The organism is Enterobacter sp. MEB024 (assembly GCF_030209635.1).
Classification (GTDB): Bacteria; Pseudomonadota; Gammaproteobacteria; order Enterobacterales; family Enterobacteriaceae; genus Enterobacter; species Enterobacter ludwigii.
Window position 1 is genome coordinate 1 of record NZ_JARVRQ010000003.1, and the last position, 57,323, is coordinate 57,323.

Sequence of the window (57,323 nt, forward strand, 5' to 3'; positions counted from 1 at the left end):
CTCGAACCGCCGACCCCCTCCGTGTAAAGGAGATGCTCTACCAACTGAGCTAATCACCCCCGCTGTGTGGAGTCGCATTATAGGGAGAGTTGAAAATGAGTCAACGCATTTTCTAAAGTTTTTATTCGTTCGTCGTAAAATTAAACAAAACGATCGCGAAACGGGCGATGACGCATGATTTCTAAACAAAAATCGCAAACTCCCTCACGATAAAGGGATCAACATTGAGGAATCCCCCCACAGTGATAGAATATTGCCCATTGTTTTTTTCCCAGGATTTGCCGATTGCCGGCATCTTTATAACGTAAGGCCATTTCATGAAAATCAAAACTCGCTTCGCGCCGAGCCCGACAGGCTATCTGCACGTCGGTGGTGCACGTACCGCTCTCTATTCCTGGCTTTTTGCACGCCACAACAAAGGTGAGTTCGTACTGCGTATTGAAGACACCGATCTCGAGCGCTCCACGCCGGAAGCAATTGAAGCCATTATGGATGGTATGAACTGGCTCAATCTGGAGTGGGACGAAGGCCCGTATTTCCAGACCAAACGTTTTGACCGCTACAACGCCGTGATTGATGAGATGCTGGTCGCGGGTACGGCGTATAAATGCTATTGCTCCAAAGAACGCCTTGATGCGCTGCGTGAAGATCAGATGGCGAAGGGTGAAAAACCGCGTTATGACGGCCGCTGCCGCCATGACCATAGCGAGCATGCTGCTGATGAACCGTGCGTGGTGCGTTTTGCTAACCCGCAGGACGGCTCGGTAATTTTTGACGACCAGATCCGTGGCCCGATCGAATTCAGCAACCAGGAGCTGGACGATCTGATCATCCGCCGCACCGACGGTTCCCCAACCTATAACTTCTGCGTTGTGGTTGACGACTGGGATATGGAAATCACGCATGTTATCCGTGGCGAAGACCATATCAACAACACCCCACGTCAAATCAACATCCTGAAAGCGCTGAACGCCCCTGTTCCGGTCTATGCGCACGTGTCCATGATCAATGGCGACGACGGCAAAAAACTGTCTAAACGCCACGGTGCAGTCAGCGTCATGCAGTATCGCGACGACGGCTATCTGCCGGAAGCGCTTCTGAACTATCTGGTGCGTCTGGGCTGGTCGAGCGGCGATCAGGAGATCTTTAGCCGTGAAGAGATGATCAATCTGTTCTCTCTGGGCGCGGTGAGCAAATCTGCGAGCGCGTTTAACACTGATAAACTGCTCTGGCTGAACCACCACTACATCAATACCATGCAGCCGGAATATGTGGCGACATACCTGCAGTGGCACATCGAGCAGGCAAATATTGATACTCGTACTGGCCCTGAACTGGCGGAACTGGTGAAACTGCTCGGCGAGCGTTGCAAAACGCTGAAAGAGATCGCTGAAAGCTGCCGCTACTTCTATGAAGAGTTTGACGAGTTCGACGCGGACGCGGCGAAGAAGCACCTGCGTCCGGTTGCGCGTCAGCCACTCGAAGTGGTGCGTGACAAACTGGCGGCGATGACTGACTGGACTGCCGAGAATGTGCATCATGCCATTCAGGCGACGGCAGATGAGCTGGAAGTTGGTATGGGCAAAGTGGGTATGCCACTGCGTGTGGCAGTCACCGGTGCGGGTCAGTCTCCGGCACTTGATGTTACCGTTCATGCCATTGGTAAATCACGCAGCGTAGCGCGCATTAACAAGGCGCTGGATTTTATTACTGAGCGCGAAAACCAGCAGTAATAACGCCTGAACCATGAAAAACGGCAGGGAGACCTGCCGTTTTTTTATGCATTAAATTCAGCAATGCCGAGACGTGCAAGAAAGCCGCGTATCCCTTCACGCTTTAGTAAGGCATCCAGACGCTCCTGCTCAAGGTGCGTCATATTCTCCAGCGTCTCGATGATCCCAGGACGCAGAGTCGAGGAGGGGTCACTGTACAACGATGTCACCTCCGCCAGATGGTACACCGCCTGACGGTTACGGACAGCCGGGAGGCTCATGATGTGCTCCTTCACGCGGGCATCAATGTGAATCAGCCGTGCACGTCCGCCTTTCACCCCATTGACGCCCTCGGTTTTCCATCCCTGCTGGCGTATCCAGCGGTTCACCGTTTGCCGTGCAACACCCAAATTTTCTGCCAGCTCTTCGGTGGTCATTTTGCTACGGAATCTTTTCATATCAGTTCTGGTCGCGTATCCCTAAACGTTGCAACAATCCGGTAATCCCTTCCCGCAGTAACAGTGATGTCATCTGCCTTTGCTCTTCCGGCGTCATTTCATTTGCCAGCGTCAGGAGCAGGGAGTGAAGCGAGCCATCATGGCTGGCACTTTCTGGTATCTCAGCCGTTTCACTTGCCCGGCGTGCGCTGCGGATAAACTCACGCACTTTTTCATTAACGTGCACCAGACGCGCTTTGCCGCCCTGGACTCCTGGTTTTGGCGATGTAATCCAACCCTCTTTGCGTACCCATTTATTGATGGTCTGGCGGCTATAGCCAGTGAGCAGGGCTAACTCTTCTGGCGTCATTCGTTCCTTGATCATGCAATTTCCTGAATATTCGTGGGGTTAATTAACGGCTCATTTTATAGCACCGTTTTAGAGGAAAATGTGACAGGCTTAACTCATGACTGCGAGCAGACTCGCAAAGTGATTCATTTGCATGATTTTTCGGCGATTGAACCGCCGTCATTGATTTTGCCGTTGACACTCCGCAGCGGAATTCATATTATGCCGCCCGTCAACATGACAGCTTTACGATGGGGCTATAGCTCAGCTGGGAGAGCGCTTGCATGGCATGCAAGAGGTCAGCGGTTCGATCCCGCTTAGCTCCACCACACTCTGAACCCAACAGAGTGCGGTCAGTAAAGTCAACATGTGGGGCTATAGCTCAGCTGGGAGAGCGCTTGCATGGCATGCAAGAGGTCAGCGGTTCGATCCCGCTTAGCTCCACCAAAATTTGAACCCTCGTCGAAAGACGGGGGTTTTTTTTATGCTTTTGTAAAACTCTTCACCCTAATTTGTTGCTGAAATAGAGGTATTTTTGTACCTCACCTCAATCAAAATCAATAAAGCGGTCTATAAATAGACTTCAACTTGATTCGCGCAATTAATAAACCTATTATCCATCCGGTCAATGATACGAATGGAAAATAGATTATCTAACTTAATGAATAGAAAAACTTACAATAATGTAAAGATATTTATAACTGCCCTGGCACTTTGCCTGGTTGCGGTGCCATTCTCCCGTTATATCTCTCCGCGCGCTGTTGTTAATGGTCATGACGTATATTTAGCATGGCTGCCTTTAAGCGTAATGCTGGCGGTTATTCTAGTATTTGGGCGTCGGGCGGTTATTCCTGTTCTGTTAAGTTTTACTATCACTAATATATTCAGCATTGATTTAGCACCGCTACAATATTCAGTTTTATTGTTCTGTCAGACGTTCTCGGTGTTTGCGGGGTGCGGCATCCTCAGGATCATACTGGGCAAGCGCTGGCGCTACTGCGTGCCGAACAAGCATATTGGGTTACGGATATTTTGGCTCGGCTTTATGGTACCGATAGGCATAAAAGTGTCGATGTACCTGGCAGGCTATTTGTTCCATTTCCCGGTTACTATCTCAACCTTCTTCGGTGAAGGTACCGCAATTTATAACGTAGTCGATATACAAAGTCTGATCTGCGCGGCGTTGATATTTACCATGATGTTCTATTACCCGTTAAGAATGATAATTAATCCACGTTATGCCATCACCTTCTGGCGACGCAGTGTGAAGCCCGTGTTTTTTCAAAAGAAATCGCTATATATATTAGTCTGGCTGATGCTTTTAATCGTCATCCTCGCAATTTTATGTGCTCCTTTTGAGTCACCTATTATTGCGGGCTATTTAATGCCAGTGATTTTTATTCTCTTTACGTTAGGGATCAGTCGCCTGAGCTACGCGCTCATTTCTCTTTTCTGGGCGGCATCCGCACTTCTGCTGTTGACCTATAACTATAATTTCCTCAATGGCGTGGAGTCAGGCCATTCGCTCTCCTTTATTTTGTCTGTCCTTATCTCTTTCGCCATCTGCTTGCTCTACATGTCGCGGATTTATCAGCGCAGCGAGTGGCTGAAGCAGGACTGGCAGGACAGGGCGCTAACCGATCCGCTGACCGGTTTACCGAACATTCGTGCACTGGAAGATTTTCTGCAGGACCACCCTGATGCCAAAGTGTGCTGTCTGCGAATGGACAACCTCGAGTTCTTGAGTCGTCACTACGGCATTCTTATGCGGGTGCATTGCAAACGGATGGTGACCACCTCGCTGCAGCCATTTTTGCAAAAAGATGAGCGGCTTTTCCAGCTCCCGGGCAGCGAACTGGTGCTGGTATTGCTGGGGCCGGGAACCGCTGAGCGCCTGCAGCATATGGTCGATCAGCTGAACAGCCGTAAGATTGTCTGGAACAACACCGGGCTGGATATTGAATTTGGCGCTTCCTGGGGAATGGTTGAAAACGGTGAGAAGTTACACCATTCGCTGGGGCAGCTCAGCTGGCTGGCTGAGCAATCTTGCGGAGCACATAATGTACTGGCGCTCACCAATAGCCTCGAGGTGGCATCAGGACAAACAACCGAGCGGGTTTTGATGTTAGCGCGCATTAAATATGCTCTGGATGCCGGACAATTTCATTTATACGCCCAGCCAATCCAGAAGGCAGATGGTAGCGGGTATTACGAAATACTGACGCGCATGGAAAGCGAGGGCGAGATCATCACCCCAGACCGCTTTATACCCCTGATAGCCCAGTTTAACCTGAGCCACCGCTTCGACATGTGCGTGATGGAAAAATTACTGGTGTGGCTGCGCGATCATCCAGCGACGCATGCCGGAGTGCGTTTTTCTGTCAATCTGATGCCCCTGACGTTGATGCAAAAAGAGGTGGCCATCAAGATTTGCTCGCTCTTTGAACGCTATGGGGTTGCACCACAGGCGGTGGTGATTGAGATCACCGAAGAGCAGGCTTTCTCTAATTCGGGCAGCAGTATCAAAAACATTCAGCAGTTGCGGGACTGCGGTTTCCGGATCGCGATTGATGATTTCGGCACCGGATATGCCAACTACGAACGTCTCAGACGTCTGCAGGCGGACATCATCAAAATTGACGGGTGCTTTGTAAAAGATATCTGTACCGATGATATGGATGCGATGATCGTGCAGTCGATTTGCAACCTGGCGAAGACGAAATCACTGAGTGTGGTGGCCGAGTATGTTGAAACGCCGGAACAGCGGGAGAAGCTGCTTCACTTCGGGGTCGACTATCTGCAGGGTTACCTGATTGGCAAACCCAAACCGCTTAATGAATTACGGACATAAAAAAACCGGGAGCTGAGCTCCCGGTTTTTATTTCGCTGCAGGTGTTACAGTACCAGTGCCGCAATAGAGGCAGACAGTACGCTCACCAGCGTAGAACCGTAAACCAGCTTCAGACCGAAGCGAGAAACCACGTTACCCTGTTCTTCATTCAGACCTTTAATCGCACCGGCGATAATACCGATGGAAGAGAAGTTAGCGAAGGAGACCAGGAACACGGACAGGATGCCTTCCGCGCGTGGAGAGAGCGTGCTGGCAATTTTCTGCAGATCCATCATCGCAACGAATTCGTTAGAGACCAGTTTGGTCGCCATGATACTGCCTACCTGCAGCGCTTCATGTGCAGGAACACCCATCACCCAGGCAACCGGGTAGAAAATGTAGCCCAGAATGCCCTGGAAGGAGATACCCAGAACCGCTGCGAACAGGGCGTTCAGAGCAGAAATCAGGGCAATAAAGCCGATCAGCATCGCCGCAACGATAATCGCCACTTTGAAACCAGCCAGAATGTACTCACCCAGCATTTCGAAGAAGCTCTGACCTTCATGCAGATTTGCCATCTGCAGGTTCTCTTCGCCTTCGTCAACACGGTACGGGTTGATCAGAGAGAGAACGATAAAGGTACTGAACATGTTCAAGACCAGCGCGGCAACCACGTATTTAGGTTCCAGCATCGTCATATACGCACCCACGATAGACATGGAGACGGTAGACATTGCGGTGGCTGCCATGGTGTACATGCGGTTGCGGGACATCTTACCGAGGATGTCTTTATAGGCGATGAAGTTCTCAGACTGACCCAGGATCAGGGAGCTGACGGCGTTGAACGATTCCAGTTTACCCATGCCGTTAACTTTGGAGAGTACGGTACCAATGGCGCGGATGACGACAGGCAGCACACGAATGTGTTGCAGAATACCGATCAGCGCAGAGATGAAGACGATAGGGCACAGTACCTTCAGGAAGAAGAACGCCAGACCTTCGTCGTTCATTTTACCGAAGACAAAGTTCGTCCCTTCGTTGGCGAATCCGAGCAGTTTTTCGAACATTTCGGAGAAGCCTTTTACGAAGCCAAGCCCCACGTTGGAGTTCAGGAAGAACCACGCGAGCAAAACTTCAATAACGAGAAGCTGAACAACAAAGCGGATGCGGATTTTTTTACGGTCATGGCTGACCAGTAACGCAAGCGCAGTAACGACAACGAGTGCCAGGACAAAATGAAGGACGCGGTCCATATTTGCTCCAAATATGAGGCAGGTTTAATTTTCGTGCACATTCTATGTAACAAGCGAAAAGAAAACGAGATCAAGGACACACTATAGTTACATCCTGTGACGAGTCTCAAAATTAGTGATCCACAATACATTTTTGTTATGTTAGGTAAATGAGTGAAAAGTTAAGTTTGTGTGCTAGTCTTCACAAAAGCGTGCGCGATTGCAGGTTTTGTTAGATCGCCCCACCTTACCCGCCCGTCTATTGTTCAAAGCTATCAGAGAAATCACTATAAACTCACTAAATGATCTTGATAATCATTCTCATTTTGATAGCATTAAACATAGCAAAGGCTATATTTCCAGAGGCAGAAATGACAAACAGTCGCGTAGAGGGTAGCAGTGGCAGAGCAGCGCGCAAGTTGCGGTTCGCGTTAATGGGACCTGCGTTCATTGCTGCCATCGGCTATATCGATCCAGGTAACTTTGCGACCAATATTCAGGCCGGGGCCAGCTTCGGCTATAAGCTGCTCTGGGTGGTCGTGTGGGCTAACCTGATGGCCATGTTGATTCAGATGCTGTCCGCGAAGCTGGGGATTGCCACGGGCAAAAACCTGGCTGAACAAATTCGCGATCACTATCCGCGTCCGGCGGTATGGCTTTACTGGGTTCAGGCGGAAATTATCGCCATGGCAACCGACCTCGCCGAATTCATCGGGGCCGCGATTGGTTTTAAATTGATCCTCGGCGTCTCGCTGCTTCAGGGCGCGGTGCTCACCGGGATTGCCACTTTCCTGATCCTGATGCTGCAGCGTCGCGGTCAAAAACCGCTGGAAAAAGTTATCGGTGGGCTGCTGCTGTTTGTGGCGGCGGCCTATATCGTCGAGCTGATTTTCTCTCAGCCGAATCTGGCACAGCTCAGCAAAGGGATGATTATCCCGAGCCTGCCAACCTCTGAAGCGGTATTCCTGGCCGCCGGTGTGCTGGGCGCAACCATCATGCCGCATGTCATTTACCTGCATTCCTCGCTGACTCAGCACCTGCACGGCGGGACGCGCAAAGAGCGTTACTCTGCGACGAAATGGGATGTGGCGATCGCCATGACCATTGCCGGTTTTGTGAACCTGGCGATGATGGCGACCGCTGCCGCCGCTTTCCATTTTAACGGTCACACCGGTATTGCCGATCTCGACCAGGCATACCTTACGCTGGAGCCGTTACTGAGCCACGCTGCTGCCACGATATTCGGGCTGAGCCTGGTGGCGGCCGGTCTCTCGTCAACGGTTGTGGGGACGCTGGCAGGGCAGGTGGTGATGCAGGGCTTTGTCCGTTTCCACATTCCGCTTTGGGTTCGTCGCTCCGTGACTATGCTGCCCTCCTTTGTTGTGATTCTGATGGGGCTGGATCCCACGAGAATTCTGGTCATGAGCCAGGTACTGCTGAGTTTTGGTATCGCGCTTGCACTGGTGCCGCTGCTGATCTTTACCAGTGACAAAAGCCTGATGGGCGAACTGGTGAACAGCGCGCTGGTGAAACGAACCGGTTGGGTCATTGTGGCGGTAGTGGTGTCGTTGAACCTGTGGCTCCTGGTCGGCACTGCTCTGGGGTTATAGCATCGCGTTGAACCAAAGAAAAAGGAGCCGGGAGGCTCCTTTTTGCATTACTGATGACGCATTAGTGATGATGGCCGTGACCACCGTGTCCTCTGCCACCGTGACCCCAGCCACCGCGGCGGTCGTCACGATCGTTCCAGCCTTCACGGTAACCACGCTCATAGGCGTTGTTTTTGTACCAGCCGCGATGCAGGCCATTATCATGTCTGCGCCAGCGGTCGCCACGCCACTCATAGTGACGGTTCCAGTAATCACGGTCGCGCCAGTAGCCACCGTCCCAGTATCTGCCGTAGTCGTCACGATCGCCAATTTGTAATTTAACTGATGGCAACAGGGTGATTTCGCCCGCAGTGGCGATCAGCGGGGCCGAAGCCAGTAATACCGCTGCAAGAATCAGTGACCTGAACATACTCTTTCTCCTTCACGATCGGGGCCTTTGTGGGGCCTGTTAACGCAATATTACGAGTTGGTAAAGGCTCGTTTCATCGCCTCAACTCCTAATTCATGAATGAGAGCACTTTTTGCTAAAAGTGATTTTATTTTGAGCTGTTCAGGATCCCATCAATGATTGCCAGTTCTTCCGCCGAGAAATGGCGGTTTTCCAGCATTGCCACGGCATCGTCAATCTGGGCAGTTTTACTGGCCCCAATCAGCACTGACGTTACCGACTCGTGGCGTAAAATCCACGCCAGCGCCATCTGTGACAGTTTCTGGCCGCGGTTTTCCGCCAGCGCGTTCAGTTGACGAACCTTCTCCAGCTTCTCTTCGGTGATCTGATCGGGGTTAAGGAACTTACTGCCGCTTGCCGCACGCGAGTCTGCAGGAATACCGTTCAGGTAGCGGTTAGTCAGCTGTCCCCCTGCCAGCGGCGAGAAGGGAATGCAGCCGACGCCTTTTTCCTGCAGCACGTCCAGCAGGCCTTCCTCTGGCGCACGTTCAAACATCGAATATTTCGGCTGGTGGATCAGACACGGCGTCCCAAGGTCGTTCAGGATATCGATAGCCTTACGGGCCTGTTCTGCAGGGTAATTTGATAACCCGACGTAAAGGGCTTTTCCCTGGCGCACCACATGGTCAAGCGCTTTCATGGTTTCCAGCAGTGGCGTTTGTGGGTCAGGACGGTGATGATAAAAGATATCCACATATTCCAGCCCCATACGCTTCAGGCTTTGATCCAGGCTGGCAACCAGATATTTGCGTGACCCCCAGTCGCCGTAGGGGCCATCCCACATGGTATAACCCGCTTTGGTCGAGATGATCAGCTCGTCGCGCCATGGCAGGAAATCTTCCTGCAAAATGCGACCGAAGTTACGTTCGGCTGAGCCGGGAGGAGGACCGTAATTATTGGCAAGGTCGAAATGCGTAATACCCAGATCGAACGCGCGTTGTAAAAGTTGACGGCTGTTTTCGACAAGCGTGGCGTCGCCAAAATTGTGCCACAACCCGAGTGAGATGGCGGGCAACCTGAGTCCGCTTTGCCCGCAGCGGCGATACTGCATTGTCTGATAACGATTTTTGTCCGGCTGGTAACTCATTCTGATGCCCTCTGGTGCTGAAAGGAAAAATCAGTGTATACGTTTACATTAACGTGAAAAAAAAAGAGCATAGCGCAGCCTTTTTTGTAAAGCATTCTTTCCATGCCCTTCTTACGACCAATTCTGGACAGCCATCACGCTTCTTTAATACTCAAAGTGAGGTCAACGTCAGAAGGACACCTGTTATGCGAACCCCATACTGCGTCGCCGATTACCTGCTGGACCGTCTTACAGATTGTGGTGCCGATCATCTGTTTGGCGTGCCGGGCGACTATAACCTGCAGTTTCTCGACCACGTAATAGACAGCCCGGATATTTGTTGGGTGGGCTGTGCCAATGAGCTGAACGCATCCTATGCCGCTGACGGATACGCCCGATGTAAGGGCTTTGCCGCGCTGCTGACCACATTCGGCGTTGGGGAGTTAAGTGCCATGAACGGCATTGCCGGCAGCTATGCCGAGCATGTCCCGGTTTTACATATTGTGGGGGCGCCGGGTACGGCGGCACAGCAAAGGGGAGAGTTGCTGCATCATACGTTGGGGGATGGGGAGTTCCGTCACTTTTATCATATGAGCGAGCCGATCACCGTCGCACAGGCGGTCCTTACCGAACAAAATGCCTGTTATGAAATCGACCGTGTGCTGACAACCATGCTTCGGGAACGTCGCCCCGGTTATCTGATGTTACCCGCCGATGTGGCAAAAAAAGCCGCCACGCCGCCTGTAAACGCTCTCACTCATAAGCAGGCTCATGCCGATAGCGCCTGCCTGAAAGCGTTCCGGGATGCTGCTGAGAACAAACTGGCGATGAGCAAACGTACCGCGCTGCTGGCTGACTTCCTTGTTCTGCGCCATGGCCTGAAGCATGCGCTACAGAAGTGGGTGAAAGAGGTACCGATGGCGCATGCCACCATGCTGATGGGGAAAGGGATATTCGACGAGCGTCAGGCGGGTTTTTACGGTACATACAGTGGTTCAGCCAGCACCGGTGCGGTAAAAGAGGCGATTGAAGGGGCTGACACGGTATTGTGTGTTGGCACGCGTTTTACCGATACCCTGACGGCCGGGTTCACGCACCAGCTTACCCCGGCGCAAACCATTGAAGTCCAGCCGCATGCCGCACGCGTCGGGGATGTCTGGTTTACCGGCATCCCAATGAACCAGGCGATTGAGACGCTGGTCGAACTCTGCAAACAGCACGTGCATGCTGGCCTTATGTCGTCATCATCCGGCGCAATACCGTTCCCGCAGCCGGACGGTTCGCTTACCCAGGAGAATTTCTGGAGAACGTTGCAAACCTTTATTCGCCCGGGGGACATTATCCTTGCCGACCAGGGAACATCGGCCTTCGGCGCGATTGATCTGCGTTTACCGGCTGATGTTAACTTTATCGTCCAGCCGCTGTGGGGCTCGATTGGTTACACGCTGGCGGCGGCGTTTGGTGCACAAACCGCATGCCCGAACCGGCGCGTGATTGTGCTGACGGGGGATGGCGCGGCCCAGCTCACCATTCAGGAACTAGGCTCGATGCTGCGTGATAAACAGCACCCCATTATTCTGGTGCTCAACAACGAAGGTTACACGGTTGAGAGGGCTATCCACGGGGCGGAGCAGCGGTATAACGACATTGCTTTGTGGAACTGGACGCACATTCCGCAGGCGTTGAGCCTCGATCCTCAGTCTGAGTGCTGGCGGGTCAGTGAAGCGGAACAGCTGGCGGACGTACTTGAAAAAGTGGCGCACCACGAGCGGCTCTCGTTGATTGAGGTGATGCTCCCGAAAGCGGATATCCCGCCGCTGCTCGGGGCGCTTACCAAGGCTCTGGAAGCGCGTAATAACGCCTGATTACTTGTCGTTTCGCCAGGCCATCATCATCGGTTTGCCCGCCAGCAGGAGCCAGGCGGGCAACATCACGATACAGAGCAGGGGGAAGAGCGTTGAATCCGGCACCACTACCGCCGCCATAAACAGGCTCAGCCACGCATCGCGCGTCACCACCAGCACCAGCCCCAGAATTGAGCAAGAGACCGTTATCGCTGCCGGCACCGCATCCACATGTTCATGCAGCATCAGCCCCAACGCCACGCCGATAAACACCGCCGGGAAGATACGCCCACCGCGGAACCCACATGCTGCAGCTACCACCAGCGCCGCCAGTTTAACCAGCGCAAACAGCAGGTAATCAGACACGCTGAACACCTGGCTGAAAGCCAACTGCTGCATTTCATCAAGGCCTTTAAACAGCGTTACCGTTCCGCCGATAGCCCCTAATACGCCCAGCATCAGACCACCCGCCCCCAGAATCAGCACCGGGTGCTTCAGCCGGTGCATCAGACGGTGCAGGCGCGGAAGGCACCATACCGCAATCATCCCGAGTGCAATGGCGATCGCGACGACGATGGCACCGCTGAAAATATCGGCAATATGCATCTGGCCGTAGTGGGGCAGAGAGAGTGAGAAATGAGGATGGAAAAACAGACTGGTCGTGAGCGCACCAGCCGCAGCGGCCATCAGCGGCGCAAAGAGTTTATCCCAGAGCGGGACGTCGTTATTGCTGGTAAGCGTCTGAGAAAAAATAAGGGCGGCGGCAACGGGCGTGCCGAAAAGCGCCCCGATGGTGCCTGCAGAGGCGAGGATGGTCCAGTCCAGCGCACCGACACGGGGTAAAATGCGCGAACCGAGAAAGACCGCCATACCAATGTTTACCGCCATGATGGGGTGTTCAGGACCCAGGCTGACACCGCCCGCCAGACCCAGGATCAACGCGATAATCAGCCCCGGCAGCGCCGAGGGGGGAACGGGCGCACCGATCAGTGGTTCAAGCGCCGGATCCGGCCCGGCGTGCCCGGGGCTAAAGCGGATCACCAGACCCACCGCAACGCCGGTGAGCGTCAGCATCAACATGATCCATCCCGGCGAATCCACGCTGACGCCCAGTTGTGCAGGAAGCGCCGTCCATAACATCGCCTGCAACACCGACGCGACTTTCATCACGACAATGAGCACCAGACTTGAGGCAACGCCAATGATCAGCGCCGGTATTGCCAGTAAGAGCATGGTTCTGGCTCGCGGATGGAGCATGATGATTTCCTTGTACAAAACGCTATTACGTTACTTTGCACAATCAGCTTTATGGCAATAGTGCAAAAGGTGCTGAAACGGTAAAGTTATTCTGTGACGAAGATCGATAATCCACGGGCATTCACCTTCCGGTCGTTGTTGTTATCACGCCTTGAACTTACAGTGTCCCAAAGATTTATTCTGACTTTAGCGGAGCAGTAGAAGAATGACAAAGTATGCTTTGGTAGGCGATGTGGGCGGCACGAATGCTCGCCTTGCCCTATGCGATGTAAATAGCGGTGAAATTTCCCGGGCGAAAACCTATTCAGGGCTGGATTATCCAAGTCTTGAGGCCGTTGTTCGGGTCTATCTTGAAGAGCAACAGGTGAGCATCGAAGACGGATGTATCGCCATTGCCTGCCCGATTACCGGTGACTGGGTGGCGATGACCAACCATGTCTGGGCATTTTCCATCGCTGAGATGAAAAAAAACCTTGGTTTTGCGCATCTTGAAATCATCAATGACTTTACTGCCGTGTCCATGGCGATCCCGATGCTGAAGCCAGAGCATCTGATTCAATTTGGCGGTACAGCGCCAGTAGAAGGTAAGCCGATTGCGGTCTACGGTGCCGGTACCGGTCTTGGCGTTTCACATCTGGTCCACGTCGACCAGCGCTGGGTAAGCCTGCCGGGTGAGGGCGGTCACGTGGACTTTGCGCCCAACAGCGAAGAAGAGGGCATTATCCTCGAAGAGCTGCGCGCTGAAATCGGCCATGTCTCCGCCGAGCGCGTGCTTTCCGGTCCGGGTCTGGTGAATCTGTACCGGGCGATTGTAAAATCAGACGGCCGTCTGCCGGAGAATCTGCAGCCAAAAGATGTGACCGAGCGCGCGCTGGCGGACAGCTGCATCGACTGTCGCCGTGCGCTGTCGCTGTTCTGTGTGATCATGGGACGGTTTGGCGGCAACCTGGCGCTGACGCTGGGCACCTTCGGGGGAGTCTATATCGCGGGCGGGATCGTACCGCGTTTCCTCGACTTCTTTACAGCCTCAGGCTTCCGCGGTGCGTTTGAAGACAAAGGTCGCTTCAGAAGCTATGTGCAGGACATCCCTGTGTACCTGATTGTGCACGATAATCCAGGCCTGCTTGGCTCGGGCGCGCACCTGCGTCAGGTACTGGGTCAAATCCTCTGACGACTATCCCTCTCCTGCGGGAGAGGGGATTTTTACAGATGCATCAGCTGGCGGAACTCTTTCACCTTGCTGCGACTCACCGGGACCTGAAAATCAAGATCCTTCAGACGCAAAATATAGGTGTTGTTAAACCACGGTTCGATCTCGCGGATCTTGTTTAGATTGACGCAAAACGAACGGTGACAGCGGAAAAAGTGCGCCGCCGGCAGTTTGTTGCAAAACTCGGTGATGTTCATTGCCATCACGTACGATTCACGCCGTGTATAGACAAACGTCATCTTCTCGTGCGCTTCGGCATAGTAGATATCGTCGATAGGCGTCACGATGATGCGTTCATCCTTGACCAGGTTTATGGTGTCGTTTTCACGTATCGCCGGGCTTGCGTTAGCAGGCGTGGTCTGTTGTTGCCATGCGGCTTCCAGCTTTCGCAGCATGCTGACAATACGCGATTCCTGGTAAGGCTTCAGAATATAGTCAAACGCTTCCAGTTCGAAGGCTTCTACAGCGTGCTCTTTCCAGGCGGTGACGAAAACAATAAACGGCTTATGAGCAAACTGATTAATATTTTGCGCCAGTAATACACCGTCCAGTGATGGAATGTTGATATCCAGAAAAATGGCGTCGACCCGGTTATGCTGCAAGAACTTGAGCACGTCCAGACCATCCTCAAAGGTACCCACAATCTCCATCTGGCTGTGCGTTTTGATAAGCCAGCTCAGCTCCTGTTGAGCCAGAATTTCATCTTCCACGATGATGACTTTCATTGATTACTCCGGCCTATGGCAACAGTGATGTCGCCGCATGAACGGGGGAGCGTTCATTCGGGACGTAAAAAGCAATTTCGGTGCCGGGTTCGAGACGGTGAATGTGCAGTCCGTCGCCGAACAACAGCTTGACCCGATGGTGCACGTTCAGCAGTCCAATTTTATTGCCCGGCATTTCGTTAGACTCCACGCGCTCAATGACTTTTGGATCAATACCGTGGCCGGTATCGCGCACGGCAATGCGCACGCGGTTACCGCTTTCGGTTACGCTGATGGTGACCACGCCTTTACCTTTACACGGCTGAATGCCGTGAACAATCGCGTTTTCCACCAGCGGCTGGATCAGCAGGCTTGGGATCACACAGTTGACCTCTTCATCGATATCGTAAATCACCGTGAGCTTGTCACCAAAACGGGCCTGCTCAATCGCGATATAGTCCTTGATCTGATACAGCTCTTTTTTGATGTCGATCTGCTCGTCATCGTTCAGTTCAATGTTGTAGCGCAGGTAGCGCGACAGATTGAATATAAGCTGACGCGCGGTGTCCGGATTCATCCGGATGGAGGACGAGATGGCGTTCAGCGCGTTAAACAGAAAATGAGGATTGATTTTGCTCTGAAGCGCGCGCAGTTCTGCCTTATTTGCCATCTCGCGCAGCTGTTCTGCACGGGAAACTTCCAGCTGGGTAGAGATAATTTGCGACAGGCCGATGGCCATCTCCTGAAGCGTGGAGGTGATCTGGTGCGCGTGGCAGTAGTAGATTTTTAGCGTGCCCGTTACCACTCCTTTTTCCCACAGCGGAATCACCAGCATGGAGTGGATTTCCGGCGTTCGGTGAGCTTCATCATTGTTCTTAATGATGATTTTACCGTAGTGGATCGCCTGTCGGGTGGTGGGGCTAATGGTATCGTCATTATCGCGGTAATTGTGTTCCCCGACGCCGACATAAGCCAGTACGTGGTCGTTATTGGTAATGGCGACCGCATCGGCATGAATATCGCGGCGGATAATATCGCAGACCTGACGTAATGACTCCGCGTTCACATGGCGGAAGAGTGGCAGCGTTTTGTTGGCGATATCCAGCGCAAGCTTGGCCTGACGCGCGGCACTGGCCTCTTTTTCTCCCTCAACGCTTTGTACCAGCAGCACGATAAAACCGATGCAGACGCTGCCGAGGATCATGGGAATACCGATTTTCGAAACGATATCCAGCCCCAGTGCGATAGTGGGGGCCCACACCACCACCAGGATCATGGTCAGCGTTTCGCACACCATGCCGGCGATGATCCCGGCGCGCCAGCGCTGCTTTTTCGGGATCTTGCGGTTAATCCATCCTGACAGTATCCCGGCAATAATACTGGTAATAAAACAGGGAATTGCCGTCACGCCACCGATATCAATCAGGTAACGGTGCGTACCGGCAATCAGTCCGGTGATGACGCCGACCCACGGGCCAAACAAAATCCCGCCGGACATGACGGCAATGATACGCACGTTAACCAGCGATCCCTCGACCGGCACGCCGGACCAGGTGCTGAACAACGCGAACAGCGAGAAGATCGCGGTGACGGCCAGCAGCTCTTTTGGCGAGTGCGCAGACTTGTGCAAAAGCTCGCGGAACAGGCGAATGCGGATGAGGAAAAACAGGCAAATCAGCATTAATGCCGCACGGTCAAAAACTGCCAGCAGCATATTGAATATTTCGTGCACGAGTAGACCAGGGAAAACGGGAAAGAACCATGATAAAAAACCTGGCGCGTATTGACCAGCTATCCGTCAGGTTTATCAAATGGGGAAAACCCCTGTTTTGCAAAGGGGATTGTCAGGAGAGGGCTGAAGTCTCCCGATTTTTTTGTGATAACGCCTGAGCAGGTAACGGTTTTGATATCATCGTGTTACACAACAGATATCAGAAAGAGGCTGTCACTTCGGACGCTTCCGCTTTTCAATGCAGCAGGGTTCCGATTTTAGCGCGCACTCTTTTTTTTCATTTCCCTCTCGACAGCATGATTTTTTTCAGGTTATTTTCTAAACATGCCACATCGGTGGCAGCGTCGCTCGGACGGTCCGGGCGCTAACGTTAATCTGAGGAATCTATGGCTGAATTCAGTCCTGAACGCCGTTTTACGCGTATCGATCGTCTCCCCCCTTATGTATTCAACATCACTGCTGAACTGAAAATGGCTGCGCGTCGGCGCGGCGAAGACATTATTGATTTCAGCATGGGTAACCCTGACGGCCCAACACCGCCGCATATTGTTGAGAAGTTATGTACGGTTGCTCAGCGTCCGGATACGCACGGCTACTCCACCTCTCGCGGTATTCCTCGATTACGTCGTGCAATTTCTCGCTGGTATCAGGATCGCTACCAGGTCGATATCGACCCTGAAAGCGAGGCGATTGTCACCATCGGCTCAAAAGAGGGTCTGGCGCACCTGATGCTGGCGACTCTGGATCATGGTGATACCGTACTGGTGCCCAATCCGAGCTACCCGATTCACATCTATGGCGCAGTGATTGCCGGAGCGCAGGTTCGCTCCGTACCACTTGTGGAAGGGGTCGATTTCTTTAACGAACTGGAACGTGCGATTCGCGAAAGCTATCCGAAACCTAAGATGATGATCCTCGGTTTTCCGTCGAACCCGACGGCGCAGTGCGTAGAGCTCGATTTCTTTGAAAAAGTGGTCGCTCTGGCTAAACGTTACGACGTGCTGGTGGTGCATGATTTAGCCTATGCCGATATTGTCTATGACGGCTGGAAAGCCCCTTCGATTATGCAGGTTCCTGGCGCACGCGATGTGGCGGTTGAGTTCTTTACGCTGTCGAAAAGCTACAACATGGCTGGCTGGCGCATCGGCTTTATGGTGGGCAACAAGACGCTGGTGAATGCCCTGGCGCGCATCAAGAGTTATCACGACTACGGTACCTTTACCCCGCTTCAGGTCGCGGCTATTGCAGCACTTGAAGGCGATCAGCAGTGTGTGCATGAGATTGCTGCGCAGTATAAGCGTCGCCGTGATGTGCTGGTCAAAGGGTTGCATGAAGCGGGCTGGATGGTGGACATGCCGAAAGCGTCCATGTACGTCTGGGCTAAAATTCCGGAGCCGTATGCGGCAATGGGATCGCTGGAGTTTGCCAAAAAGCTGCTGCAGGACGCGAAGGTATGTGTCTCGCCGGGCATTGGCTTTGGTGATTATGGCGACACCCATGTGCGATTCGCTCTGATTGAAAACAGTGACCGCATCCGCCAGGCGGTGAGGGGCATCAAGAGTATGTTCCGCGCCGACGGACTTCTCTCATCGAAAAGCGTCACCGAACCTCACGCGTCATCATGACATAAAAAAACAGGAGCCATCGGCTCCTGTTTTTTTGACTGCATGTTCTTCACTAGATCATCAGGGCAAACGTTCCGGCCCAGACTAAAACAATCACCGAAATGCCCATAAAGAAATATTTCACGTTTCATCGCTCCGCGTATCTTGTGGTACGCATTTAAAAACAGAGTCCACCTGATTATAGAGAGCTGAAGTTGGCTTATAGCGGAAATAAGATTTTTCCCGTAATACCGCCGACTCCCGCTCAGAATTCTGTGCTTTCCTGTTGCCAGACGGCGCTAATGTACGCCTAAAAATGGGGGGTGACAAGAGGGATTTTTTTAAATAATTTCCGTTACTTACGGGTGTCGTGGAACGGCGACAGTTTGATTTCAGAACGCAATAAATTCACTTTGAGCGACGCAAAGAAAGACAGTACACAGCGTGATTACAGGTCATTGAAAAGGTTAGTTTCTTAACGAAACTAACCTTCTGGAATTTAGATATACAGCGAGGCTTCGCCAAGAGGGCGTGTTTTGAATCGGCGATGCATCCAGAGATATTGCTCGGGCGCACGCATGATTTCCATTTCGATAACTTTATTGATGAACGTAGCGGCTTCGCCTTCGTTTTCCGGATAGTTAGCCATCTCAGGGGAGATATGCAGGCGATAGCCTGATTTATCCGCTTTTCTGACCATCGTGACGGTCAACATGGATGCACCGGAAAGACGTGAAATCACAAAGGTACCATTGGTCGTGGCGACATCTTTCACCGCAAAGAACGGAGCGAAGCTACTGCCTTTACGCCCATAATCCTGGTCCGGTGCGAACCAGACGGCCTCACCTTTTTTCAGTGCGCCAACCATGCCGCGCAGGTTGTTACGGCTGATCATCGCCTTATTCGAGCGCATACGACCACGTGTCTGCACCCATTCCATCACGGCGCTGTTGTGCGGACGGTAGGTTGCCATCATCGGCTGGCAAAGCCCCATGACGCGCCCCCCCAGTTCCAGAGACATAAAGTGAACGCCGACCACCATCACGCCGCGGTTTTGCAACTGGGCACGTTTCAGGTTATCCAGGCCTTCCACATCAAACCATTTACGAACACGTTCATCAGACCAGAACCATGCCATACCGGTTTCAAGCAGAGCCATGCCGATAGATTTAAAGTTTTCAGCAATCAGTTTTTCGCGCTGTTCCGCATTGTACTGTGGAAAGCAAAGTTCGAGATTTTTACGCGCAATAGACTCACGACGTTTAAGGAAGTGGCGCGATGCGCTGCCAAGCCTGGAGCCCAGAATGCGGATTACGGGATAAGGAAGCTGAACCAGTAACCAGAGCACGCCAAGACCAAACCATGTGAACCAGTAACGCGGGTGCAGAAATGCGCGTTTGAATTTGGATTGTGACAAAATAATGGGAACCTATATAAAGTCGGTGAAAGTCACGCATTGCGTAACCACGTACCTGTTAGACCGTAGTACAAGGTCATGGTTGCAGGCTTTACCGATCTTTACGGCGTTGCCTGGCCATTGCTGACGTTGGGTGGGCGGTATAATGTAGCACCCTTTATACGGTATGTGCTATTACTCGTTCTTGATTAAAAAAGCGGCAATTCGAAAGGTCTTTGATTTTTCTGTTTTTATAAACCAGAACAGATGCGCGACGGCATCTGTTTGGATATTTTGAAAGCAGTCGTTATGCTTTCCAGGCCGCATCGCCAGGCTGTACCTGTTTATACCATGCCATCAGCGCGGCTGTACCGGGCTCTCCCTCGGCGGGGGCCCAGGTAACGAAATCCTCATCAGCCACCGGTTGATAGCCACCGTGTTTAACTTCAAAAATAACGCCGCCGTGATCCAGTGACAGCACGGCATGCCAGGTTCCTGCCTCCATCTCCAGCGCTATACACGCTTCACCTAATACGACGCGACGGGTGACGACGCCCTGGTCGTCAAAATTCAGCACGACAAAACGCCCGCGAAGGGGAAGTAACAGCTCAAAGGTATGCGGATGACGATGAGGGCGAACATAGGTGCCAGGTTCCATCGCGATGGCCAGCCGCTGAACCGGGTCGCTCAGTTCAGGATGAAAGTTACGATGTGCGCGTAAACGCGGGGCGTTAGCCGCCGCTTCACTTTGTTGCTTCAAATCGGAGAGCGTGATTTGTTTCATGGTGGTTGCCTAAAGAGAAGAGGGCCTGTGGAGTAAAGCAGTGGAATTGTAATACGGAATACCATAACCCGTATAAATGAGGGTTCAATCACTGCACATCACCTCTGGAGCATAATAACCTGTGCTGCTAAATTCTCTTGAGCGGCTAAAACGTGACTGACAGGGAAAAGCGGGTGACAGAGCAAATCGATTATCAGATTGAAAAATACAGATTTACCGAGGCGAATGAACCTCCGCGTCTTACCCGTCAGTGGGCCGACGTTTTAAACGAGTGCAAGGCGATCCAGGCCGGGGCCGAGGCGCGTCTGCGTATTGCCCTGACCAATGTCGATTACGTTACCAGCTTTGAGCTGCCTTTCCGCCTGCTGCTCGTGCGGACACCTCAGTTAATTGCCGGGTTGCGTGATGAACTGCAGCTCAGCCAGAAGAATGCCATTTTTAACGGGAAACGGTTTGGCTGTGTCTGGAGCGTGAAGTCCGATTTGAGCGATGTACCTGACGTTTTTCAATATCATCTGTCCACACGTATACGGCGAACGGAAGCGACACAATTGACCGCGGAACCTTTTTTGCAGATAGCCAAAGAAATTAAGCCCCCCACGGAACGTCTGAAGCGTGCTCTGTTAAGTGGTCTGGAGGTAACCGCACTCGATGCGCTGTTCTGGTTTGGGATCCAGCGGATTGCTGCTGAGGTGTCGCGTCTGAGAAAGGCCGGAATGAGAATTACCACAGCGGAAAAACAGGTATTTGATAATCTTACCGGAACGACTCGCCTTGTGCCGGTGTATCGGCGCGCCGATGAGAGCATGGTGTCCCCTGCAGGAATCGAACCTGCAACTAGCCCTTAGGAGGGGCTCGTTATATCCATTTAACTAAGGGGACAAGGCGGCACGAGTATAGCCTCATTTACACTTTGCGTTAAGCTCATCGCCGCCTGACTGCTCAAAGAGTCACCATTCAGGTCGATTTTTTTGCAGATTTATCATCGTTTTCCCGCGCTTTCTGTTCGGCCTTGCGCTTATTAGACATGTCGTTACGGATTTGCGCATGGCTTAACAGTGCGAAGATAAACGTTCCGCCGCAGATATTGCCTGCCAGCGTCGGCAGGGCGAACGGCCAGAAAAAATCGCTCCAGTGAAGCGTACCATTAAAGACCAGATAGAGGATTTCAACGGTTCCGACCACGATGTGCGTGGTGTCAGCCAGCGCTATCAGCCAGGTCATTAATATGATCACGACAATTTTGGCGCTGCCCGCGGAAGGAAACATCCACACCATGGTCGCGATTATCCAGCCGGAGATAATGGCATTCGAGAACATTTCGAACGGCGTGTTTTTCATTACGTCCATACCGATTTTCACGAAGGCATCCCGGGTGGGCTCATCGAATATCGGCATATATTCAAATGCCCATGCCGCCACGCCTGTACCGATGATATTCCCCAGCAGCACCACGCTCCATAAACGCATCAGTAAACCGAAATTACCGAGGGTAGGGTTTTGCATCACCGGGAGAACGGCAGTAACGGTGTTTTCAGTAAACAGCTGCTGGCGCGCCATAATGACAATCACAAAGCCAAAGGTGTAGCCGAGATTTTCAAGTAAAAATCCACCGGGTACCCCTTCCAGTTGCACATGAAATATGCCCTTGGCGAGGAGTGAGGCGCCCATCGACAAGCCTGCCGCGATGGCCGACCAAAACAGAGCCATGGCATCACGCTCCATCTCTTTTTCGCCATCCTGTCGGATATGTTCATGGATCGCCATCGCACGGGAAGGAAGGCGATCTTCATTGATTTCTATCTCCTCACCGCGCTCTTTTTCCTCGCTTTCAATTTCAATTTCCTCATTACTCTCGCCAATTTTTTCTTCGCCCACTTCTTTCATAGCCACTCCAACACGATGATCTTTCTATAAAGCGTAGCGGCTTTTAATGAAATGCCCGTGGGGATGCTCTTAAATTGGCGGCAATGGCAACAAAGGCGATACATCTCATTAAAAGACATTATAAAATTGCCAGCGAAACGAATTCCAAAAGCCAGGCTATGCTGAGATCAGAGTGACGGTGGTTACTGCCCGTAATTGTGCTCGTAGACATTGGTAAACGTGCTGTTACAATCACTTGCACGTTTACAGGCGGAGCAACCCATGCTCCGTTACGGATGGCAATCAACGATAGCCATACTGAACAGGGAGATATTTATGAAACTTCGGCTGTCGGCGCTTGCGCTGGGCGCGACGATGCTTGTGGGCTGCGCCAGCTCTGGAGAGCAAACGGGACGCTCCGATCCTCTCGAAGGATTTAACCGCTCAATGTACAGCTTCAACTACAACGTGCTGGACCCGTATGTGGTTCGCCCGGTGGCAGTTGCATGGCGTGATTATGTTCCACAACCTGCGCGTAACGGGTTGAGTAACTTCACCAGTAACCTGGAAGAACCTGCGGTGATGGTGAACTACTTCCTGCAGGGCGATCCGTATCAGGGTATGGTGCACTTTACCCGCTTCTTCCTGAACTCATTGCTGGGGATGGGGGGCTTCATCGATGTTGCCGGTATGGCGAACCCGAAACTTCAGCGTGAGCAGCCGCACCGTTTCGGCAGTACGATGGGGCATTATGGCGTGGGTTATGGTCCGTATGTTCATCTGCCATTCTACGGCAGTTTCACCGTACGTGATGACGGCGGCGACATGGTGGATACGCTGTATCCGGTTCTGTCGTGGCTGACCTGGCCGCTGTCGGTAGGGAAATGGACGGTGGAAGGGATCGAGACGCGTGCGCAACTGCTTGATTCGGACGGTCTGCTGCGTCAGTCTTCTGACCCGTATATTATGGTCCGCGAAGCTTACTTTCAGAATCACGACTTTATTGCCAATGGCGGCAAGCTGAAGCCGGAAGAGAATCCGAACGCGAAAGCAATCGAGAACGAATTAAAAGATATCGACTCGGAATAAAGATATCGACCCGGAATAAAGAAAAAAGGTGAGCCATGCTCACCTTTTTTAATCCCTGCGCGATTAGAACGCGTAGTTGAAGTTCATGCCATACAGCCAGGCTTTACCTTCAGAAGAGAACTCATACGGCCCCTCCTTAAAGTTAACTTTTTGACCGTGCATGTAAGAGATGCCCGCATCGATAGAAGCATCTTTATTGAAGGCATAGGTTGCACCTGCGCTCAGCCAGAAGCGGTCCTGGTCCGGAATGGAGATGGAACGCTTGTCAGCCGGTACAGGACTATCATCGAAGGCAATACCGGTACGGAATGTCCAGTTGTCATCCATATAATAGGTGGTACCCAGCGCGATACGGTAGGCATCACGGAAGCTTTCATCTTTATAGAAGAGCGTGTCACCATTGCTGTTGGTCGCTTTCAGCTCCTGGAACTGACTCCAGCTGGTGTAGGTCAGGCTATAGTGAACCGCCCACTGCGGCGCCACTTTGTTATAACCCGACAGTTCCCACATTTCTGGCAAGTGCAGGCTCAGAGAACCGCCAGTGGTACGGCCGTCGGTGCCCATTGGCAGGCCGAAGCTACCCAGAATCTGATTGTAGGCTGAAGGCAGGCTGCTCTTATAATCGCCATCGAAGTCAATTTTCACTTCGGAACGGTAGGTTAAACCGTAGCGGTTATTTTTATCGATTTCATAAAGGATACCGGCGTTCCAGCCGAAGCCCCATTCGTCACCCTTAAGGTAAGCAATCTGGGTATCTGCCGGAATACCTGCAACCTGCTGTGCCAGACCCGGAATCGGCGGCAGAGCGCCTGAGCCAGCAACGACTTTACCCAGGTCACCCGCGTAGCGCTCGATCTTCGCTTTAGCATAAACCGCATCAAAGCCGACGCCGAAGCTCCAGTGGTTGTCCAGACGGTAAGCACCGCTCAGGTTCAGGTTCAGGGTTTCAAGGTCGGTTTTACCGCCATACGCCCCTGCGGCGTAGTTATTATTAAACTCGGTAGCCAGACCGTAGTTAGACGTCACGGAAGCGCCCCAGCCGAACTGGTCATTAATTGGCGCAACGAAGTGGAGGTTTGGCACCCAGGCTGTTGGCGCGATGTTGTCTGCCTTCAGGCTGGCGCCTGTTGGCGAGCGGCCCGAGATATCAACACCCGGATCAACAAAGATTGCACCAGCAGAGAAGGTCGGACGATCGAACATCATGATCAGTGCAGGGTTACGACTCGCGTTGCCCGCATCATCAGCAATTGCGCCTTCCCCGGAATACGCACGGCCAAGGCCAGAGGAAGAAAATTCGTTTAACTGAAAGCCCGCGGACCAGGCGGACGTAGAGACGATTGCCACTGCGACTGCCAGCGCAGTCTTTTTGAACAGGGTTTTCTGGCTCATGACCATAACCTCATTGAGTTATTTTTATTCAATAATTGTTACATACCGTAACAGGAGCGCGAAGTGTAGGGTCTGAGGTATGACATACAAATCAGACCAGTGGCGAGAGTATAGGTCTGACCAGCCAGAATGTTGCAAGTTTGTTTATTAATATTTTCAAACATGTTTCTTGAAACGAGATCTGGTTGGCAAAATTGTGACCATTGCGAATCGTCTGAAAGGGTGATTTTTGTTCTAGATCATTTTTTAGTGTGATATTGGTCACTTATCCGCTTTTGCGCCATTAACGGCTGGAGAGAGCCAGCCCCGGGGCGTAAAATAGCAGCATCGTGTTTATCTCGCGCCTTGCGCGAATACAGAGGAAATTGAGCTATGAGTAAATGCAGTGCTGATGAAACCCCGGTTTGCTGCTGTATGGATGTTGGTACCATCATGGACAACTCCGATTGCACCGCCTCTTACAGCCGTGTATTCAGCAACCGCGCCGAAGCGGAAGAAACCCTGGCCGCGCTGAGCAAACGTGCACGTGAGGTCGAATCCGATCCGTGCGAAATCAAATCCACCTTTACTGACGTGGACGGCGGTGTGAAGCTGGATATCGACTTTGTGTTCGCCTGCGAGGCGGAAACGCTAATTTTCCAGTTGGGTCTGCGCTAACCTCAACGGCGTAATGCCCTCATCCTGGCCCCCTCTCACAGTAGAGGGTGCACACTAAAACGGTAACCTTCGGGTTACCGTTTTGCTTTTGTTTTCGCAGAGACATTTTCTTTTTCTTCTCTGTGCCTTAGCTCGCACTTTTTCGTTTCCCTGATTGGCTGAATGTAAAAAAATGGTTAAGACTGTTATCAGGTCAGACCACTTTATGTTTGAGTAAAAAATTTTACAGGGGAAGGTTATGAGTCAGGCGTTACCGCTTATTACCCGTCAGGGCGATCGCATTGCCATTGTCAGTGGATTACGTACGCCATTTGCACGTCAGGCGACAGCGTTTCATGGCATACCGGCTGTCGATCTGGGGAAAATGGTGGTGGGGGAGATGCTGGCTCGCAGCGAAATTCCGCCTGAGGTCATCGAGCAGCTGGTTTTTGGCCAGGTTGTGCAGATGCCTGAAGCACCCAATATTGCACGCGAAATCGTCCTCGGTACGGGGATGAATGTCCATACTGATGCTTACAGCGTCAGCCGGGCATGTGCTACCAGTTTCCAGGCGGTGGCTAACGTGGCTGAAAGCCTGATGGCAGGTACCATTCGCGCTGGGATCGCCGGCGGGGCGGACTCCTCTTCGGTTCTGCCGATTGGGGTCAGTAAAAAGCTGGCCCGGATCCTGGTTGACGCCAACAAAGCCCGTACCGTCGGTCAGAAACTCAAACTTTTCTCACGCTTACGCCTGCGTGACCTTATGCCTGTACCGCCCGCAGTGGCGGAGTATTCCACCGGTCTGAGAATGGGCGATACCGCCGAGCAGATGGCAAAAACTTACGGGATCACCCGTGAGCAGCAGGATGCGCTGGCTCATCGCTCACATCAGCTGGCGGCGAAAGCCTGGTCGGAAGGCAAACTGGCTGATGAAGTCATGACGGCGTACATCCCGCCATACCGTGAACCGCTCTCAGAAGATAACAATATTCGCGGCAGTTCGACGATGGCGGATTACGCCAGGCTCCGTCCGGCATTTGACCGCAAACACGGTACCGTCACGGCCGCCAACAGTACTCCGCTGACGGACGGTGCCGCCGCAGTGATCCTGATGACGGAATCCCGTGCCAAAGAGCTGGGCATAAAACCGCTGGGCTACCTGCGCAGCTACGCCTTCACGGCGATAGATGTGTGGCAGGACATGTTGTTAGGGCCGGCGTGGTCCACACCGCTGGCGCTGGAACGCGCGGGACTGACCCTCGCGGATTTAACCCTCATTGATATGCACGAAGCCTTTGCTGCACAAACCCTGGCAAACATACAACTGCTGGCGAGTGAACGTTTCGCGCGCGATGTCCTTGGCCGGGCGCATGCCACTGGCGAAGTGGATCAGAGCAAATTTAACGTCCTGGGTGGCTCCATCGCCTACGGTCATCCATTTGCGGCGACGGGGGCGAGGATGATCACCCAGACATTACATGAGTTACGTCGCCGGGGCGGTGGTTTTGGTCTCGTAACCGCCTGCGCAGCGGGTGGTCTGGGCGCGGCAATGGTTCTGGAGGCTGAATAATGGATATGCCATCTGCATTTAATCTGACGGTACGCCTCGATAACGTCGCCGTTATTACTATCGATGTTCCCAACGAGAAGATGAACACCCTGAAAGCCGAGTTCGGCGTTCAGGTGCGCGCGATGCTAAAGCAGATCCGCGAGAACAAAGCGATTCGCGGCCTGGTGTTTATCTCAGCGAAACCGGACAACTTTATTGCCGGAGCCGATATCAACATGATTGCCCGGGCGCAAAACGCACAGGAAGCCGAAGAGCTGGCGCGTCAGGGGCAACAGGTCATGGCGGAGATCCATGCGCTGTCTATCCCGGTCATCGCGGCGATCCACGGTGCCTGTCTGGGCGGTGGGCTGGAGCTGGCGTTGGCCTGTCACAGCCGCATTTGTACCGACGATGCGAAAACCGTTCTGGGCCTGCCTGAAGTACAGTTAGGCCTCCTGCCAGGCTCCGGCGGGACGCAGCGTCTGCCGCGTCTGGTTGGGGTCAGCACTGCGCTGGAAATGATATTAACCGGCAAACAACTGCGTGCCCGTCAGGCGCTGAAAGCCGGCCTGGTCGACGAGGTGGTTCCTCACGCCATTTTGCTTGAGGCGGCGGTTGAACTGGCGCTCAAAGGACGGCAGGCAAAACGTCCTCTGCCGGTGCGTGAGCGCGTGCTGGCCGGGCCACTGGGCCGCACACTCCTGTTCAGCATGGCGGGCAAGAAAACCGAACAAAAAACCAAAGGTAACTACCCGGCGGCGAAACGTATCCTTGAGGTTATTGAAGTGGGTTTATCTCAGGGCAGCAGCAGCGGCTATGCCGCAGAAGCAAAAGCCTTTGGCGAGCTGGCGATGACGCCGCAGTCTCAGGCGCTGCGTAACATCTTTTTTGCCAGTACAGAGGTAAAAAAAGACCCCGGCAGCGAGGCGCAGCCTGCCCCGCTGCATGCCATTGGCGTACTGGGTGGCGGGCTGATGGGGGGCGGAATATCTTTTGTTACCGCCAGCAAAGGCAAATTGCCTGTACGTATCAAAGACATCAATGCGAAGGGAATCAATCACGCGCTGCAGTACAGCTGGCAGAACCTTGATCAAAAGGTTAAACGCCGCCATATCAAGGCCAATGAGCGTGATAAAACCCTGGCACTGATCTCCGGCACGACAGACTACAGCGGTTTTGCCCATCGCGATCTGGTGATTGAAGCGGTGTTTGAAGACCTGGCGCTTAAGCAGCAGATGGTGGCTGACGTTGAGCAACATTGCGCACCCCATACCATTTTTGCGTCGAACACCTCGTCATTGCCCATTGGCGATATTGCGGCCAGAGCCCAGCGTCCGGAGCAGGTGATTGGCCTGCACTATTTCAGTCCGGTTGAAAAAATGCCGCTGGTGGAAGTTATCCCGCACGCCAGCACCAGCCCGCAAACCGTTGCTACCGTGGTTAAACTGGCCAAAATGCAGGGTAAGACACCGATAGTGGTGGCGGACAAAGCCGGCTTTTATGTTAACCGCATTCTGGCGCCTTATATAAATGAAGCGATGCGGCTTCTGACGGAAGGGGAGAAGATCGAACACGTCGACGAGGCGCTGGTGAAGTTTGGGTTCCCCGTTGGCCCAATCCAACTTTTGGATGAGGTGGGAATTGACACCGGCACTAAAATTATACCTGTGCTGGAAGATGCTTATGGAGATCGTTTTAGCCCGCCTGCAAACATTGTTTCTGCAATTTTGAAGGACGATCGCAAAGGCAGAAAAAATGAACGCGGTTTCTATCTTTACGGCGCGAAAGGGCGTAAAAGCAAGAAACAGGTCGACCCTTCGGTTTATGGGCTTATTCCGACAACCGGTCAGGGAAAACTGTCACCCGTTCAATGTGCTGAACGCTGTGTGATGATGATGCTTAATGAAGCGGCACGCTGCTTTGGTGAGCAGGTGATTAAAAGCGCGCGCGATGGTGACATCGGTGCGGTATTTGGTATTGGTTTCCCGCCGTTCCTCGGCGGCCCGTTCCGTTACATGGACACTCTCGGTGCGGGTGAAGTGGTTGCAATCCTGCAACGTCTGGCCTCGCAATACGGTCCGCGGTTTACACCGTGTGACGAATTATTGCAGATGGCGGAACGGGGCCAGACATTTTGGCCTTCAAGGGAAACTGTCCTCGTAAGTTGAGGTCAAAAAAGGGTAAATCCTGAAGTGTATGAACCTGTTTTGGCGATTTTGTAAACAGAGATTGACTATACTTACGCCATTGAGGTAAAAAACAGCGTTTCATTCACCGAATGGATCAGGCACAATGCCCGACCATCGGGTTTTCTACCTCGGAGCGGTAATCGCGGGTAGTCAACGCCGGTGATTCTGGTTAACAAAAGCGGTGCAATATGCAAGTTTTTATCATGCGTCACGGCGACGCGGCACTCGATGCCGCCAGTGACTCAGTACGTCCTTTGACCGTCTGTGGCTGCGACGAATCTCGTCTGATGGCGACCTGGCTTAAAGGTCAAAAAGTGGACATCGAACGCGTTCTGGTGAGTCCGTTCCTGCGTGCAGAACAGACGCTGGAAGTGGTGGGGGAGTGTATGAACCTGCCAGCCAGTGTGGATGTTCTCCCGGAACTCACCCCGTGCGGTGATGTCGGCCTTGTCAGCGCTTATCTTCAGGCGCTGTGCAATGAAGGTGTCGCTTCCGCGCTGGTCATTTCCCACCTGCCACTCGTTGGCTATCTGGTATCTGAGCTGTGCCCGGGCGAGACGCCGCCGATGTTCACGACTTCCGCCATTGCCAACGTCGCTCTCGACGAAACGGGCAAAGGGGTCTTCAACTGGCAAATGAGTCCGTGCAATCTGAAGATGGCAAAAGCTATCTGATGTGACGTGCGATATGGCGGGGAGCAGAATATGCCTCCCGCCGTCCTGTCAGGGTAATTCTGGCGGCTGCCACTCTTCTACTTCAATCAACACCAGTAATGCGGCATCTCCGCCGTACTCTTTGGGTGCCTGATGAAACGCCATCACGTGGGGATGCTGAGCCAGCCATAGCGGTGTTTGCTGCTTCAGAATATGTTTGCCGTGGCCGTGCATCACGCAGGCGCAGAAAACATGTTCGCGACGACAGGCGGCAATTAACGCTCCCAGCTCCTGCTTCGCCTGCATCTGCGTCAAACCGTGCAGATCAAGAAACAGTTCGGGCGAGTAATCCCCCCGGCGTAATTTTTTCAGCTCAAAGTGGCTGACATCTTCCCGTACGTACTTCACCGCGCCCTGCGTATTGAGCAGCGGCTGAAATTCATCTGAAAAATAGTGGCTATTATCCGCCTGCTCCTGGAGCAATCGCTTGACCGGGACTTCCGTGATTTTTTTGCGCATCGGACGGTGGACAATGATGTCCTGCTTGATTTGACGCGTCCCGGTCATCAGCTGACGGAAGAGCGCCTGATCCTCCTCGCTAAGGGATGTTTTCTTTTTCATGGGTCATTCTCATCTCGTATTTCCGACAGTGTACCCGACTAAACGCATTTTTTAACCTCAAGCGCGACGCGTCATTGCTGATTTATCGCCGTCTTCATGGCAAACTAGCCGCCGAAAATTATGCGAGCATGCCCTGGAGGAAAGAGTGGATAAAATTTTTGTCGATGAAGCAGTAAACGAGCTGCATACCATACAGGACATGTTGCGCTGGTCGGTTAGCCGCTTCAGCGCCGCAAATATCTGGTACGGGCACGGTACCGATAACCCGTGGGATGAGGCCGTTCAACTGGTGCTGCCGTCCCTCTACCTGCCGCTCGATATTCCGGAAGACATGCGTACCGCACGCCTGACCTCCAGCGAAAAGCACCGTATCGTGGAGCGTGTTATCCGCCGCGTTAACGAGCGCATTCCGGTTGCCTATCTGACCAACAAAGCCTGGTTCTGTGGTCACGAGTTCTATGTTGATGAACGCGTTCTGGTGCCGCGCTCGCCGATTGGCGAACTGATCAACAACCACTTTGAAGGCCTGATTAACCATCAGCCAGAGCATATCCTTGATATGTGTACCGGCAGCGGCTGTATCGCGATTGCCTGTGCGTACGCCTTCCCGGAAGCGGAAGTGGATGCCGTGGATATCTCCACCGATGCGCTGGCTGTGACCGAGCACAATATTGAAGAACACGGTCTGATCCATCACGTTACGCCAATCCGCTCCGATCTGTTCCGCGATCTGCCAACGCTGCAGTACGATCTGATCGTCACCAACCCGCCGTATGTTGATGCGGAAGACATGTCCGATCTGCCAAACGAATATCGCCACGAGCCGGAGCTGGGTCTGGCGTCAGGCTCTGATGGCCTGAAGCTTACCCGTCGCATTCTGGCCTGCGCGCCGGATTATCTGACCGACGACGGTGTTCTGATTTGTGAAGTGGGCAACAGCATGGTACATCTGATAGAGCAGTACCCGGATGTGCCGTTCACCTGGCTTGAGTTCGATAACGGCGGTGACGGCGTCTTTATGCTGACCAAAGCGCAGCTGCTTGACGCGCGCGAATACTTCAGCATTTACAAAGATTAATCCAGCGGGCTTCGGCCCGTTTCACAACGCTCAAACACAAATAACGACATCGGAGCCGTGATGGCAGGAAACAGTATTGGACAATTATTCCGGGTGACCACCTTTGGTGAATCGCACGGGCTGGCACTGGGCTGTATCGTTGACGGCGTACCGCCAGGCATCGAACTGACCGAAGCTGATTTACAGCACGACCTCGACCGTCGTCGTCCGGGGACTTCTCGCTACACCACGCAGCGTCGCGAGCCGGACCAGGTCAAAATTCTTTCCGGCGTTTTCGAAGGCCGCACCACCGGCACCAGCATCGGGCTGCTGATTGAAAATACCGATCAGCGCTCGCAGGATTACGGCGCCATCAAAGATGTGTTCCGTCCTGGACACGCCGATTACACCTACGAACAAAAGTATGGCTTCCGTGATTATCGCGGCGGCGGACGTTCGTCTGCCCGTGAAACCGCGATGCGCGTTGCGGCAGGGGCTATCGCCAAAAAATACCTGCAGCAGAAATTTGGCATTGTGATCCGCGGCTGTCTGACCCAGATGGGCGATATTCCACTGGCTATCAAAGACTGGGATCTGGTCGAGCAAAATCCGTTCTTCTGTGCCGATGCAGATAAGCTGGAAGCGCTGGACGAACTGATGCGTGGCCTGAAAAAAGAGGGCGACTCCATTGGTGCCAAAGTCACCGTCGTGGCTGATGGCGTACCGCCAGGCTGGGGTGAACCGGTATTTGACCGTCTGGATGCGGACATCGCTCACGCACTGATGAGCATCAACGCGGTGAAGGGCGTAGAAATTGGCGACGGTTTTGACGTCGTTGCGCTGCGGGGCAGCCAGAACCGCGACGAAATCACCAAAGACGGTTTCCAGAGCAACCACGCGGGCGGCATCCTCGGCGGTATCAGCAGCGGTCAGCAGATTATTGCCAATATTGCGCTGAAACCGACTTCCAGCATTACCGTGCCAGGCCACACGATTAACCGCTCTGGCGAAGAAGTTGAGATGATCACTAAAGGACGTCACGATCCCTGTGTGGGGATCCGTGCGGTGCCGATCGCAGAAGCGATGCTGGCGATCGTACTGATGGATCACTTCCTGCGCCAGCGCGCGCAGAATGCGGATGTGACGACCACCATTCCACGCTGGTAAACATGAAAAAAACCGTCATTGCTCTGCTGGCACTGCTTGCCAGTGGAGCCAGTCTGGCCGCGACGCCATGGCAGAAAATCACCCATCCTGTGGCGGGCAGCGCGCAGTCTATTGGCGCGTTCTCGAACGGCTGTATCGTTGGGGCACAGGAACTTCCGCTGCAGTCCGATACCTATCAGGTGATGCGTACCGACCAGCGTCGTTATTTTGGCCACCCGGATCTGGTGCTGTTTATCCAGCGTCTGGGAAACCAGGTGCATAACCTGGGGCTGGGCACGATGCTGATTGGCGATATGGGGATGCCTGCCGGCGGTCGGTTCAACGGCGGACACGCCAGTCACCAGACCGGTCTCGATGTCGATATCTTCCTGCAACTGCCGAAAGCGCGCTGGAGTTCAGCCCAGTTGCTGAAACCGCAGGCGCTGGATCTGGTGGCGCGCGACGGTAAAAACGTCGTGCCATCGTTGTGGACGCAGGACGTCTTCAGCATGATTAAGCTGGCGGCGAAAGATAACGATGTCACGCGGATTTTCGTGAACCCGGCCATCAAGCAGCAGCTCTGCCTGGATGCCGGCACCGATCGCGACTGGCTGCGTAAAGTGCGCCCGTGGTTCCAGCATCGTGCACATATGCACGTTCGTCTGCGCTGCCCGGCAAACAGCCTGGAATGTGAAGATCAGCCGTTACCCCCGCCAGGCGATGGCTGTGGTGCGGAACTGCAGAGCTGGTTTGAGCCGGCAAAACCTGGAACCTCTAAGCCTGAGAAGAAGACACCGCCTCCGTTGCCGCCTTCCTGCCAGGCGCTACTGGATGAGCATGTACTTTAATGGATAATTTCGTCGAACTGTTTATGGTGTCGCCGCTTCTGTTGGTGGTGCTTTTCTTTGTGGCGATGCTGGCCGGGTTTATTGATGCTCTGGCGGGCGGCGGTGGTTTGTTAACCGTACCGGCGCTGCTGGCCGCGGGCATGAGCCCGGCACAGGCGCTCGCCACTAACAAGCTTCAGGCGTGCGGCGGCTCGCTCTCCGCGTCGCTCTATTTTATTCGCCGTAAGGTCGTCAGTCTGGCTGACCAGAAGCTCAATATCCTGATGACCTTTATTGGTTCGACCTCGGGTGCACTGCTGGTTCAGCATGTACAGTCCGATATTCTGCGCCAGATCCTCCCCATTCTGGTTATCTGCATCGGTCTCTACTTTTTGTTGATGCCAAAGCTCGGGGAAGAAGACCGGCAGCGACGTCTGCATGGCCTGCCGTTCGCTCTTATCGCGGGTGGCTGCGTCGGGTTTTACGATGGCTTCTTTGGCCCCGGAGCAGGCTCGTTCTATGCCCTTGCGTTCGTGACGCTGGCCGGCTTTAATCTCGCTAAATCCACCGCCCACGCCAAAGTGCTCAATGCGACGTCAAACGTCGGCGGCCTGCTGCTGTTTATCATTGGTGGCAAAGTTATCTGGGCAACCGGATTTGTGATGATGGCAGGGCAGTTTTTAGGCGCACGCGCGGGCTCGCGTCTGGTATTAAGCAAAGGACAGAAGCTCATTCGCCCGATGATTGTTGTCGTCTCAGCGGTCATGAGTGCCAAACTGCTTTATGACAGCCATGGACAAGAGATCCTCACCTGGCTGGGAATGAATTAATGAACACAACCCATAAATACGAACAGCTGATTGAGATTTTTGATGGCTGTTTTGCTGATGATTTTAATACCCGTCTGATTAAAGGCGACGACGAACCGATCTATCTTCCTGCTGATGCGGACGTGCCGTATAACCGTATCGTGTTCGCGCACGGCTTTTACGCCAGCGGGTTACACGAGATTTCGCACTGGTGTATAGCGGGGAAAGCGCGTCGTGAGCAGGTGGACTTCGGCTACTGGTATTGTCCGGACGGCCGTGACGCCGCCACGCAGAGCCAGTTTGAAGATGTGGAGGTGAAACCGCAGGCGCTGGAATGGTTATTCTGTGTGGCGGCAGGTTTCCCGTTCAACGTCAGCTGTGACAACCTCGAAGGAGAGGTCGAGCCAGACCGTATTGTCTTCCAGCGCCGCGTTCATGCGCAGGTGATGGAGTATCTTGAGAAAGGCATCCCGGAACGTCCGGCGCGCCTGATCGAGGCCTTACAGAATTATTACCACACGCCGGAGATCACGGCGGAATGCTTCCCTTGGCCGGAAGATCTTTAACAGAGGAAAGAAGATGATCGCAGAATTTGAATCACGCATTCTGGCGTTAATTGATGACATGGTGGAACACGCCAGTGATGATGAGCTGTTCGCCAGCGGTTATCTGCGTGGTCACCTGACGCTGGCTGTCGCTGAGCTGGAAGCAGGGGACGATCACTCTGCCGAGGCCATTCATGATGAAGTGAGCCGCAGCCTGGAGAAAGCGATCCAGGCAGGGGAACTCTCTCCGCGTGACCAGTCATTAGTGCTGGGTATGTGGGACACCCTGTTCCAGCAGGCAAAAGCCAGGTAGTCATTTCTCCTCCCTCTCCCGGTGGGAGAGGGAGGGCATTAGCCCGCACGTTACTTCACCCTTTTTCCTTTCAGTAACTTCCGTACCCACAAACGGTTGGGATTGAGCCCCGCAAGCGTAACGCTGTCCAGCGGAACGGGCTCATCACTCATCTGTGCCGCCAGCACTTCGGCCAGCAACGGCGCTGAGCACAATCCCCGTGAACCGAGCCCCCCGAGCATAAACAGCTGCGGATAAACTGGCGCACTCACCGCGGTATCACGGTTTTCAGCAAGATCCTGATAGGCCTCAAGCGTTGCTTCATAGTCAGGCACATTTCCCGCCATCGGCAGATGGTCCCGGGTGGCACAGCGTACGCCACAGCGCGCGTCACCGGCGCTGATATCAACCTCTTTTGCCCAGTCGGCCTGCGGGAAGCAGTTGAGCAGGCGCTGGCGATTTTGCTGCTGATCGTCTTCGCTGTAGCGCATGTCGGTCTCACCGCGATGGTAGCTGGCACCAATGCAGTGGTGGCCGTTGGACGGATTTTGTGGCGTCAGATAGCCGTCGTAGCAGAGTACCTGCTGCAGTTTTTCCAGCGCTGGCGAGGTGGGGATATGGCTGACCTGGCCGCCGACAGGGTAAAGCGGCAGCTTTTCCGTCTGGTTGAACTGGCTGATAGGGTGACCGTTGGCCAGCACTACGCAGGTATGCTGCGCCTCTTCGCCCGTGGTGAAATGCAGGTTCCAGTGCTCCGTGTGGTGAAGTGAGGCGACCTGGCGGGAATAGTGCACCGTCAACCCGCGCGACTGCGCCAGCGCAATGGCTGCCGTCGTCAGATCTGCCGGACACAGCCAGCCACCGAGCGGATAGTGGATACCGTCGCAGCCCGTATCGACGCCCGCGGTTTCGGTTATCTGCTGCGCATTCACCGCCCGGGCAATTTCGAGCGGCAGACCCAGCGACAACATGTGCGCGATTTTTTGCTGGCTCTTCTCATCCCAGCCCAGTTGCGTAACGCCACACCAGTCGTGGTCAAACGCCACAGGCAGGGCATCATACAGGCGCCGGGCAAAGGTAAAGGCTACCGGGAAAAACTGGCTCAGCGCCGGATCGTGAGCGCTTAACAGTGGGTAGAGCGCCCCCTGGCGGTTGCCGGAAGCGCCCTTTGCCGGCGCGTCGTCGGCGCAGTAGAGCGTTACCTGCCAGCCACGGTGTAAAAGCGCGAGCGAAAGCAGGGCGCTGGCAATCCCGCCGCCGACAATTGCTACCTCTCGTGAAGTGCTGGCGCTGCGTGAAAACCAGGGCGTCTGAGCGGGGATCTCCAGCGTCTGATCCATTCTTCCGACCAGCATGTCGCGCTTGCGACCAAAACCTTTGGTCTTTTGCATGGTAAAGCCGGCCTCCTGCAATCCGCGGCGGACAAAGCCTGCCGAGGTGAAGGTCGCGAGCGTTGCGCCAGGACGCGCCAGGCGTGCCATTGCGTTAAACAGATGCTGGCTCCACATGTCCGGATTCTTGGCGGGGGCAAAACCATCAAGGAACCATGCGTCCACTTTCTGATTCATTGAATCATCAAGCTTATCGGTCAGTTCATTGATGTCGCCGAGCCACAGATCCAGCGTGACGCGCCCGCCGTCCAGCAGCAGACGATGACAGCCGCCGAGGTGCGGCGGCCACTGCGCCTGAAGCTGCTCCGCCCATGGCGCAAGTTCCGGCCAGTGCTGATGGGCGAGACGAAGGTCATGCGCGGTGAGCGGAAATTTTTCAAAACTGATGAAATGTAATCTTTGCAGTGTAGCGTCAGAGTGAGCAGCGTGAAACTGATCGAACATCTGCCAGAGGGTGAGAAAATTCAGACCGGTACCAAACCCGCTCTCAGCGACCACGAACAGACTGCGCGGATGCGTGGGGAAACGGGCGTTTAACTGGTTTCCGTCGAGGAAAACATAGCGGGTTTCTTCCAGTCCGTTATCATTAGAAAAGTAGACGTCATCAAAATCTCGGGAAACAGGTGTACCCTCAGCGTTGAATTCGAGGTTGGCGGGTTGTATAGCGTTTTGTTTCACGTAAGTTACTCGTCTGACAGGCAGTGACACGATCTTAACGATGTGCGTCCATCGGTGCAAATTTCCGCAGAAAATGTCTGATCGGACTTGTTCGGCGTACAAGTGTACGCTATTGTGCGACTCGAAACTTAATATAGTGCGACTTACAGAGGTATTGAATGAAACGTGCAGTGATTACTGGCCTGGGCATCGTTTCCAGCATCGGTAATAACCAGCAGGAAGTCCTGGCATCTCTGCGTGAAGGACGCTCCGGGATCACTTTCTCTGAAGAGTTTAAAGATTCAGGTATGCGTAGCCACGTATGGGGTAACGTCAAACTGGACACCACCGGTTTGATTGACCGTAAAGTGGTTCGTTTCATGAACGATGCCTCTATTTATGCTTATCTCTCCATGCAGGAAGCGATTGCGGATGCGGGTCTGAGCGCGGAAGTTTACCAGAACAACCCACGCGTAGGTCTGATCGCCGGTTCCGGTGGCTCATCTAAAGCGCAGGTCTTTGGTGCCGACGCAATGCGTAGCCCACGTGGTCTGAAAGCGGTAGGTCCTTATGTTGTGACTAAAGCCATGGGTTCAGCGGTTTCCGCTTGCCTGGCGACCCCGTTCAAAATCCACGGCGTTAACTACTCCATCAGCTCTGCCTGTGCGACCTCCGCACACTGCATCGGTAATGCGGTTGAGCAGATCCAGCTGGGTAAACAGGACATCGTGTTTGCTGGCGGCGGCGAAGAACTGGGTTGGGAAATGGCCTGTGAATTCGACGCAATGGGGGCACTGTCCACCAAATATAACGAAACTCCAGATAAAGCATCCCGTACCTATGATGCGCACCGTGACGGTTTCGTTATCGCAGGCGGCGGCGGTATGGTTGTGGTTGAAGAGCTGGAGCACGCGCTGGCGCGTGGTGCGCACATCTACGCTGAGATCGTGGGCTACGGTGCAACGTCTGACGGCGCTGACATGGTGGCTCCATCCGGTGAAGGCGCAGTGCGCTGCATGAAGATGGCGATGCACGGCGTTGACACACCAATCGACTACCTGAACTCCCACGGTACCTCTACTCCGGTAGGCGACGTGAAAGAGCTGGGTGCGATCCGTGAAGTGTTCGGCGACAACAGCCCGGCTATCTCCGCGACCAAAGCCATGACCGGTCACTCTCTGGGTGCTGCTGGCGTTCAGGAAGCGATCTACTCTCTGCTGATGCTGGAAAATGGCTTTATCGCCCCAAGCATCAACATTGACGAGATGGACGAGCAGGCCGCAGGTCTGAACATCGTGACCCAGCCAAAAGAAGCGACACTGACTACCGTCATGTCCAACAGCTTCGGTTTTGGCGGTACTAACGCCACGCTGGTGATGCGTAAGTACAACGCATAAGTTCTGACTGATTCAAAAGGGGAGCCTGACGGCTCCTTTTTTTATGCATTGACAAGCGGCTGATCTCGCAGGCAAACTTCCTACCTCAACATTATCCTCACGATAATGCGTAAGCGTTCAACGTCAACCAACGCACCTAAATCCTGGTTATCAGGAAGAGGGGGCGTGGTTTTTCCCCGCCTTACTCTTCATTTCGGAGTAAAGCATGACTGCAGTCACTCAAACAGAAACAACCTCTTCAGCGAACGTCTCGCTGTTTCGCATCGCGTTTGCGGTGTTCCTGACCTATATGACCGTCGGCCTGCCGCTGCCGGTGATCCCGCTGTTTGTTCATCAGGAGCTGGGCTATGGCAACACCATGGTCGGCGTCGCCGTGGGTATTCAGTTCCTGGCTACGGTATTAACCCGCGGTTACGCCGGACGTCTGGCGGATCAGCACGGGGCAAAACGCTCGGCGTTACAGGGCATGTTTGCCTGTGGTCTGGCGGGAGGTGCATGGCTGCTGGCCGCTCTCCTGCCAGTTGATGCTGCGTATAAATTTGCGCTGCTGATCGTGGGGCGTTTAATCCTGGGCTTTGGTGAAAGCCAGCTCCTGACCGGTACGCTGACATGGGGTATGGGACTGGTGGGGCCTGCACGCTCCGGCAAAGTCATGTCCTGGAATGGTATGGCCATTTATGGCGCGCTTGCCGCAGGCGCCCCGCTCGGGTTGCTTATCCACAGCCACTTTGGCTTTGCCGCGCTGGCAGCGACTACCCTGATGCTGCCTCTGCTGGCATGGGCATTCAACGGTCCGGTACGTAAAGTCCCTGCCCATAAAGGGGAGCGCCCGTCTTTGTGGAGCGTGGTGGGCCAAATCTGGCAGCCGGGCCTTGGCCTGGCCCTGCAGGGCGTCGGTTTTGCGGTAATCGGTACGTTCGTCTCGCTCTACTTTATGAGCCGCGGCTGGGCGATGGCAGGTTTTACGCTGACCGCCTTTGGTGGCGCATTTGTCTTAATGCGCGTGCTGTTCGGCTGGATGCCGGATCGTTTTGGTGGCATGAAGGTTGCAGTGGCATCACTGGTGATTGAAACCCTGGGTTTGCTATTACTGTGGAGTGCACCCGTTGCGTCCGTAGCGTTGTTAGGCGCGGCGTTGACCGGCTGCGGATGTTCGCTTATTTTCCCGGCGCTGGGTGTGGAGGTGGTAAAACGTGTCGCCCCGCAGGTGCGTGGCACGGCGCTTGGCGGCTATGCGGCGTTTCAGGATATCTCATACGGGGTAACCGGGCCGCTGGCAGGTCTGTTAGCGACGTCGTTCGGGTATCCGTCTGTTTTCCTGGCGGGCGCGGTTGCAGCGGTTGTGGGCATTGTGGTGACGCTGGTGGCTTTTCGGCAGTCTTAGCTAGTTAAGTGCCGGGGCGACATGCCTTCCCCGGTGTGCTGTCGGCCCGGCAGGCGTAGCGCCACCGGGCGAAACCGTTATGCGACCAGCCAGAAAATCGCCAGTGCAATCATTAACGCAATAAACATCAACCCTGGACGGGCAGAGAGGGTTCTGAACGTTTCCACCACCGGCGCAAACAGCGGATTGTAGATTGGCTGAATGTTTCGTGCTTCCGGCACGCCCCCTTCGCGTTCGGCGCGGCGAACGAAAATCTGATTGAGCACATCCTGCACCTGCGCGGTGGTCAGTACCGTTTGCGGTGTGGCCTGCCAGGTTTGCTGGGCGTAATCACGAATGGCGTCAAATTCGTTCGGCTCCAGCGGCTGCTTAAGTGCCGCCTGAACCGTGTGCAGGGTTGGTGCGGTCTGGGTGCTGAGCGTCTGACGCGCCTGTAGCCAGGTCACCAGATGCGTAAACTGTTTCGCCGGGATCAGCTCGCCCGCTTTTACGCCGGAGAGTTCCAGCATTGATTGCCAGATAAGCTTCGTTGGTTCGCCGGTGGCGGCGGCCAGCTTGGTCACCATCTGCTTGAGCGTGTTGTGCTCGGCAGGCAGCAGCGGACGCTCGGTCGCAGGGCGTTGCTGAGGCTGTGGAATTGACAGCTGATTGGTTTGCAGCAGCGTCAGTACGGTTTTGAGCTGTTCCGGGGTCAGCTGGCTCAGGGCGGTCTGACCAAACTGCTGGCGAATAAAATCACTCACCGCCTGGCGGTTATTTCCCTGGCCCAACAGCTCGGTCAGCTGCGAGACAATCTGGCGTGTGCTGTGATTCTGCTGTGCAGTATCAATCCGCTGGTTCAGGTTTTGCTCGGCAGCAGGGAAATGGCGCGACTGCAAAGGTGCGTCGTTCCTGACACCTAAATCGTGCTTTACCCCAGCCCAGACTTCCGCGTTTTGCTGCGACGTCAGCGCGATCAGACGCGTGATCAGTCGCTCCAGCACGGTGCGCTGTTGTGTGGATAGCGGTTGTTCGCCTGCAACGTTTGGCGTGACAGGGCCTTCACCCGGAGGGCGCGGCGGCGTACCTGAAATGGGCTGCATCGTCAAAAATCCTTAAAGTCAAAACTCAGCGTAAACCTGGCAGACGTATATGCCTGGCGGCCAGATTATGGCACACTTGACGGGTTTTCTTCCTCTCAAACAGGTACTCAGACGTGAAAATCCTCGTTGATGAAAATATGCCTTATGCCCGCGAGCTCTTTAGCCGCCTCGGCAACGTTAAGGCTGTCCCGGGTCGGCCGATCCCGGTAAACGAGCTGGATGATGCAGACGCGCTGATGGTGCGCTCGGTAACCAAAGTAAATGAGGCGTTGCTCTCCGGCAAAGCGGTGAAATTTGTCGGGACCGCAACGGCAGGGACGGATCATGTGGATGATAAATGGCTTAAGCAGGCGGGGATCGGTTTTTCAGCCGCGCCGGGCTGCAACGCCATTGCGGTCGTGGAATATGTCTTCTCCTCCCTGCTGATGCTGGCAGAGCGCGACGGTTTTGCGTTGCAGGACCGTACCGTCGGGATTGTTGGTGTGGGCAACGTGGGCGGGCGCCTGCATAAACGTCTTGAGGCGTTAGGCATTCGCACCCTGCTGTGCGATCCGCCGCGTAAAGACAACGGTGATGAAGGCGACTTCCGTTCGCTGGATGAACTGGTTGCACAGTGCGATGTGATCACTTTCCATACGCCACTGTTTAAAGAGGGGCCTTATAAGTCGCTGCACCTTGCTGACGAAGCCCTGATCCGTCGTCTGAAGCCTGGCACTATTCTGATAAATGCCTGCCGGGGCCCGGTGGTCGATAACCTTGCGTTGCTGAAATGTCTGGACGAGGGGCAAGCGCTTAGCGTGGTGCTGGACGTCTGGGAGCCGGAGCCTGAGCTTAACGTTGCGCTGCTTAACAAGGTGGACGTCGCAACGGCGCATATAGCCGGTTATACCCTTGAAGGAAAAGCCCGCGGCACGACGCAGGTCTTTGAGGCCTATAGCGCCTTTATCGGCCATCCACAGCAGGTAGCGCTGGATACCTTACTGCCTGCGCCTGAATTTGGCCGCATTACCCTGCACGGGCCACTCGATCAGGCAACGCTGAAACGACTGGTCCATTTGGTGTATGATGTGCGCCGCGATGACGCGCTGCTGCGTAAAGTGGCGGGTATTCCGGGTGAGTTTGATAAGCTGCGCAAGAACTATGTTGAGCGCCGCGAGTGGTCTTCCCTGTATGTGATTTGCGACGACGCAACGGCTGCGACGCAGCTGCATAAACTGGGTTTTAACGCCGTTCATCACCCGGCACATTAATGTCTTCTTAATGCTCCCTGTTGGATACTCCGACAGGGACGCTTTTTTATTTCTGGAGTAAACCACCATGTCTGAAGGCTGGAACATTGCCATTTTAGGTGCCACGGGTGCCGTGGGTGAAGCCCTGCTCGAAACCCTTGCTGAGCGTCAGTTCCCGGTGGGTGATATCTATGCGCTGGCGCGTACAGATAGCGCGGGTGAACATCTGCGTTTTGGCGGTAAATCTGTCATGGTTCAGGATGCGGCCGGGTTCGACTGGACTCAGGCGCAGCTGGCGTTTTTTGCAGCCGGTGCTGAGGCTACGGCGTCTTACATTGAAGAGGCCACCAACTCGGGTTGTCTGGTGATTGACTTAAGCGGCCTGTTCGCGCTTGAGCCGGATGTGCCGCTGGTGGTGCCGGATGTGAACCCGTTTGTGCTGGCAGACTACCGTAACCGCAACGTTATCGCCGTACCGAACAGCCTGACCAGTCAGCTGCTTACCGCGCTGAAACCGCTGATCGATGAAGGCGGCCTGTCGCGTATCTTCGTCACCAGCCTGCTGTCTGCGTCTGCCAACGGCAAGCAAGCGGTTAACGCGCTAGCCGGGCAGAGCGCGAAATTGCTGAGCGGCGTTCCGATTGATGAAGACGACTATTTTGGTCGCCAGCTGGCGTTTAACATGCTGCCACTGCTGCCGGATCGCGAAGGCAGCGTGCGCGAAGAACGCCGTATTGTCGATGAAGTCCGTAAAATTCTGCAGGATGACGGCCTGATGATCTCTGCCAGCTGCGTGCAGTCTCCTGTCTTCTACGGCCACGCGCAGATGGTTGGTTTTGAAGCGCTGCGCCCGCTCGCCGCAGAAGAAGCGCGTGACGCGTTTGGTCGTGGTGAGGATATCGCCCTCTCCGAAGAGAGTGAGTTCCCGACGCAGGTTGGTGATGCGACCGGTAGCGCACATCTGTCTGTTGGCTGCGTGCGTAACGATTACGGAATGCCTGAGCAGATCCAGTTCTGGTCAGTTGCCGATAACGTTCGCTTTGGCGGTGCGCTGATGGCGGTGAAAATTGCGGAGAAACTCGTGCAGGAGTACCTGTACTGATGTCAGAAGTGGATCACAAGCCCGTTCATAAAATTGCCCTCGGTATTGAGTACGATGGCAGTAAGTATTATGGCTGGCAGCGTCAAAATGAGGTGCGCAGCGTCCAGGAAAAACTGGAAAAAGCGCTCTCACAGGTGGCGAACGAACCGATAAGCGTTTTCTGTGCCGGGCGTACGGATGCCGGCGTTCACGGCACGGGGCAGGTGGTTCATTTTGAAACCACCGCTGTGCGAAAGGACGCTGCATGGACGCTGGGGGTGAATGCGAATTTACCTGGAGACATTGCGGTTCGTTGGGTTAAAGATGTTCCCGAAGATTTTCATGCGCGTTTCAGCGCCACCGCGCGCCGTTACCGCTATGTCATCTACAATCAGCGTCTACGTCCGGCGGTGTTAAGCCAGGGCGTGACGCATTTTTATGAACCGCTTGATGCTGAACGTATGCATCGTGCGGCGCAGTGTCTGATTGGTGAAAATGACTTTACCTCGTTCCGTGCGGTGCAGTGCCAGTCCCGTACGCCGTGGCGTAATGTCATGCACATAAACGTCAGCCGTTATGGCGCGTATGTGGTGGTGGATATCAAAGCCAATGCCTTTGTACATCATATGGTGCGGAACATTGTGGGCAGCCTGATGGAAGTGGGTGCCGGACACCAGCCGGAGAGCTGGATTGCAGAACTGCTGGCAGCGAAGGACAGAACGCTTGCGGCAGCCACGGCGAAAGCGGAAGGGCTGTATCTGGTCTCGGTAGACTATCCGGATCGGTTTGACCTGCCGAAACCGCCAATGGGCCCGCTGTTTTTAGCGGACTAATCAAAGGTGCAATTAAGGCTTAGACAAAATGGACGTAATACGTTTTTTGATTGATTTCATCCTGCATATTGATGTTCACCTGGCGGAGCTGGTCGCGCAGTACGGCGTCTGGGTTTACGCTATTCTGTTCCTCATTCTGTTCTGTGAAACCGGTCTGGTTGTCACCCCGTTCCTGCCGGGGGATTCACTGCTGTTCGTGGCCGGCGCGTTATCCGCGTTACCGACTAACGATTTGAATGTGCATCTGATGGTTGTGTTGATGGTTATCGCCGCGATTATTGGTGATGCGGTGAACTACACGATTGGGCGGGTGTTTGGTGAGCGGCTTTTCAGCAATCCGGACTCGAAAATTTTCCGTCGCAGCTATCTCGATAAAACCCATGCGTTCTATGAACGCCATGGCGGCAAAACCATTATCCTTGCCCGTTTTGTGCCTATTGTGCGTACATTTGCACCGTTTGTGGCGGGAATGGGGCATATGTCCTATCGTCACTTTGCGGCATATAACGTTGTTGGCGCGCTGCTGTGGGTGTTGCTGTTTACCTATGCCGGCTACCTGTTTGGCGATCTCCCGGTGGTCCAGGAAAACCTTAAGTTACTGATTGTAGCGATTATTGTGCTTTCGGTACTGCCTGGGGTTATTGAGATTATTCGTCACCGACGTGCGGCAGCAAAGCAAGCGAAGTAAATGCATACTGGCGGTTCGACCACTTTTTTATCCAAAGTTTCGGGCTGTTATGTTTTAATGTGCAACATTCATGGTCTGTTGGAGGCAAAAATGGCATTATTCGCCTCTTATAGCAAAACTGGCATACGACCAGGTTCAGGCAGAAAGGTTATCAATGAGCTGGATTGAACGAATTAAAAGCAACATAACCCCGACTCGTAAAGCGAGCATTCCTGAAGGGGTATGGACGAAGTGTGATAGCTGCGGCCAGGTTCTGTACCGCGCAGAGCTGGAACGCAATCTTGAGGTGTGTCCGAAATGTGACCACCACATGCGTATGACGGCGCGTAATCGCCTGCATAGCCTGCTGGACGAAGGTTCTCTGGTAGAACTGGGTAGCGAGCTTGAGCCAAAAGACGTGCTGAAGTTCCGTGATTCCAAAAAATACAAAGACCGTCTGGCCTCTGCACAGAAAGAGACCGGCGAGAAAGACGCGCTGATCGTCATGAAAGGCACCCTGCACACGATGCCGGTGGTGGCTGCCGCGTTTGAGTTTTCCTTTATGGGTGGCTCAATGGGCTCTGTCGTGGGTGCGCGCTTCGTGCGTGCCGTTGAGCAGGCGCTGGAAGACAACTGCCCGCTGATCTGCTTCTCCGCCTCCGGTGGTGCACGTATGCAGGAAGCGCTGATGTCGCTGATGCAGATGGCGAAAACCTCTGCTGCGCTGGCGAAAATGCAGGAGCGCGGTTTGCCGTACATCTCCGTGCTGACCGACCCGACGATGGGTGGCGTTTCCGCAAGCTTTGCCATGCTGGGCGATCTGAACATCGCTGAGCCGAAAGCGCTGATCGGTTTTGCGGGTCCACGCGTTATCGAACAGACCGTACGTGAAAAACTGCCGCCGGGTTTCCAGCGCAGTGAGTTCCTCATCGAGAAAGGCGCTATCGACATGATCGTCCGCCGTCCGGAGATGCGCCTGAAACTGGCAAGTATCCTGGCGAAGCTGATGAATCTGCCAGCGCCGAACCCGGACGAGCCGCGCGAAGGCGTGGTGGTACCGGATCAGGAACCCGAGGCCTGATAACTGAAAAGGGCAGGGCCGGATGGCGCTGCCCTTTTGCTTTCTCAACTGTTAATGACCGGGCATCATGGAAAATAAAAGCATTCCCCAAGCCACGTCGCCCCTGGCCGCGTGGCTTTCTTATCTGGAAAACCTGCACAGTAAAACCATCGATATGGGGCTTGAGCGCGTAAGCCAGGTTGCCGCGCGTCTCGACGTACTGAAACCAGCGCCGTTTGTGTTCACCGTTGCCGGAACGAACGGTAAAGGCACGACGTGCCGCACGCTGGAATCTGTCCTGATGGCAGCAGGCTATAAGGTTGGCGTTTACAGCTCTCCACACCTCGTGCGGTATACCGAGCGGGTGCGTGTGCAAAATCGCGAGCTGCCGGAATCAGCGCATACCGCCTCTTTCGCGGAAATTGAAGCTGCGCGCGGTGAAATTTCATTAACCTATTTTGAATACGGCACCCTGTCGGCACTGTGGTTGTTTAAGCAGGCGCAACTGGACGTGGTGATTCTGGAAGTCGGCCTCGGCGGGCGTCTTGATGCCACCAACATGGTGAATGCGGATGTGGCCGTCGTGACCAGCATTGCGCTGGATCATACCGACTGGCTGGGGCCGGATCGCGAAAGCATTGGTCGCGAGAAAGCCGGGATTTTCCGGGCGAATAAACCTGCCGTGGTCGGCGAGCCGGATATGCCACACACCATTGCAGAGGTGGCGAATGAGACGGGTGCGCGTCTGCTGCGCCGTGGCGTAGAGTGGCAGTATGAGGTTCAGGCAGACGGCTGGCGCTTTAGCGATGCGCAGGGCGCACTGGACAACCTGCCATTGCCGCAGGTGCCGCAGCCTAACGCGGCAACCGCGCTGGCGGCACTGCGCGCAAGCGGTCTGGCGGTGAGCGAGCAGGCGATTCGCGAGGGCATTGAGCGGGCGATTCTGCCCGGGCGTTTCCAGATTGTCAGCGAGTCACCGCGCCTGATCCTCGATGTGGCGCACAACCCGCATGCCGCGGCGTATCTCGCGGGACGTCTCAAATCGTTACCAAAAACCGGGCGCGTGCTGGCGGTTATCGGTATGCTTCATGATAAAGATATTGGCGGTACGCTGGCCTGCATGGAGAGTGTGGTCGATAGCTGGTATTGTGCTCCTCTGGAGGGGCCACGCGGGGCGACCGCTGAGCAGTTGATGGAACATCTCGGCAAAGGCGCAATCTATAATAGCGTGGCTCAGGCCTGGCATGCCGCGATGGCGGATGCTAAACCAGAAGATACCGTGCTGGTGTGTGGTTCGTTCCACACGGTGGCACATGTCATGGAAGTGATGGACGCGGGGAGAACCGGTGGCGAGTAAGTTTCAGAACCGTTTAGCAGGAACAATAGTGCTGGTGGCGCTGGGAGTCATTATTCTCCCGGGCCTGCTCGACGGGCAGAAAAAGCACTATCAGGATGAGTTTGCAGCCATTCCTCTGGTACCGAAACCGGGCGATCGCGACGAGCCGGATATGCTGCCTGCGGCGACACAGGCCCTTCCTGCTCAGCCGCCGGAAGGCGCAGCGGAAGAGGTTCGCGCGGGCGATGCGGCTGCGCCGTCTCTTGATCCGTCTCGTCTGGCGGCGAGCAACACCAACGATATCGATCCGGTACCGGTTCCGGTCGTGCAGCCTAAACCGGCTGAGAAACCGAAGCCGGTCGAAAAAACGCAGCCGAAACCGCAGCGTGATAAAACGAGCGAACAGCTTGCCGCAGCGACTGAGACACCGCCTCCGGCGAAACCGGCTCAGCAGGAAGCCGCACCGACGGGCAAAGCCTACGTCGTGCAGCTGGGTGCGCTGAAAAATGCCGATAAGGTCAATGAGGTGGTGGGTAAACTGCGCAGTGCGGGATATCGTGTTTACACTTCACCTTCCACGCCGGTACAGGGTAAAATTACCCGTATTCTCGTGGGGCCAGAAGCGTCCAAAGATAAGCTTAAAGGATCGCTGGGTGAGCTGAAGCAGATCTCCGGCCTGAGCGGTGTGGTGATGAGCTACAGCGCGAACTAACCCCTCCCTCACCCTTATCCTTTCTATGAGGAGAGGGTGGGGGGAAGAGTGACGGCAGACGTCCACAGAGACGTAAAAAGCCACGGCGTTGAACATTTTTTCAGCGCCTTTTTTATTTACGCGCGGGAAGGAAATCCCTACGCAAACGTTTTCTTTTTCTGTTAGAATTCGCCCCGAACTGGATGACAGGGCGTTAAATCGTGGGACACATATGGTCTGGATTGATTACGCCATCATTGCGGTGATTGGTTTTTCCTGTCTGGTTAGCCTGATCCGTGGCTTTGTTCGTGAAGCGTTATCGCTGGTAACCTGGGGTTGTGCTTTCTTTGTTGCCAGTCATTACTACACTTACCTGTCTGTCTGGTTCACGGGCTTTGAAGATGAACTGGTCCGAAATGGAATCGCTATCGCGGTGCTGTTTATCGCGACGCTGATTGTCGGCGCTATCGTAAATTACGTGATAGGTCAGCTGGTCGAGAAAACCGGTCTGTCAGGAACAGACAGGGTACTCGGGATCTGTTTCGGCGCACTACGAGGCGTGCTGATTGTGGCCGCGATCCTGTTCTTCCTGGATACCTTTACCGGGTTCTCCAAAAGTGAAGACTGGCAAAAATCGCAGCTCATTCCAGAGTTCAGTTTCATCATCAGATGGTTCTTTGACTATCTGCAAAGCTCGTCGAGTTTCTTGCCCAGAGCGTAATGCGCTCTGAGATGTGGCTTAACGAGGAAAAGACGAATGTGCGGTATTGTCGGTATCGCCGGTTTCATGCCGGTAAACCAGTCGATTTATGACGCGTTAACGGTGCTTCAGCACCGTGGGCAGGATGCTGCGGGTATCATCACCATTGATGCAAACAACTGCTTCCGTTTACGTAAGGCGAATGGTCTGGTAAATGATGTGTTTGAAGCCCGCCATATGCAGCGTCTGCAAGGTAATATGGGGATCGGTCACGTTCGTTATCCTACTGCTGGCAGTTCCAGCGCCTCTGAGGCTCAGCCTTTCTACGTCAACTCACCGTATGGCATCACGCTTGCCCACAATGGCAACCTGACCAACGCGCACGAGCTGCGTAAGAAGTTGTTCGAAGAGAAACGTCGCCACATTAACACCACCTCTGATTCTGAAATTCTGCTCAATATCTTTGCCAGCGAGCTGGATAACTTCCGTCACTACCCGCTGGAAGCAGACAACATTTTTGCCGCCGTTGCCGCGACTAACCGCCAGATCCGTGGTGCGTATGCCTGCGTGGCGATGATTATCGGCCACGGGATGGTTGCCTTCCGCGATCCAAACGGCATCCGCCCGCTGGTGCTCGGTAAGCGCGATCTCGGTGATGGTCGTACCGAATACATGGTTGCCTCTGAAAGCGTGGCGCTGGATACCCTGGGCTTCGAGTTCCTGCGTGATGTTGCGCCTGGCGAAGCGGTCTATATCACTGAGAAGGGCCAGCTGTTCACCCGCCAGTGTGCTGACAACCCGGTGAGCAATCCGTGCCTGTTTGAATATGTTTACTTCGCCCGTCCGGACTCGTTTATCGACAAGATTTCCGTCTACAGCGCGCGCGTGAACATGGGGACAAAACTTGGCGAGAAGATTGCCCGCGAATGGGACGATCTGGATATCGACGTCGTTATTCCTATTCCGGAAACGTCCTGCGATATCGCTCTGGAAATCGCCCGCATTCTGGACAAGCCATACCGTCAGGGGTTTGTGAAAAACCGCTACGTTGGTCGTACCTTTATCATGCCGGGTCAGCAGCTGCGCCGTAAGTCCGTGCGTCGTAAACTGAACGCAAACCGCGCTGAGTTCCGCGACAAAAACGTCCTGCTGGTGGATGACTCCATCGTTCGCGGCACCACCTCAGAACAGATTATTGAGATGGCGCGCGAAGCGGGTGCGAAGAAAGTGTATCTGGCCTCAGCCGCACCGGAAATTCGTTTCCCGAACGTGTACGGCATCGATATGCCAACCGCCAATGAGCTGATCGCTCACGGTCGTGAAGTGGACGAAATTCGTCAGATCATCGGTGCCGACGGCCTGATTTTCCAGGATCTGAACGATCTTATCGACGCAGTACGCGCTGAGAACCCGGATATTCAGCAGTTCGAATGCTCCGTGTTTAATGGCGTTTACGTGACGAAAGACGTTGACCAGCAGTACCTCGACTACCTTGATTCGCTGCGCAACGACGATGCGAAAGCCGTCCAGCTGCAAAACGATCTCGAAAGTTTAGAGATGCACAACGAAGGTTGATGTCTGTGCAAGTGAGGGCATTTGCCCTCACTTGCAACTCCCCGCAAAATCCTGCACAGTCTGCCCTGAAATCAGTTAGGGCGAAAATCATGAAACGACTCATTGTTGGGCTCAGTGGTGCCAGTGGCGCGATTTACGGCGTACGTCTGTTACAGGTGCTGCGCGACGTGGCAGAAGTGGAAACGCATCTGGTCATGAGCCAGGCGGCACGTCAGACCCTCTCTCTTGAAACCGACCTCTCACTGCGTGATGTCCAGGCGCTGGCGGATGTGGTTCACGATGCCCGCGATATCGCCGCCAGCATCTCCTCTGGCTCGTTTAAAACGGCGGGCATGGTTATCCTGCCTTGTTCCATTAAAACGCTCTCTGGCATTGTAAACAGCTATACCGACACGCTGGTGACCCGCGCCGCGGACGTGGTGCTGAAGGAGCGCCGTCCTCTGGTTCTCTGCGTGCGGGAAACGCCGCTGCACCTGGGACATCTGCGTTTAATGACTCAGGCTGCTGAACTCGGCGCGGTGATCATGCCACCGGTACCGGCGTTCTATCACCGACCCGTTTCACTGGATGATGTGATTAATCAGACGGTTAACCGCGTTCTCGATCAGTTTGATATCGACCTGCCTGAAGACCTTTTCACCCGCTGGCAGGGTGCCTGAATCTGTGCACCCACAGCGTGCATGAAAAGATAACGTGCCCTGTTTCAGGGCAATTATGCAACGGCGATCATATCCTCGACATTTAATTCGCTTTTTCCCTTTTTCTCTTTCCGGTTCGTTCGGCAGACCTGCTATCTTTCACCATTAAGGCAATATCGCAACGTTTTATTAACATATTTAACGTCGAACTTTTCACCAGACGGCAATGTGGCATAAGACCTGCAAGAGAAGCCTGCAACACAACACACAACACAATACATAATAAAATCACGGTACTTGAGGGTAAATGTATGAAGAAGACGGTTCTGGCTCTGTCTTTGCTGGTGGGGTTAAGTGCGGCAGCAGGTAGCTACGCAGCGCTTCCACAGACAGTTCGTATCGGTACAGACGCAACCTACGCGCCATTCTCTTCCAAGGATGCGAAAGGCGATTTCGTTGGGTTTGATATCGATCTGGGAAATGAAATGTGCAAACGCATTGCGGTGAAATGCACATGGGTGGGCAGCGACTTTGATGCGTTAATCCCGTCGCTGAAAGCCAAGAAAATCGACGCCATTATCTCTTCTCTCTCTATCACCGAAAAACGTCAGCAGGAGATTGCCTTCTCTGACAAGCTTTACGCTGCAGATTCACGTCTGATTGCCGCTAAAGGCTCCCCGATTCAACCCACCATCGACTCGCTGAAAGGCAAGCATGTCGGCGTGCTTCAGGGCTCAACGCAGGAAGGGTTTGCCAATGCGAACTGGCGTGAAAAGGGCGTCGATGTGGTGGCGTACCAGAACCAGGATCTGATCTACTCTGACCTGGCGGCAGGCCGTCTGGATGCGGCATTCCAGGATGAAGTCGCCGCGAGCGAAGGCTTCCTGAAACAGCCAGCGGGCAAAGAGTACGCTTTTGCTGGCCCGTCCGTGAAAGACAAAAAGTACTTTGGTGACGGTACGGGTATCGGCCTGCGTAAGGACGATACCGAGCTGAAAGCCGCCTTCGACAAAGCGTTTGCTGAGCTGCGTAAAGACGGTACCTACGACAAACTGGCGAAGAAATACTTCGACTTCAACGTCTACGGTGACTAATACCTGACGACAATGCACTGCTGAGGTGCATTGTCGGGCGGGATGATCCAATATGGTGCAATTAATGCACTGTATTGGATCGCTGTGTGCATACTTACGCATTTATAATGCAAAAAATCCCGGCTCAAAGGCATTATTCTTTGCCTGACGGAGGGGATTGATGGCACATTAGCACCACCCCGTCGTCGTAAAAATCCCGTATGTAGACAGTTTGTTGAGGACAGATATGAAAAAACTAGTATTGTCACTTTCTCTGGTGCTGGCCTTTTCCAGCGCCACCGCGGCATTCGCAGCAATTCCGCAGAAAATTCGAATCGGTACCGATCCTACCTATGCACCGTTCGAATCGAAGAATTCTAAAGGTGAATTGGTTGGTTTTGACATCGATCTGGCCAACGAACTGTGCAAACGCATCAAAGCGCAGTGTACCTACGTTGAGAACCCACTGGACGCGCTGATCCCGTCGCTGAAAGCGAAAAAAATCGACGTGATTATGTCCTCGCTCTCCATCACTGAAAAACGCCAGCAGGAGATTGCTTTCACGGACAAACTCTACGCGGCAGATTCACGTCTGGTTGTCGCCAAATCTTCCGACATTCAGCCCACTCTCGAGTCGCTGAAAGGCAAACGCGTGGGCGTGCTGCAGGGGACCACTCAGGAAACCTACGGTAACGAACACTGGGCGCCGAAAGGGATTGAAATCGTCTCTTATCAGGGCCAGGAAAATATCTACGCTGACCTGACGGCAGGTCGCATTGACGCAGCGTTCCAGGATGAAGTCGCGGCGAGCGAAGGCTTCCTGAAGCAGCCGGTCGGCAAAGACTATAAGTTTGGCGGTCCATCCATCAAGGATGTGAAGTTGTTTGGTGTAGGCACCGGTATGGGCCTGCGCAAGGAAGACAACGAACTGCGTGAAGCGCTGAACAAAGCGTTTGCCGAAATGCGCGCTGACGGCACGTACGAGAAAATTGCGAAAAAATACTTCGATTTCAATGTTTACGGCGGCTAATCGCCCCGTCAAATAACGTGCAGCCCCTCCCACTGTGGGAGGGGAAAAGACACGGTTCCACCACTCACGATACGACAGGGCTCGCGGTATGCTGTACGGATTTTCTGGCGTTATTTTACAGGGCGCGCTTGTCACCCTTGAGCTGGCTCTCAGCTCCGTGGTGCTGGCGGTGCTGATAGGTCTGGCGGGCGCAGGGGCGAAGCTTTCGGCTAACAAGCCGCTGGCGCTGATTTTTGAAGGCTATACGACGCTGATTCGCGGTGTTCCCGATCTGGTGCTGATGCTTCTGATCTTTTACGGTCTGCAGATTGCGCTTAACAGCGTGACGGACGCAATGGGTATGGGACAAATCGATATCGACCCGATGGTGGCCGGTATTATTACGCTCGGTTTTATCTACGGGGCCTACTTCACCGAAACCTTCCGCGGCGCGTATATGGCTGTGCCGAAAGGCCACATTGAAGCGGCAACCGCATTCGGTTTCACCTCCTCACAGACGTTTCGTCGAATCATGTTCCCGGCCATGATGCGCTATGCGCTTCCAGGTATCGGTAACAACTGGCAGGTTATTCTTAAGGCAACCGCGCTGGTCTCTCTGCTTGGCCTGGAAGATGTGGTGAAAGCGACCCAGCTTGCCGGCAAAAGCACCTGGGAGCCGTTCTACTTTGCGGTGGTATGTGGCGTAATCTATCTGGTCTTTACGACCGCCTCCAATGGTGTGCTGCTTTTGCTCGAACGTCGCTACTCCGTGGGTGTGAAGAGGGCTGATCTGTGATTGAGATTATTCAGGAATACTGGAAATCGCTGCTGTGGACAGATGGCTATCGCTTCACCGGCGTTGCCATTACGCTCTGGCTTCTGATCTCCTCCGTGGTGATGGGCGGCATTCTGGCGGTATTTCTTGCCATTGGTCGTGTGTCGAACAATAAATTTATCCAGTTCCCAATCTGGCTGTTTACCTATGTGTTTCGCGGTACGCCGCTGTACGTGCAACTGCTGGTGTTCTATTCGGGGATGTACACGCTTGAGATCGTAAAAGGCACTGAAATGCTCAATGCGTTCTTCCGCAGCGGTCTGAACTGTACGGTGCTGGCATTGACGCTCAATACCTGCGCCTATACCACCGAGATTTTCGCAGGGGCGATTCGCTCTGTCCCGTACGGTGAAATTGAAGCGGCGCGTGCGTACGGCTTCTCCTCCGTGAAGCTTTACCGTTGCATCATTCTGCCGTCGGCGCTGCGTATTGCGTTACCGGCGTACAGTAACGAAGTGATTCTGATGCTGCACTCCACGGCGCTGGCCTTTACCGCCACGGTGCCGGACTTACTGAAGATTGCCCGGGATATTAACTCGGCAACCTATCAGCCGTTTACCGCATTCGGTATTGCGGCAGTGCTTTATTTGATAATTTCATACGTCCTGATTAGCCTGTTCCGTAAGGCAGAAAAACGCTGGTTGCAGCATATAAAACCTTCTTCGACGCACTGAGAATGATGATGGCTGAGAACAAATTAAACGTTATTGATCTGCACAAACGCTACGGCGAACATGAAGTGCTGAAAGGGGTGTCGCTGCAGGCAAACGCGGGCGATGTCATCAGTATTATCGGCTCATCCGGCTCCGGTAAAAGTACTTTCCTGCGCTGCATTAACTTCCTCGAAAAACCGAGCGAAGGCTCAATTGTGGTGAGCGGGCAGAACATCAATCTGGTGCGTGACAAAGACGGCCAGCTGAAGGTGGCGGATAAAAATCAGCTGCGTCTGTTGCGTACGCGCCTGACGATGGTTTTCCAGCACTTTAATCTCTGGAGCCATATGACGGTGCTGGAGAACGTAATGGAAGCGCCAATCCAGGTGCTGGGTCTCAGCAAACAGGACGCCCGCGACCGTGCGGTGAAATACCTGGCGAAAGTGGGTATTGATGAGCGCCAGCAGATGAAGTATCCGGTACATCTGTCCGGCGGGCAGCAGCAACGTGTATCCATTGCCCGCGCGCTGGCGATGGAGCCGGAAGTCTTACTGTTCGACGAACCGACCTCCGCGCTGGACCCGGAACTCGTTGGCGAAGTGCTGCGCATCATGCAGAAGCTGGCCGAAGAGGGCAAAACGATGGTGGTGGTGACGCACGAGATGGGCTTTGCCCGGAACGTCTCTAACCACGTCATCTTCCTGCATCAGGGTAAAATCGAAGAGCAGGGGCATCCCGATGAGGTGTTAGCGAACCCGCAAAGCCCGCGTCTGCAGCAGTTCCTGAAGGGGTCTTTGAAGTAGGTTTTGCCTTTCCCCTCTCCCTGTGGGAGAGGGCCGGAGTGTGGGCATCAGACCGCACCACACTCCAGTCGATACACCCAGTCGTCATACCGCACACCGTTAATCTCATACGCTTTTTCCAGCACCTGCGTGCGCACAAAACCCGCTTTCTCCAGTACCCGGACTGACCCGCCGTTGTCTGCCAGCACATATGCGTTAATCGCCTTTACACCCGTCTGGTTAAATGCGTAGTCACACACCGCGCGCAGTGCCTCACTGGCGATGCCCTGGCCCTGCGCGGCAGGCACGACCGTATAGCCGATATCCGCCTCTTCACGATTTTCAGCGCTGATTTGCAGGCCGATATCGCCCAGCGGGGTCTCTTCATCGCGTAAGCGGATAACGAACACATGCGCTGCCGTCAGACGTGCGGCAAACAGGCGTCGGGTCTCTTTTTCCGGGGCGATAGCGGCCATATACTGCATGATGGCGCGATCCTCGCGCAGGGCACGGAAAAAAGGCCAGTCAGTGGGTTCGAAGGGCGTGAGATGGAGCCGGGGAGTGGTAATGGTTGCCATAGATATGCCATTTCGTCGGAACATGGCATATCACTGTAACATTATCTCACCACATCCCCCAGCGCCTCTTCTAAGTCATACCAGCGGAACGCAAACCCGGCCGCTTCCAGCCGTTTTGGCAGGGCCCGTTGCCCGCCTAACACCAGCACGGACGCTTCACCCATCATCAGGCGGATCATCGTAGCAGGCACGCGCAAAATCGCCGGACGATGCAGGGCATGTCCGAGAGCATGGGCAAACTGTTCATTTCGTACCGGGTAGGGCGCAACCATATTAAACGGCCCGCGCAGATCGTTATCCAGCAGCCAGAGAATACCGTTGACCATATCGTCGATATGGATCCACGCCAGATACTGACGGCCATTGCCGATTGGCCCGCCAAGACCGAGCCTGAAAGGGGGGAGCATCTTCGCCAGAATGCCGCCTTTCGGGGCAAGGACCACACCGGTGCGTAGCAGGCAGACGCGGGTATGATCGCTTTGCGCAGCACAGGCGATACGCTCCCACTGGGCGCAAAGTTTATGGGTGAACTCGTTGTGGGGCGGCTCTTCTTCCGTTACCACCACCTCGCCGAGATCGCCGTAATACCCTACGGCGGAACCCGAAATGAGAACCGACGGCGGGGTATGACTGTTACGGATAAGCTCAACCAGCTTTTCGGTGAGGGTCCACCGGCTGCTGCACAAGAGCTGTTTTTGCTCTTCCGTCCAGCGCTTATCGGCGATCGGTTCGCCTGCCAGGTTGATGACGGCGTCAAACCCGTCCAGATTCTGCTGCTCGGCCAGATTTCTCCAGATGTCGATACCTGCGCCCAGCACCTGGCGCGCTTTCTCTGGACTGCGCGTCACCACGGTAATGTCGTGATGCAACGCCTGCAGACGCGCAATGAGATGGCGACCAATCAGGCCGGTACCGCCGGTCAGCAAAATCTTCATACAACCTCCAGGGTTACGCCTGGCGTTGCCAGCTTAACGTCATCGAGACGGAATCGGCGTAACGCAGGGCGTGAAGTTTATCGATCTCTACTTCAGCATAAGTGACCCAGTGATGATCGCGTGCGATGTCGAGCACATCCTGAGTTAATTTTTCCAGTAAAGAGAAGCGGTTGTTTTCCACGTACTGGATGATTTTTTTGGTTATCGTGCGGTAGTTCAGCGCATCATTAATATCTTCGCTGGCCCGCGCTTTCTCAGCCGGGTAGTGGATAACCACATTAATCACGATATCCTGACGGTTGGCGATCTCTTCCTCTTTGATACCGATGAAGGTGCGTAGGCGTAAATTTTTTATACGAATAATAGCGTCATGCTGTGACATTGCAGGTCTTCTCCGTGTCAGAATTTCCTTCACATAATACATGAGAGCCACTCCGGCACACACCAGCCACCGGCTTAAATTTGCTGGATTTTTTGCATGGCGCGTTCGGTGGCCGGACGCGTGCGGATTCGTTCAAACCAGTTGTTCACCGCCGGGTAAGACGCCAGGTCAATGCGGTGCTTTTCATGGGTATTCACCCAGGGCCAGCAGGCAATGTCGGCGATGCTGTAATGATCCCCACCGAGCCACGGTGCTTTCTCCAGCCGACGGTTCAGAACGCCGTATAACCGCTGGGTTTCCACCTGATAGCGTTCGATAGCATAAGGAATCGGCTGCGGTGCGTAGGCGGTAAAATGGTGGTTTTGTCCGAGCATCGGCCCCAGACCGCTCGTCTGCCAGAAAAGCCACTGCAGCGTGTGGTGACGCTCGCGCAGCTCTCCGCTCAGCAATTTGCCTGTCTTCTCTGCCA

The 57,323-nt window shown here is 54.1% G+C and carries 55 protein-coding genes and 3 tRNA genes (1 of these 58 running past the window's edge); 37 read left to right on the forward strand and 21 right to left on the reverse strand.

What is annotated here, in order from left to right; translation table 11 throughout:
- The first annotated feature begins 317 nt into the window (after positions 1–317).
- Positions 318–1,733, forward strand: coding sequence for a glutamate--tRNA ligase (gltX, locus tag QRN24_RS06260; protein ID WP_014171074.1), 1,416 nt, complete (start codon positions 318–320; stop codon positions 1,731–1,733).
- Positions 1,734–1,777: 44 nt separating this feature from the next.
- Here gltX and QRN24_RS06265 read toward each other — a convergent pair whose 3' ends face one another.
- Both QRN24_RS06265 and QRN24_RS06270 read right to left on the reverse strand, forming a co-directional pair.
- The gene (locus QRN24_RS06265) at positions 1,778–2,170 is read right to left on the reverse strand and encodes a YfeC-like transcriptional regulator (RefSeq protein WP_014171073.1); all 393 of its coding nucleotides are present in this window, start codon (positions 2,168–2,170) and stop codon (positions 1,778–1,780) included.
- Position 2,171: 1 nt separating this feature from the next.
- Positions 2,172–2,534: a YfeC-like transcriptional regulator gene (locus tag QRN24_RS06270; RefSeq protein WP_032680532.1), complete on the reverse strand. Its 363-nt coding sequence runs from the start codon at positions 2,532–2,534 to the stop codon at positions 2,172–2,174.
- A gap of 217 nt (positions 2,535–2,751) precedes the next feature.
- Between QRN24_RS06270 and QRN24_RS06275 the strand changes: the two genes are divergently transcribed.
- The 3 genes from QRN24_RS06275 to QRN24_RS06285 all read left to right on the forward strand — a co-directional run bounded on the left by QRN24_RS06275 (position 2,752) and on the right by QRN24_RS06285 (position 5,349).
- Positions 2,752–2,827, forward strand: a tRNA-Ala gene (locus QRN24_RS06275).
- Positions 2,828–2,869: 42 nt separating this feature from the next.
- Positions 2,870–2,945 (forward strand) — tRNA-Ala (locus QRN24_RS06280).
- Positions 2,946–3,159: 214 nt separating this feature from the next.
- A complete protein-coding gene (locus QRN24_RS06285; RefSeq protein ID WP_284942510.1) occupies positions 3,160–5,349 on the forward strand; it encodes a sensor domain-containing phosphodiesterase in 2,190 nt (729 codons plus the stop codon).
- 44 nt (positions 5,350–5,393) lie between these two features.
- Here QRN24_RS06285 and QRN24_RS06290 read toward each other — a convergent pair whose 3' ends face one another.
- The gene (locus tag QRN24_RS06290) at positions 5,394–6,581 is read right to left on the reverse strand and encodes a NupC/NupG family nucleoside CNT transporter (protein ID WP_014171069.1); all 1,188 of its coding nucleotides are present in this window, start codon (positions 6,579–6,581) and stop codon (positions 5,394–5,396) included.
- Between the two features lie 350 nt (positions 6,582–6,931).
- Between QRN24_RS06290 and QRN24_RS06295 the strand changes: the two genes are divergently transcribed.
- Complete coding sequence (locus QRN24_RS06295) at positions 6,932–8,170, forward strand: Nramp family divalent metal transporter (RefSeq protein ID WP_163304557.1); 1,239 nt, start codon at positions 6,932–6,934, stop codon at positions 8,168–8,170.
- Positions 8,171–8,231: 61 nt separating this feature from the next.
- On the opposite strand, the gene QRN24_RS06300 is transcribed toward QRN24_RS06295, so the two are convergent.
- Positions 8,232–8,579, reverse strand: coding sequence for a DUF2502 domain-containing protein (locus QRN24_RS06300; protein WP_014171067.1), 348 nt, complete (start codon positions 8,577–8,579; stop codon positions 8,232–8,234).
- A 127-nt stretch (positions 8,580–8,706) separates the two neighbouring features.
- Positions 8,707–9,705, reverse strand: coding sequence for an L-glyceraldehyde 3-phosphate reductase (gene mgrA, locus QRN24_RS06305; protein ID WP_014171066.1), 999 nt, complete (start codon positions 9,703–9,705; stop codon positions 8,707–8,709).
- A gap of 185 nt (positions 9,706–9,890) precedes the next feature.
- On the opposite strand from mgrA, the gene ipdC reads away from it, so the two are divergent.
- Positions 9,891–11,549, forward strand: a complete 1,659-nt coding sequence (gene ipdC / locus QRN24_RS06310) for an indolepyruvate decarboxylase (RefSeq protein ID WP_040018082.1) — start codon at positions 9,891–9,893, stop codon at positions 11,547–11,549.
- On the opposite strand, the gene QRN24_RS06315 is transcribed toward ipdC, so the two are convergent.
- Positions 11,550–12,785 (reverse strand): ion channel protein, encoded by a 1,236-nt coding sequence (locus tag QRN24_RS06315; protein ID WP_020883101.1) that lies wholly within the window; start codon positions 12,783–12,785, stop codon positions 11,550–11,552.
- A gap of 205 nt (positions 12,786–12,990) precedes the next feature.
- Between QRN24_RS06315 and glk the strand changes: the two genes are divergently transcribed.
- Positions 12,991–13,956, forward strand: coding sequence for a glucokinase (glk, locus tag QRN24_RS06320; RefSeq protein ID WP_020883102.1), 966 nt, complete (start codon positions 12,991–12,993; stop codon positions 13,954–13,956).
- Positions 13,957–13,988: 32 nt separating this feature from the next.
- Here glk and QRN24_RS06325 read toward each other — a convergent pair whose 3' ends face one another.
- The gene (locus QRN24_RS06325; RefSeq protein ID WP_284942511.1) at positions 13,989–14,720 is read right to left on the reverse strand and encodes a LytR/AlgR family response regulator transcription factor; all 732 of its coding nucleotides are present in this window, start codon (positions 14,718–14,720) and stop codon (positions 13,989–13,991) included.
- A gap of 13 nt (positions 14,721–14,733) precedes the next feature.
- Positions 14,734–16,431: a sensor histidine kinase gene (locus QRN24_RS06330; protein WP_284942512.1), complete on the reverse strand. Its 1,698-nt coding sequence runs from the start codon at positions 16,429–16,431 to the stop codon at positions 14,734–14,736.
- Between the two features lie 386 nt (positions 16,432–16,817).
- Here QRN24_RS06330 and alaC point away from each other — a divergent pair, with 386 nt between their 5' ends.
- Positions 16,818–18,056 (forward strand): alanine transaminase, encoded by a 1,239-nt coding sequence (gene alaC / locus QRN24_RS06335; protein WP_014171059.1) that lies wholly within the window; start codon positions 16,818–16,820, stop codon positions 18,054–18,056.
- Positions 18,057–18,108: 52 nt separating this feature from the next.
- Here the strand turns inward: alaC and ypdK are convergent, their stop codons facing one another.
- The 3 genes from ypdK to QRN24_RS06350 form a co-directional block, all read right to left on the reverse strand.
- On the reverse strand, positions 18,109–18,180 hold the full coding sequence (gene ypdK, locus QRN24_RS06340) for a membrane protein YpdK (protein ID WP_099458937.1): 72 nt from the start codon (positions 18,178–18,180) through the stop codon (positions 18,109–18,111).
- A 354-nt stretch (positions 18,181–18,534) separates the two neighbouring features.
- A complete protein-coding gene (gene lpxP / locus QRN24_RS06345; protein WP_025203512.1) occupies positions 18,535–19,455 on the reverse strand; it encodes a kdo(2)-lipid IV(A) palmitoleoyltransferase in 921 nt (306 codons plus the stop codon).
- A gap of 283 nt (positions 19,456–19,738) precedes the next feature.
- A complete protein-coding gene (locus QRN24_RS06350) occupies positions 19,739–20,215 on the reverse strand; it encodes a WbuC family cupin fold metalloprotein (RefSeq protein WP_284942514.1) in 477 nt (158 codons plus the stop codon).
- A 173-nt stretch (positions 20,216–20,388) separates the two neighbouring features.
- Here QRN24_RS06350 and QRN24_RS06355 point away from each other — a divergent pair, with 173 nt between their 5' ends.
- Entirely contained in the window at positions 20,389–21,063 is a 675-nt protein-coding gene (locus QRN24_RS06355) for an ECs1377 family protein (RefSeq protein ID WP_284942633.1), read from the forward strand.
- Here the strand turns inward: QRN24_RS06355 and QRN24_RS06360 are convergent.
- Positions 21,023–21,097, reverse strand: a tRNA-Arg gene (locus tag QRN24_RS06360). The two genes, QRN24_RS06355 and QRN24_RS06360, sit on opposite strands and share 41 nt — an antisense overlap.
- Before the next feature lie 75 nt (positions 21,098–21,172).
- Positions 21,173–22,102, reverse strand: coding sequence for a formate/nitrite transporter family protein (locus QRN24_RS06365; protein ID WP_020883107.1), 930 nt, complete (start codon positions 22,100–22,102; stop codon positions 21,173–21,175).
- 315 nt (positions 22,103–22,417) lie between these two features.
- Between QRN24_RS06365 and mlaA the strand changes: the two genes are divergently transcribed.
- Positions 22,418–23,170, forward strand: coding sequence for a phospholipid-binding lipoprotein MlaA (gene mlaA / locus QRN24_RS06370; RefSeq protein WP_020883108.1), 753 nt, complete (start codon positions 22,418–22,420; stop codon positions 23,168–23,170).
- A 63-nt stretch (positions 23,171–23,233) separates the two neighbouring features.
- On the opposite strand, the gene fadL is transcribed toward mlaA, so the two are convergent.
- The gene (gene fadL / locus QRN24_RS06375; RefSeq protein WP_014171054.1) at positions 23,234–24,568 is read right to left on the reverse strand and encodes a long-chain fatty acid transporter FadL; all 1,335 of its coding nucleotides are present in this window, start codon (positions 24,566–24,568) and stop codon (positions 23,234–23,236) included.
- A 366-nt stretch (positions 24,569–24,934) separates the two neighbouring features.
- Between fadL and QRN24_RS06380 the strand changes: the two genes are divergently transcribed.
- From QRN24_RS06380 to sixA, 4 genes are all read left to right on the forward strand, one after another.
- Positions 24,935–25,219 (forward strand): YfcZ/YiiS family protein, encoded by a 285-nt coding sequence (locus QRN24_RS06380; RefSeq protein ID WP_014171053.1) that lies wholly within the window; start codon positions 24,935–24,937, stop codon positions 25,217–25,219.
- A gap of 238 nt (positions 25,220–25,457) precedes the next feature.
- Positions 25,458–26,768, forward strand: coding sequence for an acetyl-CoA C-acyltransferase FadI (gene fadI, locus QRN24_RS06385; protein WP_032678623.1), 1,311 nt, complete (start codon positions 25,458–25,460; stop codon positions 26,766–26,768).
- Positions 26,768–28,915 carry a fatty acid oxidation complex subunit alpha FadJ gene (gene fadJ, locus QRN24_RS06390; protein ID WP_020883111.1) on the forward strand — a complete coding sequence of 716 codons (2,148 nt, stop codon included), beginning with the start codon at positions 26,768–26,770 and terminating at the stop codon, positions 28,913–28,915. The genes fadI and fadJ overlap by 1 nt, the downstream gene beginning before the upstream one ends.
- Positions 28,916–29,124: 209 nt before the next feature.
- Positions 29,125–29,610, forward strand: a complete 486-nt coding sequence (sixA, locus tag QRN24_RS06395) for a phosphohistidine phosphatase SixA (RefSeq protein WP_014171048.1) — start codon at positions 29,125–29,127, stop codon at positions 29,608–29,610.
- A gap of 48 nt (positions 29,611–29,658) precedes the next feature.
- Here sixA and smrB read toward each other — a convergent pair whose 3' ends face one another.
- Positions 29,659–30,210, reverse strand: a complete 552-nt coding sequence (smrB, locus tag QRN24_RS06400; RefSeq protein ID WP_014171047.1) for an endonuclease SmrB — start codon at positions 30,208–30,210, stop codon at positions 29,659–29,661.
- Between the two features lie 145 nt (positions 30,211–30,355).
- Here smrB and prmB point away from each other — a divergent pair, with 145 nt between their 5' ends.
- From prmB to QRN24_RS06430, 6 genes are read left to right on the forward strand one after another with little or no spacing between them, the layout of a single operon-like run.
- Positions 30,356–31,288 (forward strand): 50S ribosomal protein L3 N(5)-glutamine methyltransferase, encoded by a 933-nt coding sequence (gene prmB, locus QRN24_RS06405; RefSeq protein ID WP_014171046.1) that lies wholly within the window; start codon positions 30,356–30,358, stop codon positions 31,286–31,288.
- 60 nt (positions 31,289–31,348) lie between these two features.
- A complete protein-coding gene (gene aroC, locus QRN24_RS06410; RefSeq protein WP_025203566.1) occupies positions 31,349–32,434 on the forward strand; it encodes a chorismate synthase in 1,086 nt (361 codons plus the stop codon).
- A gap of 2 nt (positions 32,435–32,436) precedes the next feature.
- Positions 32,437–33,261, forward strand: a complete 825-nt coding sequence (gene mepA, locus QRN24_RS06415) for a penicillin-insensitive murein endopeptidase (RefSeq protein WP_014171044.1) — start codon at positions 32,437–32,439, stop codon at positions 33,259–33,261.
- Positions 33,261–34,070 (forward strand): sulfite exporter TauE/SafE family protein, encoded by an 810-nt coding sequence (locus QRN24_RS06420; protein WP_014171043.1) that lies wholly within the window; start codon positions 33,261–33,263, stop codon positions 34,068–34,070. Before mepA ends, QRN24_RS06420 begins: the two co-directional genes overlap by 1 nt.
- On the forward strand, positions 34,070–34,615 hold the full coding sequence (locus QRN24_RS06425; RefSeq protein ID WP_020883114.1) for an elongation factor P hydroxylase: 546 nt from the start codon (positions 34,070–34,072) through the stop codon (positions 34,613–34,615). Before QRN24_RS06420 ends, QRN24_RS06425 begins: the two co-directional genes overlap by 1 nt.
- 13 nt (positions 34,616–34,628) lie before the next feature.
- Positions 34,629–34,907: a YfcL family protein gene (locus QRN24_RS06430; RefSeq protein ID WP_020883115.1), complete on the forward strand. Its 279-nt coding sequence runs from the start codon at positions 34,629–34,631 to the stop codon at positions 34,905–34,907.
- A 50-nt stretch (positions 34,908–34,957) separates the two neighbouring features.
- Here the strand turns inward: QRN24_RS06430 and mnmC are convergent, their stop codons facing one another.
- Positions 34,958–36,955, reverse strand: coding sequence for a bifunctional tRNA (5-methylaminomethyl-2-thiouridine)(34)-methyltransferase MnmC2/FAD-dependent 5-carboxymethylaminomethyl-2-thiouridine(34) oxidoreductase MnmC1 (gene mnmC, locus QRN24_RS06435; RefSeq protein WP_032678621.1), 1,998 nt, complete (start codon positions 36,953–36,955; stop codon positions 34,958–34,960).
- Positions 36,956–37,113: 158 nt separating this feature from the next.
- Between mnmC and fabB the strand changes: the two genes are divergently transcribed.
- Together fabB and QRN24_RS06445 are read left to right on the forward strand one after the other, a co-directional pair.
- The gene (fabB, locus tag QRN24_RS06440) at positions 37,114–38,331 is read left to right on the forward strand and encodes a beta-ketoacyl-ACP synthase I (RefSeq protein WP_014171039.1); all 1,218 of its coding nucleotides are present in this window, start codon (positions 37,114–37,116) and stop codon (positions 38,329–38,331) included.
- 205 nt (positions 38,332–38,536) lie between these two features.
- Positions 38,537–39,715 (forward strand): MFS transporter, encoded by a 1,179-nt coding sequence (locus tag QRN24_RS06445; protein ID WP_032678620.1) that lies wholly within the window; start codon positions 38,537–38,539, stop codon positions 39,713–39,715.
- Positions 39,716–39,792: 77 nt separating this feature from the next.
- Here QRN24_RS06445 and flk read toward each other — a convergent pair whose 3' ends face one another.
- Positions 39,793–40,797: a flagella biosynthesis regulator Flk gene (flk, locus tag QRN24_RS06450; protein ID WP_025203569.1), complete on the reverse strand. Its 1,005-nt coding sequence runs from the start codon at positions 40,795–40,797 to the stop codon at positions 39,793–39,795.
- 113 nt (positions 40,798–40,910) lie between these two features.
- On the opposite strand from flk, the gene pdxB reads away from it, so the two are divergent.
- The 15 genes from pdxB (at position 40,911) to hisP (ending at position 54,980) form a co-directional block, all read left to right on the forward strand.
- Positions 40,911–42,047, forward strand: coding sequence for a 4-phosphoerythronate dehydrogenase PdxB (pdxB, locus tag QRN24_RS06455; RefSeq protein WP_025203570.1), 1,137 nt, complete (start codon positions 40,911–40,913; stop codon positions 42,045–42,047).
- Positions 42,048–42,114: 67 nt separating this feature from the next.
- Positions 42,115–43,128 (forward strand): aspartate-semialdehyde dehydrogenase, encoded by a 1,014-nt coding sequence (locus QRN24_RS06460; protein ID WP_014171035.1) that lies wholly within the window; start codon positions 42,115–42,117, stop codon positions 43,126–43,128.
- Positions 43,128–43,940, forward strand: a complete 813-nt coding sequence (gene truA / locus QRN24_RS06465) for a tRNA pseudouridine(38-40) synthase TruA (RefSeq protein ID WP_032678619.1) — start codon at positions 43,128–43,130, stop codon at positions 43,938–43,940. Before QRN24_RS06460 ends, truA begins: the two co-directional genes overlap by 1 nt.
- A gap of 28 nt (positions 43,941–43,968) precedes the next feature.
- A complete protein-coding gene (locus QRN24_RS06470) occupies positions 43,969–44,628 on the forward strand; it encodes a DedA family protein (RefSeq protein WP_020883122.1) in 660 nt (219 codons plus the stop codon).
- A gap of 154 nt (positions 44,629–44,782) precedes the next feature.
- Entirely contained in the window at positions 44,783–45,688 is a 906-nt protein-coding gene (gene accD, locus QRN24_RS06475) for an acetyl-CoA carboxylase, carboxyltransferase subunit beta (RefSeq protein WP_020883123.1), read from the forward strand.
- A 67-nt stretch (positions 45,689–45,755) separates the two neighbouring features.
- On the forward strand, positions 45,756–47,024 hold the full coding sequence (gene folC / locus QRN24_RS06480; protein WP_032678618.1) for a bifunctional tetrahydrofolate synthase/dihydrofolate synthase: 1,269 nt from the start codon (positions 45,756–45,758) through the stop codon (positions 47,022–47,024).
- Positions 47,014–47,715 carry a cell division protein DedD gene (dedD, locus tag QRN24_RS06485; RefSeq protein WP_014171030.1) on the forward strand — a complete coding sequence of 234 codons (702 nt, stop codon included), beginning with the start codon at positions 47,014–47,016 and terminating at the stop codon, positions 47,713–47,715. The genes folC and dedD overlap by 11 nt, the downstream gene beginning before the upstream one ends.
- A gap of 211 nt (positions 47,716–47,926) precedes the next feature.
- On the forward strand, positions 47,927–48,415 hold the full coding sequence (gene cvpA / locus QRN24_RS06490) for a colicin V production protein (RefSeq protein ID WP_000262116.1): 489 nt from the start codon (positions 47,927–47,929) through the stop codon (positions 48,413–48,415).
- A gap of 36 nt (positions 48,416–48,451) precedes the next feature.
- A complete protein-coding gene (gene purF / locus QRN24_RS06495; protein ID WP_014171028.1) occupies positions 48,452–49,969 on the forward strand; it encodes an amidophosphoribosyltransferase in 1,518 nt (505 codons plus the stop codon).
- Positions 49,970–50,058: 89 nt separating this feature from the next.
- Complete coding sequence (locus QRN24_RS06500; RefSeq protein ID WP_014171027.1) at positions 50,059–50,628, forward strand: UbiX family flavin prenyltransferase; 570 nt, start codon at positions 50,059–50,061, stop codon at positions 50,626–50,628.
- 290 nt (positions 50,629–50,918) lie between these two features.
- A complete protein-coding gene (gene argT / locus QRN24_RS06505) occupies positions 50,919–51,701 on the forward strand; it encodes a lysine/arginine/ornithine ABC transporter substrate-binding protein ArgT (RefSeq protein WP_014171026.1) in 783 nt (260 codons plus the stop codon).
- A gap of 226 nt (positions 51,702–51,927) precedes the next feature.
- Positions 51,928–52,710 carry a histidine ABC transporter substrate-binding protein HisJ gene (hisJ, locus tag QRN24_RS06510; protein ID WP_020883126.1) on the forward strand — a complete coding sequence of 261 codons (783 nt, stop codon included), beginning with the start codon at positions 51,928–51,930 and terminating at the stop codon, positions 52,708–52,710.
- 88 nt (positions 52,711–52,798) lie between these two features.
- A complete protein-coding gene (locus QRN24_RS06515; RefSeq protein WP_020883127.1) occupies positions 52,799–53,485 on the forward strand; it encodes a histidine ABC transporter permease HisQ in 687 nt (228 codons plus the stop codon).
- On the forward strand, positions 53,482–54,198 hold the full coding sequence (locus tag QRN24_RS06520; protein ID WP_008502590.1) for an ABC transporter permease: 717 nt from the start codon (positions 53,482–53,484) through the stop codon (positions 54,196–54,198). Before QRN24_RS06515 ends, QRN24_RS06520 begins: the two co-directional genes overlap by 4 nt.
- A gap of 8 nt (positions 54,199–54,206) precedes the next feature.
- The gene (gene hisP / locus QRN24_RS06525; RefSeq protein WP_020883129.1) at positions 54,207–54,980 is read left to right on the forward strand and encodes a histidine ABC transporter ATP-binding protein HisP; all 774 of its coding nucleotides are present in this window, start codon (positions 54,207–54,209) and stop codon (positions 54,978–54,980) included.
- 47 nt (positions 54,981–55,027) lie between these two features.
- Here hisP and QRN24_RS06530 read toward each other — a convergent pair whose 3' ends face one another.
- The 4 genes from QRN24_RS06530 to yfcG form a co-directional block, all read right to left on the reverse strand.
- Complete coding sequence (locus QRN24_RS06530; protein ID WP_032678617.1) at positions 55,028–55,537, reverse strand: GNAT family N-acetyltransferase; 510 nt, start codon at positions 55,535–55,537, stop codon at positions 55,028–55,030.
- Between the two features lie 41 nt (positions 55,538–55,578).
- On the reverse strand, positions 55,579–56,472 hold the full coding sequence (locus QRN24_RS06535; RefSeq protein WP_032678616.1) for a TIGR01777 family oxidoreductase: 894 nt from the start codon (positions 56,470–56,472) through the stop codon (positions 55,579–55,581).
- A 13-nt stretch (positions 56,473–56,485) separates the two neighbouring features.
- On the reverse strand, positions 56,486–56,854 hold the full coding sequence (gene folX, locus QRN24_RS06540; RefSeq protein ID WP_020883131.1) for a dihydroneopterin triphosphate 2'-epimerase: 369 nt from the start codon (positions 56,852–56,854) through the stop codon (positions 56,486–56,488).
- A 74-nt stretch (positions 56,855–56,928) separates the two neighbouring features.
- Positions 56,929–57,323, reverse strand: partial view of a GSH-dependent disulfide bond oxidoreductase gene (gene yfcG / locus QRN24_RS06545; protein WP_020883132.1) — the 3' portion only. The gene runs 235 nt beyond the window's last position; only the last 395 of its 630 coding nucleotides appear in the window; its start codon lies beyond the right edge, outside the window — the gene reads right to left on this strand; it ends in the stop codon at positions 56,929–56,931.

Bases quoted from the DNA above. Each gene is read 5' to 3' on its own strand.
- gltX (WP_014171074.1), top strand. From the start codon at position 318: ATGAAAATCAAAACTCGCTTCGCGCCGAGCCCGACAGGCTATCTGCAC.
- QRN24_RS06265 (WP_014171073.1), bottom strand. From the start codon at position 2,170: ATGAAAAGATTCCGTAGCAAAATGACCACCGAAGAGCTGGCAGAAAAT.
- QRN24_RS06270 (WP_032680532.1), bottom strand. From the start codon at position 2,534: ATGATCAAGGAACGAATGACGCCAGAAGAGTTAGCCCTGCTCACTGGC.
- QRN24_RS06285 (WP_284942510.1), top strand. From the start codon at position 3,160: ATGAATAGAAAAACTTACAATAATGTAAAGATATTTATAACTGCCCTG.
- QRN24_RS06290 (WP_014171069.1), bottom strand. From the start codon at position 6,581: ATGGACCGCGTCCTTCATTTTGTCCTGGCACTCGTTGTCGTTACTGCG.
- QRN24_RS06295 (WP_163304557.1), top strand. From the start codon at position 6,932: ATGACAAACAGTCGCGTAGAGGGTAGCAGTGGCAGAGCAGCGCGCAAG.
- QRN24_RS06300 (WP_014171067.1), bottom strand. From the start codon at position 8,579: ATGTTCAGGTCACTGATTCTTGCAGCGGTATTACTGGCTTCGGCCCCG.
- mgrA (WP_014171066.1), bottom strand. From the start codon at position 9,705: ATGAGTTACCAGCCGGACAAAAATCGTTATCAGACAATGCAGTATCGC.
- ipdC (WP_040018082.1), top strand. From the start codon at position 9,891: ATGCGAACCCCATACTGCGTCGCCGATTACCTGCTGGACCGTCTTACA.
- QRN24_RS06315 (WP_020883101.1), bottom strand. From the start codon at position 12,785: ATGCTCCATCCGCGAGCCAGAACCATGCTCTTACTGGCAATACCGGCG.
- glk (WP_020883102.1), top strand. From the start codon at position 12,991: ATGACAAAGTATGCTTTGGTAGGCGATGTGGGCGGCACGAATGCTCGC.
- QRN24_RS06325 (WP_284942511.1), bottom strand. From the start codon at position 14,720: ATGAAAGTCATCATCGTGGAAGATGAAATTCTGGCTCAACAGGAGCTG.
- alaC (WP_014171059.1), top strand. From the start codon at position 16,818: ATGGCTGAATTCAGTCCTGAACGCCGTTTTACGCGTATCGATCGTCTC.
- QRN24_RS06350 (WP_284942514.1), bottom strand. From the start codon at position 20,215: ATGAAACAAATCACGCTCTCCGATTTGAAGCAACAAAGTGAAGCGGCG.
- QRN24_RS06365 (WP_020883107.1), bottom strand. From the start codon at position 22,102: ATGAAAGAAGTGGGCGAAGAAAAAATTGGCGAGAGTAATGAGGAAATT.
- mlaA (WP_020883108.1), top strand. From the start codon at position 22,418: ATGAAACTTCGGCTGTCGGCGCTTGCGCTGGGCGCGACGATGCTTGTG.
- fadL (WP_014171054.1), bottom strand. From the start codon at position 24,568: ATGGTCATGAGCCAGAAAACCCTGTTCAAAAAGACTGCGCTGGCAGTC.
- QRN24_RS06380 (WP_014171053.1), top strand. From the start codon at position 24,935: ATGAGTAAATGCAGTGCTGATGAAACCCCGGTTTGCTGCTGTATGGAT.
- fadI (WP_032678623.1), top strand. From the start codon at position 25,458: ATGAGTCAGGCGTTACCGCTTATTACCCGTCAGGGCGATCGCATTGCC.
- fadJ (WP_020883111.1), top strand. From the start codon at position 26,768: ATGGATATGCCATCTGCATTTAATCTGACGGTACGCCTCGATAACGTC.
- sixA (WP_014171048.1), top strand. From the start codon at position 29,125: ATGCAAGTTTTTATCATGCGTCACGGCGACGCGGCACTCGATGCCGCC.
- smrB (WP_014171047.1), bottom strand. From the start codon at position 30,210: ATGAAAAAGAAAACATCCCTTAGCGAGGAGGATCAGGCGCTCTTCCGT.
- aroC (WP_025203566.1), top strand. From the start codon at position 31,349: ATGGCAGGAAACAGTATTGGACAATTATTCCGGGTGACCACCTTTGGT.
- mepA (WP_014171044.1), top strand. From the start codon at position 32,437: ATGAAAAAAACCGTCATTGCTCTGCTGGCACTGCTTGCCAGTGGAGCC.
- QRN24_RS06420 (WP_014171043.1), top strand. From the start codon at position 33,261: ATGGATAATTTCGTCGAACTGTTTATGGTGTCGCCGCTTCTGTTGGTG.
- QRN24_RS06425 (WP_020883114.1), top strand. From the start codon at position 34,070: ATGAACACAACCCATAAATACGAACAGCTGATTGAGATTTTTGATGGC.
- QRN24_RS06430 (WP_020883115.1), top strand. From the start codon at position 34,629: ATGATCGCAGAATTTGAATCACGCATTCTGGCGTTAATTGATGACATG.
- fabB (WP_014171039.1), top strand. From the start codon at position 37,114: ATGAAACGTGCAGTGATTACTGGCCTGGGCATCGTTTCCAGCATCGGT.
- QRN24_RS06445 (WP_032678620.1), top strand. From the start codon at position 38,537: ATGACTGCAGTCACTCAAACAGAAACAACCTCTTCAGCGAACGTCTCG.
- flk (WP_025203569.1), bottom strand. From the start codon at position 40,797: ATGCAGCCCATTTCAGGTACGCCGCCGCGCCCTCCGGGTGAAGGCCCT.
- QRN24_RS06460 (WP_014171035.1), top strand. From the start codon at position 42,115: ATGTCTGAAGGCTGGAACATTGCCATTTTAGGTGCCACGGGTGCCGTG.
- truA (WP_032678619.1), top strand. From the start codon at position 43,128: ATGTCAGAAGTGGATCACAAGCCCGTTCATAAAATTGCCCTCGGTATT.
- QRN24_RS06470 (WP_020883122.1), top strand. From the start codon at position 43,969: ATGGACGTAATACGTTTTTTGATTGATTTCATCCTGCATATTGATGTT.
- accD (WP_020883123.1), top strand. From the start codon at position 44,783: ATGAGCTGGATTGAACGAATTAAAAGCAACATAACCCCGACTCGTAAA.
- folC (WP_032678618.1), top strand. From the start codon at position 45,756: ATGGAAAATAAAAGCATTCCCCAAGCCACGTCGCCCCTGGCCGCGTGG.
- cvpA (WP_000262116.1), top strand. From the start codon at position 47,927: ATGGTCTGGATTGATTACGCCATCATTGCGGTGATTGGTTTTTCCTGT.
- purF (WP_014171028.1), top strand. From the start codon at position 48,452: ATGTGCGGTATTGTCGGTATCGCCGGTTTCATGCCGGTAAACCAGTCG.
- QRN24_RS06500 (WP_014171027.1), top strand. From the start codon at position 50,059: ATGAAACGACTCATTGTTGGGCTCAGTGGTGCCAGTGGCGCGATTTAC.
- argT (WP_014171026.1), top strand. From the start codon at position 50,919: ATGAAGAAGACGGTTCTGGCTCTGTCTTTGCTGGTGGGGTTAAGTGCG.
- hisJ (WP_020883126.1), top strand. From the start codon at position 51,928: ATGAAAAAACTAGTATTGTCACTTTCTCTGGTGCTGGCCTTTTCCAGC.
- QRN24_RS06515 (WP_020883127.1), top strand. From the start codon at position 52,799: ATGCTGTACGGATTTTCTGGCGTTATTTTACAGGGCGCGCTTGTCACC.
- hisP (WP_020883129.1), top strand. From the start codon at position 54,207: ATGGCTGAGAACAAATTAAACGTTATTGATCTGCACAAACGCTACGGC.
- QRN24_RS06530 (WP_032678617.1), bottom strand. From the start codon at position 55,537: ATGGCAACCATTACCACTCCCCGGCTCCATCTCACGCCCTTCGAACCC.
- QRN24_RS06535 (WP_032678616.1), bottom strand. From the start codon at position 56,472: ATGAAGATTTTGCTGACCGGCGGTACCGGCCTGATTGGTCGCCATCTC.
- folX (WP_020883131.1), bottom strand. From the start codon at position 56,854: ATGTCACAGCATGACGCTATTATTCGTATAAAAAATTTACGCCTACGC.